The 55,135-nt window shown below is 71.7% G+C and carries 54 protein-coding genes and 2 riboswitches (1 of these 56 cut by a window edge); of the genes, 32 read left to right on the forward strand and 22 right to left on the reverse strand.

The window, feature by feature from the left end:
• Positions 1–73 precede the first annotated feature (73 nt).
• Positions 74–1,585, reverse strand: a complete 1,512-nt coding sequence (locus Aph01nite_RS25405; protein ID WP_204043498.1) for a metallophosphoesterase family protein — start codon at positions 1,583–1,585, stop codon at positions 74–76.
• Positions 1,586–1,604: 19 nt separating this feature from the next.
• Positions 1,605–3,170 (reverse strand): FAD-binding oxidoreductase, encoded by a 1,566-nt coding sequence (locus tag Aph01nite_RS25410; RefSeq protein WP_204043561.1) that lies wholly within the window; start codon positions 3,168–3,170, stop codon positions 1,605–1,607.
• An 82-nt stretch (positions 3,171–3,252) separates the two neighbouring features.
• Here Aph01nite_RS25410 and Aph01nite_RS25415 point away from each other — a divergent pair, with 82 nt between their 5' ends.
• The 4 genes from Aph01nite_RS25415 (at position 3,253) to Aph01nite_RS25430 (ending at position 6,676) form a co-directional block, all read left to right on the forward strand.
• Positions 3,253–4,755 carry a glycerol-3-phosphate dehydrogenase/oxidase gene (locus tag Aph01nite_RS25415; RefSeq protein ID WP_204043499.1) on the forward strand — a complete coding sequence of 501 codons (1,503 nt, stop codon included), beginning with the start codon at positions 3,253–3,255 and terminating at the stop codon, positions 4,753–4,755.
• 99 nt (positions 4,756–4,854) lie between these two features.
• Positions 4,855–5,760, forward strand: coding sequence for a sucrase ferredoxin (locus Aph01nite_RS25420; protein ID WP_204043500.1), 906 nt, complete (start codon positions 4,855–4,857; stop codon positions 5,758–5,760).
• Positions 5,761–5,874: 114 nt separating this feature from the next.
• On the forward strand, positions 5,875–6,189 hold the full coding sequence (locus Aph01nite_RS25425; RefSeq protein ID WP_076434697.1) for a WhiB family transcriptional regulator: 315 nt from the start codon (positions 5,875–5,877) through the stop codon (positions 6,187–6,189).
• Positions 6,190–6,322: 133 nt separating this feature from the next.
• Complete coding sequence (locus Aph01nite_RS25430) at positions 6,323–6,676, forward strand: DUF1304 domain-containing protein (RefSeq protein WP_204043501.1); 354 nt, start codon at positions 6,323–6,325, stop codon at positions 6,674–6,676.
• On the opposite strand, the gene Aph01nite_RS25435 is transcribed toward Aph01nite_RS25430, so the two are convergent.
• The 4 genes from Aph01nite_RS25435 to Aph01nite_RS25450 form a co-directional block, all read right to left on the reverse strand.
• Positions 6,666–7,349 carry a phosphoribosyltransferase gene (locus Aph01nite_RS25435; RefSeq protein WP_204043502.1) on the reverse strand — a complete coding sequence of 228 codons (684 nt, stop codon included), beginning with the start codon at positions 7,347–7,349 and terminating at the stop codon, positions 6,666–6,668. The genes Aph01nite_RS25430 and Aph01nite_RS25435 overlap by 11 nt on opposite strands.
• A 329-nt stretch (positions 7,350–7,678) precedes the next feature.
• Complete coding sequence (gene rsgA, locus Aph01nite_RS25440; RefSeq protein ID WP_239161967.1) at positions 7,679–8,707, reverse strand: ribosome small subunit-dependent GTPase A; 1,029 nt, start codon at positions 8,705–8,707, stop codon at positions 7,679–7,681.
• 299 nt (positions 8,708–9,006) lie between these two features.
• On the reverse strand, positions 9,007–10,272 hold the full coding sequence (glyA, locus tag Aph01nite_RS25445) for a serine hydroxymethyltransferase (RefSeq protein ID WP_204043504.1): 1,266 nt from the start codon (positions 10,270–10,272) through the stop codon (positions 9,007–9,009).
• A gap of 27 nt (positions 10,273–10,299) precedes the next feature.
• A riboswitch (ZMP/ZTP riboswitch) is annotated at positions 10,300–10,402 on the reverse strand.
• A gap of 51 nt (positions 10,403–10,453) precedes the next feature.
• The gene (locus Aph01nite_RS25450) at positions 10,454–11,416 is read right to left on the reverse strand and encodes a YihY/virulence factor BrkB family protein (protein WP_239161968.1); all 963 of its coding nucleotides are present in this window, start codon (positions 11,414–11,416) and stop codon (positions 10,454–10,456) included.
• A 269-nt stretch (positions 11,417–11,685) separates the two neighbouring features.
• Between Aph01nite_RS25450 and Aph01nite_RS42705 the strand changes: the two genes are divergently transcribed.
• From Aph01nite_RS42705 to Aph01nite_RS25480, 7 genes are all read left to right on the forward strand, one after another.
• Positions 11,686–11,769, forward strand: a complete 84-nt coding sequence (locus Aph01nite_RS42705; protein ID WP_373872323.1) for a putative leader peptide — start codon at positions 11,686–11,688, stop codon at positions 11,767–11,769.
• A gap of 131 nt (positions 11,770–11,900) precedes the next feature.
• Complete coding sequence (locus tag Aph01nite_RS25455; RefSeq protein WP_204043505.1) at positions 11,901–13,583, forward strand: nitrite/sulfite reductase; 1,683 nt, start codon at positions 11,901–11,903, stop codon at positions 13,581–13,583.
• Positions 13,580–13,732 carry an Insertion element protein gene (locus tag Aph01nite_RS25460; RefSeq protein ID WP_155334811.1) on the forward strand — a complete coding sequence of 51 codons (153 nt, stop codon included), beginning with the start codon at positions 13,580–13,582 and terminating at the stop codon, positions 13,730–13,732. Before Aph01nite_RS25455 ends, Aph01nite_RS25460 begins: the two co-directional genes overlap by 4 nt.
• A 29-nt stretch (positions 13,733–13,761) precedes the next feature.
• A complete protein-coding gene (locus tag Aph01nite_RS25465) occupies positions 13,762–14,490 on the forward strand; it encodes a phosphoadenylyl-sulfate reductase (protein ID WP_204043506.1) in 729 nt (242 codons plus the stop codon).
• Positions 14,472–15,245 carry a sirohydrochlorin chelatase gene (locus Aph01nite_RS25470; protein ID WP_204043507.1) on the forward strand — a complete coding sequence of 258 codons (774 nt, stop codon included), beginning with the start codon at positions 14,472–14,474 and terminating at the stop codon, positions 15,243–15,245. The genes Aph01nite_RS25465 and Aph01nite_RS25470 overlap by 19 nt, the downstream gene beginning before the upstream one ends.
• 86 nt (positions 15,246–15,331) lie before the next feature.
• Positions 15,332–18,064: a tetratricopeptide repeat protein gene (locus tag Aph01nite_RS25475; RefSeq protein WP_204043508.1), complete on the forward strand. Its 2,733-nt coding sequence runs from the start codon at positions 15,332–15,334 to the stop codon at positions 18,062–18,064.
• Positions 18,065–18,204: 140 nt separating this feature from the next.
• The gene (locus tag Aph01nite_RS25480; protein WP_204043509.1) at positions 18,205–18,645 is read left to right on the forward strand and encodes a hypothetical protein; all 441 of its coding nucleotides are present in this window, start codon (positions 18,205–18,207) and stop codon (positions 18,643–18,645) included.
• A gap of 4 nt (positions 18,646–18,649) precedes the next feature.
• Here the strand turns inward: Aph01nite_RS25480 and Aph01nite_RS25485 are convergent, their stop codons facing one another.
• The gene (locus Aph01nite_RS25485; protein WP_204043510.1) at positions 18,650–19,435 is read right to left on the reverse strand and encodes a DUF1707 SHOCT-like domain-containing protein; all 786 of its coding nucleotides are present in this window, start codon (positions 19,433–19,435) and stop codon (positions 18,650–18,652) included.
• Between the two features lie 100 nt (positions 19,436–19,535).
• Here Aph01nite_RS25485 and Aph01nite_RS25490 point away from each other — a divergent pair, with 100 nt between their 5' ends.
• Complete coding sequence (locus Aph01nite_RS25490; RefSeq protein WP_239161969.1) at positions 19,536–21,038, forward strand: ankyrin repeat domain-containing protein; 1,503 nt, start codon at positions 19,536–19,538, stop codon at positions 21,036–21,038.
• Here Aph01nite_RS25490 and Aph01nite_RS25495 read toward each other — a convergent pair.
• From Aph01nite_RS25495 to Aph01nite_RS25510, 4 genes are all read right to left on the reverse strand, one after another.
• Positions 21,028–21,690, reverse strand: a complete 663-nt coding sequence (locus tag Aph01nite_RS25495) for an SRPBCC family protein (protein ID WP_204043511.1) — start codon at positions 21,688–21,690, stop codon at positions 21,028–21,030. The genes Aph01nite_RS25490 and Aph01nite_RS25495 overlap by 11 nt on opposite strands.
• Positions 21,687–22,265: an ArsR/SmtB family transcription factor gene (locus Aph01nite_RS25500; RefSeq protein WP_239161975.1), complete on the reverse strand. Its 579-nt coding sequence runs from the start codon at positions 22,263–22,265 to the stop codon at positions 21,687–21,689. The genes Aph01nite_RS25495 and Aph01nite_RS25500 overlap by 4 nt, the downstream gene beginning before the upstream one ends.
• Before the next feature lie 84 nt (positions 22,266–22,349).
• Positions 22,350–23,231 (reverse strand): maleylpyruvate isomerase N-terminal domain-containing protein, encoded by an 882-nt coding sequence (locus Aph01nite_RS25505; protein WP_204043513.1) that lies wholly within the window; start codon positions 23,229–23,231, stop codon positions 22,350–22,352.
• A gap of 10 nt (positions 23,232–23,241) precedes the next feature.
• Positions 23,242–23,793, reverse strand: coding sequence for a sigma-70 family RNA polymerase sigma factor (locus tag Aph01nite_RS25510; RefSeq protein ID WP_204043514.1), 552 nt, complete (start codon positions 23,791–23,793; stop codon positions 23,242–23,244).
• Positions 23,794–23,900: 107 nt separating this feature from the next.
• Here Aph01nite_RS25510 and Aph01nite_RS25515 point away from each other — a divergent pair, with 107 nt between their 5' ends.
• From Aph01nite_RS25515 to Aph01nite_RS25545, 7 genes are all read left to right on the forward strand, one after another.
• Entirely contained in the window at positions 23,901–25,511 is a 1,611-nt protein-coding gene (locus Aph01nite_RS25515) for an isovaleryl-CoA dehydrogenase (protein WP_204043515.1), read from the forward strand.
• A complete protein-coding gene (locus Aph01nite_RS25520; protein ID WP_204043516.1) occupies positions 25,504–26,199 on the forward strand; it encodes a haloacid dehalogenase-like hydrolase in 696 nt (231 codons plus the stop codon). The genes Aph01nite_RS25515 and Aph01nite_RS25520 overlap by 8 nt, the downstream gene beginning before the upstream one ends.
• Positions 26,200–26,331: 132 nt before the next feature.
• Positions 26,332–26,437: riboswitch (guanidine-I (ykkC/yxkD leader) on the forward strand.
• Between the two features lie 50 nt (positions 26,438–26,487).
• Positions 26,488–27,609: an agmatinase family protein gene (locus tag Aph01nite_RS25525; RefSeq protein ID WP_204043517.1), complete on the forward strand. Its 1,122-nt coding sequence runs from the start codon at positions 26,488–26,490 to the stop codon at positions 27,607–27,609.
• The gene (locus Aph01nite_RS25530) at positions 27,609–28,595 is read left to right on the forward strand and encodes an ABC transporter substrate-binding protein (protein ID WP_204043518.1); all 987 of its coding nucleotides are present in this window, start codon (positions 27,609–27,611) and stop codon (positions 28,593–28,595) included. The genes Aph01nite_RS25525 and Aph01nite_RS25530 overlap by 1 nt, the downstream gene beginning before the upstream one ends.
• A gap of 4 nt (positions 28,596–28,599) precedes the next feature.
• Positions 28,600–29,424, forward strand: a complete 825-nt coding sequence (locus Aph01nite_RS25535; protein ID WP_204043519.1) for an ABC transporter permease — start codon at positions 28,600–28,602, stop codon at positions 29,422–29,424.
• Positions 29,421–30,215, forward strand: coding sequence for an ABC transporter ATP-binding protein (locus Aph01nite_RS25540; protein WP_204043520.1), 795 nt, complete (start codon positions 29,421–29,423; stop codon positions 30,213–30,215). The genes Aph01nite_RS25535 and Aph01nite_RS25540 overlap by 4 nt, the downstream gene beginning before the upstream one ends.
• 60 nt (positions 30,216–30,275) lie before the next feature.
• Positions 30,276–30,704, forward strand: a complete 429-nt coding sequence (locus Aph01nite_RS25545) for an OsmC family protein (RefSeq protein WP_204043521.1) — start codon at positions 30,276–30,278, stop codon at positions 30,702–30,704.
• A gap of 53 nt (positions 30,705–30,757) precedes the next feature.
• Here Aph01nite_RS25545 and Aph01nite_RS25550 read toward each other — a convergent pair whose 3' ends face one another.
• Together Aph01nite_RS25550 and Aph01nite_RS25555 are read right to left on the reverse strand one after the other, a co-directional pair.
• Positions 30,758–31,864, reverse strand: coding sequence for an ATP-dependent DNA ligase (locus Aph01nite_RS25550; protein WP_239161970.1), 1,107 nt, complete (start codon positions 31,862–31,864; stop codon positions 30,758–30,760).
• Entirely contained in the window at positions 31,861–32,586 is a 726-nt protein-coding gene (locus Aph01nite_RS25555; RefSeq protein WP_204043522.1) for a pyrimidine reductase family protein, read from the reverse strand. The genes Aph01nite_RS25550 and Aph01nite_RS25555 overlap by 4 nt, the downstream gene beginning before the upstream one ends.
• A 151-nt stretch (positions 32,587–32,737) precedes the next feature.
• On the opposite strand from Aph01nite_RS25555, the gene Aph01nite_RS25560 reads away from it, so the two are divergent.
• Positions 32,738–33,139 carry a hypothetical protein gene (locus Aph01nite_RS25560; protein ID WP_204043523.1) on the forward strand — a complete coding sequence of 134 codons (402 nt, stop codon included), beginning with the start codon at positions 32,738–32,740 and terminating at the stop codon, positions 33,137–33,139.
• Here the strand turns inward: Aph01nite_RS25560 and glgX are convergent.
• Complete coding sequence (gene glgX / locus Aph01nite_RS25565; RefSeq protein ID WP_204043524.1) at positions 33,136–35,250, reverse strand: glycogen debranching protein GlgX; 2,115 nt, start codon at positions 35,248–35,250, stop codon at positions 33,136–33,138. The genes Aph01nite_RS25560 and glgX overlap by 4 nt on opposite strands.
• A 185-nt stretch (positions 35,251–35,435) precedes the next feature.
• Between glgX and Aph01nite_RS25570 the strand changes: the two genes are divergently transcribed.
• Positions 35,436–35,960, forward strand: coding sequence for a hypothetical protein (locus Aph01nite_RS25570; protein WP_204043525.1), 525 nt, complete (start codon positions 35,436–35,438; stop codon positions 35,958–35,960).
• On the opposite strand, the gene ligD is transcribed toward Aph01nite_RS25570, so the two are convergent.
• Positions 35,894–36,895, reverse strand: coding sequence for a non-homologous end-joining DNA ligase (gene ligD / locus Aph01nite_RS25575; protein ID WP_204043526.1), 1,002 nt, complete (start codon positions 36,893–36,895; stop codon positions 35,894–35,896). The genes Aph01nite_RS25570 and ligD overlap by 67 nt on opposite strands.
• Positions 36,896–37,018: 123 nt before the next feature.
• Between ligD and msrB the strand changes: the two genes are divergently transcribed.
• Entirely contained in the window at positions 37,019–37,417 is a 399-nt protein-coding gene (gene msrB, locus Aph01nite_RS25580) for a peptide-methionine (R)-S-oxide reductase MsrB (RefSeq protein WP_204043527.1), read from the forward strand.
• Here the strand turns inward: msrB and Aph01nite_RS25585 are convergent.
• Complete coding sequence (locus Aph01nite_RS25585; RefSeq protein WP_204043528.1) at positions 37,414–37,920, reverse strand: hypothetical protein; 507 nt, start codon at positions 37,918–37,920, stop codon at positions 37,414–37,416. The two genes, msrB and Aph01nite_RS25585, sit on opposite strands and share 4 nt — an antisense overlap.
• A 219-nt stretch (positions 37,921–38,139) precedes the next feature.
• On the opposite strand from Aph01nite_RS25585, the gene Aph01nite_RS25590 reads away from it, so the two are divergent.
• The 3 genes from Aph01nite_RS25590 (at position 38,140) to Aph01nite_RS25600 (ending at position 41,233) form a co-directional block, all read left to right on the forward strand.
• On the forward strand, positions 38,140–40,002 hold the full coding sequence (locus tag Aph01nite_RS25590) for a sensor histidine kinase (protein WP_204043529.1): 1,863 nt from the start codon (positions 38,140–38,142) through the stop codon (positions 40,000–40,002).
• The gene (locus Aph01nite_RS25595; protein ID WP_204043530.1) at positions 39,999–40,640 is read left to right on the forward strand and encodes a response regulator transcription factor; all 642 of its coding nucleotides are present in this window, start codon (positions 39,999–40,001) and stop codon (positions 40,638–40,640) included. The genes Aph01nite_RS25590 and Aph01nite_RS25595 overlap by 4 nt, the downstream gene beginning before the upstream one ends.
• Before the next feature lie 89 nt (positions 40,641–40,729).
• Positions 40,730–41,233, forward strand: a complete 504-nt coding sequence (locus tag Aph01nite_RS25600; protein ID WP_204043531.1) for a hypothetical protein — start codon at positions 40,730–40,732, stop codon at positions 41,231–41,233.
• On the opposite strand, the gene hemQ is transcribed toward Aph01nite_RS25600, so the two are convergent.
• Entirely contained in the window at positions 41,205–41,918 is a 714-nt protein-coding gene (gene hemQ / locus Aph01nite_RS25605) for a hydrogen peroxide-dependent heme synthase (protein WP_204043532.1), read from the reverse strand. The two genes, Aph01nite_RS25600 and hemQ, sit on opposite strands and share 29 nt — an antisense overlap.
• Entirely contained in the window at positions 41,872–43,326 is a 1,455-nt protein-coding gene (gene hemG / locus Aph01nite_RS25610) for a protoporphyrinogen oxidase (RefSeq protein ID WP_204043533.1), read from the reverse strand. The genes hemQ and hemG overlap by 47 nt, the downstream gene beginning before the upstream one ends.
• Positions 43,327–43,447: 121 nt before the next feature.
• Between hemG and Aph01nite_RS25615 the strand changes: the two genes are divergently transcribed.
• Positions 43,448–44,509, forward strand: coding sequence for a DUF4349 domain-containing protein (locus Aph01nite_RS25615; protein ID WP_204043534.1), 1,062 nt, complete (start codon positions 43,448–43,450; stop codon positions 44,507–44,509).
• Between the two features lie 51 nt (positions 44,510–44,560).
• Here the strand turns inward: Aph01nite_RS25615 and hemE are convergent, their stop codons facing one another.
• A complete protein-coding gene (gene hemE / locus Aph01nite_RS25620) occupies positions 44,561–45,598 on the reverse strand; it encodes a uroporphyrinogen decarboxylase (protein WP_204043535.1) in 1,038 nt (345 codons plus the stop codon).
• 477 nt (positions 45,599–46,075) lie between these two features.
• On the opposite strand from hemE, the gene Aph01nite_RS25625 reads away from it, so the two are divergent.
• Both Aph01nite_RS25625 and Aph01nite_RS25630 read left to right on the forward strand, forming a co-directional pair.
• Entirely contained in the window at positions 46,076–46,666 is a 591-nt protein-coding gene (locus tag Aph01nite_RS25625; protein ID WP_204043536.1) for a DUF3000 domain-containing protein, read from the forward strand.
• Positions 46,667–46,857: 191 nt separating this feature from the next.
• Positions 46,858–48,084, forward strand: a complete 1,227-nt coding sequence (locus Aph01nite_RS25630) for a ribonuclease D (protein ID WP_204043537.1) — start codon at positions 46,858–46,860, stop codon at positions 48,082–48,084.
• Between the two features lie 52 nt (positions 48,085–48,136).
• Here the strand turns inward: Aph01nite_RS25630 and Aph01nite_RS25635 are convergent, their stop codons facing one another.
• The gene (locus Aph01nite_RS25635) at positions 48,137–49,684 is read right to left on the reverse strand and encodes an alpha-amylase family glycosyl hydrolase (RefSeq protein ID WP_239161971.1); all 1,548 of its coding nucleotides are present in this window, start codon (positions 49,682–49,684) and stop codon (positions 48,137–48,139) included.
• A 131-nt stretch (positions 49,685–49,815) separates the two neighbouring features.
• Here Aph01nite_RS25635 and Aph01nite_RS25640 point away from each other — a divergent pair, with 131 nt between their 5' ends.
• The 3 genes from Aph01nite_RS25640 to Aph01nite_RS25650 are packed head-to-tail and all read left to right on the forward strand — an operon-like array spanning position 49,816 to position 52,915.
• Positions 49,816–50,961 carry a Gfo/Idh/MocA family protein gene (locus Aph01nite_RS25640; protein WP_204043539.1) on the forward strand — a complete coding sequence of 382 codons (1,146 nt, stop codon included), beginning with the start codon at positions 49,816–49,818 and terminating at the stop codon, positions 50,959–50,961.
• Positions 50,962–50,969: 8 nt separating this feature from the next.
• Positions 50,970–52,094, forward strand: coding sequence for a dihydrodipicolinate synthase family protein (locus Aph01nite_RS25645; protein ID WP_373872324.1), 1,125 nt, complete (start codon positions 50,970–50,972; stop codon positions 52,092–52,094).
• Positions 52,091–52,915, forward strand: a complete 825-nt coding sequence (locus Aph01nite_RS25650; RefSeq protein WP_204043541.1) for a sugar phosphate isomerase/epimerase family protein — start codon at positions 52,091–52,093, stop codon at positions 52,913–52,915. Before Aph01nite_RS25645 ends, Aph01nite_RS25650 begins: the two co-directional genes overlap by 4 nt.
• Here Aph01nite_RS25650 and Aph01nite_RS25655 read toward each other — a convergent pair.
• Both Aph01nite_RS25655 and Aph01nite_RS25660 read right to left on the reverse strand, forming a co-directional pair.
• Positions 52,894–53,670, reverse strand: coding sequence for a sugar phosphate isomerase/epimerase family protein (locus Aph01nite_RS25655; RefSeq protein WP_204043542.1), 777 nt, complete (start codon positions 53,668–53,670; stop codon positions 52,894–52,896). The genes Aph01nite_RS25650 and Aph01nite_RS25655 overlap by 22 nt on opposite strands.
• Complete coding sequence (locus Aph01nite_RS25660; RefSeq protein WP_239161972.1) at positions 53,667–54,659, reverse strand: LacI family DNA-binding transcriptional regulator; 993 nt, start codon at positions 54,657–54,659, stop codon at positions 53,667–53,669. The genes Aph01nite_RS25655 and Aph01nite_RS25660 overlap by 4 nt, the downstream gene beginning before the upstream one ends.
• A gap of 177 nt (positions 54,660–54,836) precedes the next feature.
• Here Aph01nite_RS25660 and Aph01nite_RS25665 point away from each other — a divergent pair, with 177 nt between their 5' ends.
• Positions 54,837–55,135, forward strand: the 5' portion of a protein-coding gene (locus Aph01nite_RS25665; RefSeq protein ID WP_204043544.1) for an SSI family serine proteinase inhibitor. The gene runs 85 nt beyond the window's last position; 299 of the gene's 384 nt are visible here — the first part of the coding sequence; it begins with the start codon at positions 54,837–54,839; its stop codon lies off the right edge, out of view.

The raw sequence follows: 55,135 nt of genomic DNA on the forward strand, positions 1-55,135 counted from the left end.
TCCCAATCTCAGCCAACCAGCAGAGGAATCACGACCTCATCCACCCACAGCCCTCGCGGCAGCAACCCCGGTTTCAGCTGGCCGGGAGAGGGATGACGACCTCGTCCTCCAGGGGCGGGTTGAGCTCCTGGGGCAGGCAGCCGGTGGCGGCGAAGCAGCGGATGCGGAGCTCGTCCCCGACCACGGACACGTGGAGGAAGCTCTTGAAGAACGGTGGTGTGTCCCAGTCGGACAGCTCGGAGATCCAGCGGTGGAAGAATCGGCCGACCGGGAGGCGGAACGGGAACGGCCAGCCGCCCAGGAGGCGGGCGGCCCACTTCATCCGGGCGGTGATCCGGACGGGTTCGGCCATGTCCCTCGGCGGGGTGTTGCCGACTCGCTCGGACATCAGGGCGAGCCCCTGGTCCGGGGTGAGGTAGAGCCACTTCATCCGGAACCTGCGGCTGTAGAGCAGGCTGTAGAAGGACAGCGAGTCGCCGCGCAGCGGGTAGCACTTGAAGCTGTCCTCGGGGACCCGGGTGACCCGCGGGATCGTGTGCGTCGCGTGCATGAAGGCACCGCCGCCCCCGGCCACCAGGTACTGGATGACCCGGTCGCCGGCCTTGACCGGGAAACGCTGGTAGTTGTGCACGTCCCCGCCGATGGCGGCCAGGTAGTTGTGCTTCGGGTCGGTGACGATCTCGTCCACCGTGCTGCCGCCCTCGATCGGGCAGGGCTTGTAGTCGTCCCGTACGTAGATGGGCTTGCCGGTGATGAGCACCTTGGGCCGGGGATCGGCGGAGATGTGGCGGAGCCACTCGCCCTGCTCGCGGTCGAGGGTGCCGCGGATGCCGGTGTCGATGCCGACGACCAGGAGGCGGCCGAGGTCCAGCACCCAGTACGAGGACGGCTGGACCGCCTGCTGGGACGGCCGCCCGCGCATCTTCCAGGCCTCGGCCAGGGCGGGCTCGTCGATCGCCTCGGGCTTCTTCCAGAGCAGGCCGCGCAGCCCGGACGGGGACAGCCGGAAGCCCTCCCGCTGCACCGCCAGCGGCTTGGACCCGCAGAACACCCGCATGAAGCCGCCGAGCCCGTCGTACCAGTCGTGGTTGCCGGGGATGGCGTAGATGGGGGCGTCGTAGTCCTTGAACGGGCGGAAGAACTTGTCGCAGTAGTCGCCGGCCGCGCCGGTCGGGTAGATGACGTCGCTGGCGATGATCGCGAAGGAGGTGTCCGCGCCGAGCTTGAGCAGGCCGGGCACGACCGCGTACTGCGAGGCGTCGCCCTCGCCGGTGTCGCCCACGACCAGGAAGGAGAAGTCCCTGCCGACCTCCTTGACGATGCGGAAGTCGGGGTCGGCGCCGTTCTCCCGCTGGGAGGCCACCCAGCGGCGCCGTACCTCGGCGGAGGGGTCGCCGAACAGCCCCGCCAGGATCTCGTTCCTGGAACGCCAGAGGGTCTTGGGGTTGAGCCAGGTGAAGGTGTCCTTGCTCGGGCGCAGCGCCTCGAACGCGCCGACCTGCGCGCAGGCCCACCCGGCGCCCTCCTCGGACACCCGGGACGAACCCTGCTTTCCCCGTGCCGCCGCGACGTCGACCGTGACCATGAGGCAATCTTGGCGCTTTCTAGGGGATCAGGACACCCGGGTTGAGAATCCCGTACGGGTCGAGCCGTCCCTTGATCGCCCGCATGATCTGCACGCCCAGCTCACCGATCTCGTTCGCGTACGCGTCCCGGTGGTCGCGCCCCACGCCGTGGTGGTGCGAGATGGTGCCCCCCGTGAGGACGATCGCCTTGTTGACGGCTGCTTTGGCGCGTTCCCACTGGGCGAGAGGATCTTCGTCCTGGGCCGCGACCACGGTGAAGTACAGCGACGCGCCGGTGGCGTATACGTGGGAGACGTGGCACATCACCAAGGGATCGTCCAGGGTCGCCCGCAGCGCGAGCCGTACGGCGTCGTAGAGGCGCGGGAGGTCGGCCCAGAACCCGGCGGTCTCCAAGGTCTCCACGGTGGCCCCAGCGGCCAGCAGGGAGTCGCGCAGGTATGGCGCGGAGTAACGGCCCTCGTCCCAGCGCTCGCCCGGCTCGGTGCCCCGGTAGACGCCGCCCAGCTCCGACAGGAGCGCGGCCACGGCCTCCCGCCGGTGCGCCACGTCGTCCTCCGACCCCTCGAACCCGGTGATCATCGAGCATCCGGCGTCGGCCAGCGTGCCCAGCTCGGCCGGGCGGGACAGCCCGATCATGCTCTCGGTCTCGTCCGAGAGCCGCAGCACCGTCGGCAGTGGCCCTTCCTGGGCGATCCGCCGCATCGCGGTCTGCCCGGCCGTGAACGAGTCGAACCGCCAGCCTTCGTACACCTTCGCCCGGGGCGCGGTCCTGACCCGCAGCTGGAGCGCGGTGATCACGCCGAACGCGCCCTCCGAGCCCAGGATGATCTGGCGCAGGTCGGGTCCGGCCGCCGACTTGGGGGCGCGGCCGAGTTCGAGGGTGCCGCGCGGGGTGGCCACGGTCATGCCGACGACCATGTCGTCGAAGCGGCCGTACCCGGCGGAGGCCTGGCCGGAGGAGCGGGCGGCGGCGAAGCCGCCGAGGGTGGCGTACTCGAAGGACTGCGGGAAGTGGCCGAGGGTGAGGTCGTGCCTGGCCAGAATCTGTTCGGCCTGGGGGGCGCGCAGGCCAGGCTCGAACTCGGCGATCATGGACACCTTGTCGACCGAGAGCACCCGGTTGAGCCGGGCCAGGTCGAGCGCGATCACGCCGCTGTAGTTGGTCCTGGAGGCGACCAGGCCGCCCACCACGGAGGTGCCGCCGCCGAACGGGACCACCGCCACCCGGTGCTCGGCGCACAGCTTGAGCAGGTCCAGGATCTCGCTGTGCGAGCCGGGCAGCACGACGGCGTCGGGCGCGTCCGCGCCGTCGCCCGCGCGCATCCGGAGCAGGTCGGGGGTGGACTTGCCGCGGGTGTGCCGGATCCTGGCGTCCTCGTCGCAGCGCACGTGCTCGTCGCCGACCAGGGTGCTGAGCCGGGTCATCACCGGCGCGGGCAGCGCCGAGATGGGCAGCTGGACCTCGCCGAAGCTGGCGGGCGGGTTCTCGGGGTCGCTCACCCCGAGCAGGTCGCCGAGGAGCTTGCGCACCTTGGGCGGCAGCTCCCTGGCTTTCGCCGGATCGCCCCATCCGGACCAGAGCATGGGTTCGGCGGCGCTGCTGGGAGTTTCCACGGAGACCGGCCTTTCGGTTAGGTTACCAAAGAGTAATACGCGGGATTGAGGGATGACCATGGACTCCTCACTCAACGCCGCCCGCCGCGCCAGGGAACTCGGGGAGGTGCGGGAGCGGGTGGTGGACGTGCTCGTGGTGGGGCTGGGCGCCACAGGGGCCGGCGCCGCGCTCGACGCGGCCTCGCGCGGCCTGTCCGTCGCCGCCATCGACGCGTACGACCTGGCCTTCGGCACCTCCCGGTGGAGCTCCAAGCTGATCCACGGCGGCCTGCGCTACCTCGCCAGGGGGCAGGTCGGCGTCGCCAAGGAGAGCGCCGTGGAGCGCGGGGTCCTGCTCCGGCACACGGCTCCGCATCTGGTGCAGGCGCATCCGTACCTGCTGGCCATGACGCCGCGGGTGTCCCGTACCCAGGCGCGGCTGGCGATGACCGGCTACCGGCTGGGCGACGCGCTGCGCACCGCCGCGGGCACGCCGCGGCGGCTGCTGCCAGGACCGTCCCGCATCCCCGCGGAACGGGCGCTCGACCTGGTGCCGTCGCTCGACCCCGAGGGCCTGCGCGGCGCGCTGCTGTCCTGGGACGGCCGGGTGGTGGACGACGCGCGCCTGGTGGTGGCGATCGCCCGCACGGCCGCCGCGCACGGCGCCCGCGTGCTCACCCGCTGCCGGGCGCTCGCCCTCACCGGCGACTCCGGGCTGGTACGCGACGAGCTCACCGGCGAGGAGTTCACCATCAGAGCCAAGGCGGTCGTCAACGCCACCGGCGTCTGGGCGGGCGGCCTGGTGCCCGAGGTGGAGCTGCGGCCCTCCCGGGGCACGCACCTGGTCCTGCGCCCCGGCACGCTGGGCCCGCTCAAGGCCGGCCTGCACGTGCCCATCCCGGACGCGGGCAACCGTTTCGCCCTGGTCCTCCCGCAGCTCGACGGCCGCGTCTACGTGGGCCTCACCGACGAACCGCTGGACGGGCCCGTGCCCGAGGTGCCCGAAGCCCCCGAGAGCGACGTGAGCTTCCTCCTGGACGTGCTGGGCTCGGTCCTGGCCACGCCCGTGCGGCGGGACCAGGTCGCGGGCGCGTACGCGGGCCTGCGCCCGCTGCTGGCGGGCGGCGGGGGCACGGCCGACCTGTCCCGGCGGCACGCCGTGCTCCGCTCCCCCGACGGCGTGGTGACCGTGGTCGGCGGCAAGCTCACCACCTACCGCAGGATGGCCGAGGACGCCATCGACGCCACCGGCCTGCCGGCGCCGCGCAGTTCCACCGCCCGCCTGCCCCTGGTGGGGGCCGCCCGCAGCGGCGACGGCCTGCCGCCAAGGCTGGTGCGGCGGTACGGGTCGGAGGCGGCCGCCGTACAGGACCTGGGGGCGCGGGAGCCGGAGCTGCGGCGCCCGGTCATCGACGGCCAGCCGACCACGCTGGCCGAGCTGGTCTGGGCGGTGCGGCACGAGGGCGCCCTCGTCCCCGACGACCTGCTGGACCGCCGTACCAGGATCGGCCTCATCCCGGAGGACCGGGCCGCCGCGCTGCCGACGGCCGAGGCGGCCTTCGGGATCAGTGAATAAAACCCGGGCCGGATTCCGGTATACGGGAGGTTTGACACCCTCCGCTAAGGTTAGGATTACCTAATTCAGCGAGGGCGTACACACGGGGGCGAAGCGGGCATGGCCAATGGGTGCGAGCATCCCGCCGGACTGCACACCGGCGCGGCGCCCGTTCTCGCGAGCGCGACGGTGGGCGCTCGGTTCTGGCTGCTCATCGAGCATTCCGGGCCCTGGGCGGCGTACCTGGACGAGTGCAAGCTGCCGGACGCGACGCGGGCGCTGATCGACCGCGCGACGGCCCTCGGCGTGCGCCCGCAGCTGATCCGCAGGACCGGCAAGCGCAACGGCTCCGGCGGCCCGCTCCACGTTTTCGTGGCCTCCTCGGCGGGCGCGGAGCCCTGGATGGCGGAGGGCCGCTTCGACAACCCGGACGATCTTGACCTGGACGCACTCGTGCACGGAGTGGTTCCAGAGTCCTGCATACTTGTCGGAGAGCCGGTATTTCTGGTCTGCACGCACGCCAAGCGCAACGCGTGCTGTGCCCGCATTGGACTGCCGCTCGCGAGATTTCTCGACGAGCAACTGCCCGGCCAGGTGTGGGAAACCACACATGTAGGCGGCGATCGATACGCCGCTAACCTCGTGTGCTTGCCACACGGGCTTTACTACGGCAGCATGTCTCAGGCTGCTGCGATCGCGGCGGCAAACGCGTACCGGCACGGCGAGGTCGTCCTCGACCGTTTCCGGGGGCGCGCGGGTATCCCTGAGCCATCGCAAGCCGCCGAGCATTTTGTCCGGTCCCACACGGGCGAGCTCTCGGTCGGCGCAGTGGCCGTGGAATCCTCCCGGTCGGATGGCGACACCACGGTGTGCATTGTTGTTCACAATGCCCCTGTTGGTTCGTCGCGGTTTCGGGTAGTGGTCGAACCTGCGGTGTTCGCGGCACCGTGCGGTCTCGCCTGCACCGAAGATGTCTCGACCTACAGGTTGGCCGAGCTGAGCCTGCTCACCCCGGCCTTGACCTGAGGCTCCGCCAGGAGCCGGGAACACCACGGGCAGTTATTGCGTTGGATGCAGGGACGCCATAAGCGTCCAATGCGGCACAAACTCTGAAATACCTCTCACCAAAGGTGGTTTCTCATGTCTCAGGTACGTCGGCAGCTCGCCCGCCCGCGCCCCAGTTGGGGTTGGCAGGATGATGCCGCGTGCCGGGGAGAGGACCTTGTGCTGTTCTTCGGCCCCGACGGCGAGCGTCAGCCGGAGCGTGACATCCGCGAGCGCAAGGCCAAGGCCATCTGCGCCCAGTGTCCGGTCCGCGCCGAGTGTCTCGACTACGCCCTGTCCAGGCCTGAGAAGTACGGCACGTGGGGCGGCCTGAACGAGGACGAGCGCGCCTCCGAGCGTCGTCGTCGCATGCGGCGCGCCGCGAGCGCCGGCATCAGCGCCGTCGCGTAACGAACCCCTGGGTCGCCAACCCTCCCCGCCACGCTTTCCGGGGCCCACCGGGTAAGCCGCTCCGCCGATCCGGCGGAGCGGACACCTGGTGGGCCCGGCTCAGCTTCACGGCCAGTCTAAGGCAGCAAACACAATGGAAATCGCCGCATACGCCCTGTCTGGGCTGGTCGCCGCCATCCACGTCTACATCCTGGTCCTGGAGATGTTCCTCTGGACCACTCCCCGGGGCCGCGCCGCGTTCGGCACCACCCCCGAGTTCGCCGCCCAGTCCCGGACCCTCGCCGGCAACCAGGGCCTCTACAACGGCTTCCTCGCCGCCGGCCTCATCTGGGGCCTGATCGGCCGCGACCCCGCCGTCCTCACCTTCTTCCTGGCCTGCGTCATCATCGCCGGCCTGTACGGCGCCGCCACCGTCAGCCGCCGCATCCTCTACGTGCAGAGCGTCCCCGCCGCGCTCGCCCTCGTCTTCGTCCTGCTCAGCCGCTAGCCCCGCGCCGCCCGGCCAGCAGCGCCAGCACGTCGGCGTCGGTGAGCTGGTCGAACGACAGGTAGTGCTGGCCGACGGCCCGGAACACGGCCGGCTGGGCCAGCACCACGAGCCCGTCGGCCTCCCCCGTCAGCGCCCGTACGGTCTGCCGCGCGGCCACCGGAACCGCCAGCGTGACCGTGCCCGGGTCCTCCCCCGGCTCCCGCTGGCCGGCCCGCATGGCGCGCACCGCGCGCAGCGCCGCCCTGGCGGTGCCGCCCGTGGCGAGGCCGTCGTCCACCACGACGACGGCGCGCCCGGCCAGGCGTGGCAGCGCCCGGCCGCCGCGGTAGACCTCGACCCGGCGGGCCAGTTCGCGGCGTTCCCGCTCGGCCACCGCCGCCAGGTCCGCCGCCTTCAGGCCGACGGCGCGCAGCATGTTCTCGTCGAACACCGGCTCGCCGCCCTCGGCGATCGCGCCGAGGCCCAGCTCCGGCTGGGCCGGATGGCCGATCTTGCGGGTGACCAGCACGTCCACGGGCGCGTCCAGGGCCGCCCCGATCGGGACGGCCACCGGCACTCCGCCGCGCGGCAGCGCCAGGACGAGCGGGCGGGGCAGCCGCAGGCCGGCCAGGACCTCGGCGAGCAGTTCGCCCGCCTCCTCCCGGTCCACGAACGGAAGCGCGATCTCCATTCGAGCCATATCCCTTGACATACCCGGCCCAATCACCCGGACACGCCTCGCGCCACCGGCCGACGGCGCACAACGCCGGAGCCCGGCCCAACCGCCCGAACACGCCCCGCGCCATCGAGCGCCTTAGCACAACGCCCGGAGCCCGGCGCAACCGCCCGACACGCCCCGCGCCATCGAACGCCCTCGCACACGCCTCGCGCCATCGAGCGCCATCGCACAACGCCCGGAGCCCGGCCCAACCGCCCGGACACGCCTCGCGCCATCGAGCGCCATCGGAACGATGCCGGGGGCGAGCCGGGCAGGTGGACCCCTCGCGCCGCCGGGCCGCGTCACGGCCGGTTGCGGCCCCGCATGGACTTGTGGATGATCTTCCACTGGCGGGTCGCCTCGGAGCGGAGCCTGGCGTCGCTGCGGCGGGCCATCCAGGCGGCCTCCCGCTGCAGCTTGAACCAGCTCTCCAGCCGCCGCTCCGGGAGCACGCCCGCGTCGACGGCCTCCACCACGGCGCAGCCGGGCTCCGAGGTGTGCGAGCAGTCGTCGAAACGGCAGGCCGCCGCCAGCTCCTCGATGTCGGAGAAGACCAGGTCGACGCCGTCGCTGATGTCGTACAGGCCGACCCGGCGGATGCCCGGGGTGTCGATGATCAGGCCGCCGCCGGGCAGCGGGATCAGCTCCCGGTGCACGGTGGTGTGCCGGCCCCGGCCGTCGCCGGCCCGGACCTGCTGCGTCTCCATCACGCCGTCGCCGGCGAGCGCGTTGACGAGCGTGGACTTGCCGGCGCCGGACGGGCCGAGCACGACGGCCGTCCTGGAGCCGTCCAGGTAGGAGCGGACCACGTCCACCCCGTCGCCGGTGAGCGAGGACACCGCGTGCACGTCCACCCCGGGCGCGACCCCGGCCACGTCGGCCAGGAGGTCGTCCAGGCCCCGGTCGAACAGGTCGGCCTTGGTGATGAGCACGACCGGTGTGCCGCCGCTCTCCCAGGCGAGCGCGACCATGCGCTCGATCCGGCCGAGGTCGGCGAAGTCGGTGGCGTGCATGGACGGCTCGGCGACGAAGACGACGTCCACGTTGGCGGCCAGCACGTGGCCCTGCCCGTCGCCGGACAGGCCGCCGCGGGAGACCCGGCCCACGCCGCCCCGGACGAAGGCGCTCGTCCGGGGCAGCACGCTGTCGAGTTCGTACCGGCCCTCCGGCAGGTACCGGAGGGCCACCCAGTCGCCCACGCAGGGCAGTTCGACCGGGTTCTCGGCGGAGGCGCGGCGGATCCTGGCGCCGTACTTGGCCTGGTGCTGGCCGTCGGCGGCGAGGACCTCGGCCACGCCGCGGTCCACGCGGGCGACCCGGGCGGGAACCATACCCTCAGGCAGGTCGGCGGTCTCCCGCCAACCGAGTTTTACAAGATCGAAAGAACCAGAGAATTCTGGCGAGAACAATGGAGGAAACCCTTCGGAAACCCGGGTCCTCGAATCAGAGGCGCACCCGGAGGCTGATGGACGGCAGGCACGACAGAACGACCCGCATAGTCCTCACCTCCCTGTCCTCCACGGCGGCCCTCCACCGGGCGGCCAACGCGGAACACCCTACAGAACCGCCCGGCCCCGCGACAAACGAATAAGGCCCGCGCCGGAGCGCGGGCCTTACGAAGCGTCTGGGCCTAGCTGAGGCCGGGGGCGGGGAAGTGCGAGACCATCTCGCGGACTTCGCCGTGCACCCGCAGGATGACGTGCTTGGCCTCGTCCTCGTCCTTGGCCAGGGCGGAGACCACCTGGTCCATCCACGCGGCGATCTGCCGCATCTCGGTCACGCCCATGCCCCGGCTGGTCACCCCGGCGGTGCCGATCCGGATGCCGGACGGATCGAACGGCTTGCGCGTGTCGAAGGGGACTGAGTTGTAGTTGGTCTCCAGGCCGGCCTTGTCCAGCGCCTGGGCGGCCGGCTTGCCGCCGACGCCCTTGGGGGTCAGGTCCATCAGGATCAGGTGGTTGTCGGTGCCGCCGGAGACCAGGTCGAAGCCGCGCGCGATCAGCTCCTCGGCCAGGGCCCGCGCGTTCAGCACGACCTGGCGGGCGTAGTCGCGGAAGTCCTCGGTGGCGGCCTCGTGCAGGGCCACCGCGATGGCGGCGGTCGTGTGGTTGTGCGGGCCACCCTGCAGGCCGGGGAAGACGGCCTTGTTGAGCGCGGTGGCGTGCTCGTCGGAGGTGGCCATGAGCATCGCGCCGCGGGGGCCGCGCAGCGTCTTGTGGGTGGTCGTGGAGATAACGTCCGCGTGCCCGACCGGCGAGGGGTGGGCGCCGCCCGCGACCAGGCCGGCGATGTGCGCGATGTCGGCGGCCAGCACCGCGCCGACCTCGCGCGCGATCTCGGCGAAGGCCGGGAAGTCGATGGTGCGCGGGATCGCCGTGCCGCCGCAGAAGATCAGCTTGGGGCGCTCCTTGAGGGCCAGGTCGCGGACCTCGTCCATGTCGACGCGGCCGGTGTCCTGGCGCACGCCGTACCGCACCGGGTTGAACCACTTGCCGGTGGCGGAGACCGACCAGCCGTGGGTGAGGTGGCCGCCGAACGGGAGGCCCATGCCCATCACGGTCTCGCCGGGCTTGAGGAAGGCCAGGTAGATGGCCAGGTTGGCGGGCGAACCCGAGTACGGCTGCACGTTGGCGTGGTTGACCCCGAACAGGGACTTGGCCCGCTCGATGGCGAGGGACTCGATCTGGTCGATGACCTGCTGGCCCTCGTAGTACCGCTTGCCCGGGTAACCCTCGGAGTACTTGTTGGTCAGCACGGTGCCGGTGGCCGCGAGGACGGCCTTGGAGACGTAGTTCTCCGAGGCGATCAGCTTGACGGTGTCGGTCTGCCGCCGCTCCTCCGCCTTGATCAGCTCGGCGATCTGCGGATCGACGACGTGCAGCGAGTTCTCAGCCATGGCGCCTTCCTTGTCCACGTTGACAGCCGCGGTGACCCAGGCGCACGGCCTCCGCAGGTTCGCTTCCCGGTGGTGCCCCACCTAGCGACGCGCCCGCAGGGCGACGTCAGCGCCAGTCGCGACCCTGCCACCCTATCGGAGCCGTCCGCACGGCCGGGACTACTCGGAGACTACTCGGAGACTACTCGGCGCTCCCCTGGCGACCGGATCCGGCCAGCGGCCAGAGCCGGTCCACCTCGGCGTTGAGGGTGGCCCCGATGAGCACGGCCAGGGCCGTGATGTACAGCCAGAGCAGCACGGCGATCGGCGCGGCCAGCGAGCCGTAGATGGAGAGCGGCTGGAACCAGGCGGCCAGCACCTCGCGCAGCACGGCGGCGCACAGGATCCAGATGACCAGCGCGAGCACCGCGCCGGGCACCTCCCGCCACCAGCGGGTCCGCATCGGCACGCTGACGTGGTAGAGCATGGTCAGCATGAGCACCGAGCCGACCACCACGACCGGCCAGTACAGGATGCCGACCAGCCCCTCGTAGCCGGGCAGCGCGTTGGCCAGCAGGGTCGGGCCGATCACCAGGATCGGCATCACCACCAGGCCGATCAGCAGGGCGGCCAGGTAGAGGCCGAACGACATCAGGCGGGTCCTGATGATGCCCCGGGTCTCCCCCAGTCCGTACGCGATGGAGATCAGGTCCACGTACACGAACAGGGCGCGGGACCCCGACCAGAGCGAGAGCAGGAAGCCGACCGATATCAGCGACACCTCGCCGCCGTCCAGCACGTCGCTGAGCAGCGGTTCGACCACGCTCTTCATCGCGTCGGGGCTGAACAGCAGGTCGGCGTTCTGGATCACCGACCGCCGGATGGCGACGATGGTCTCGTGGCCCAGCATGCCGCTGAGGTGGCCGAGCACGCCCAGCAGCCCGAGCGCGAACGGCGGCAGCGACAGCAGCGCGAAAAAGGCGGCCTCGCCCGCGAGGCCGGTGACCCGGTAGTTGACGCCCGCCAGGGTCGTGGTCTTGACCAGTGACCAGAACCCCGTGCCGGCCAGGCGCTCCATCCCGGCTCTGGCGCGCGCCATGCCGAAGCGTGACTTGTGCCCCGCCGGATGGCGGGGCCTACGCGACGGCGCGTCGGTGGACGTCATGGCACCCAACCGTGTTCGTGGGAATCCCGGGCTCGACCATGGACTACCCGCTACGTGGCCGGATAGCACGGATCATTAGCAGCCCAGAATACGGTCCCGGGACCGCTCAGGGCAGCAGCGCGCACCGAAACCGGCGGCCGGAAGCTCGGGCGGCCCTACACCACCGGGATTTCCCGAGGTCAAGTTTTAACCAACCCGGCCCTGGACCGGCGTCCCAAACTGTGGGACCGAACTTGGACATCTGTGGTACGCGAGGTATCGTTTGGGACATGCCTGCGGATCCGATGCTCGTCGTGCGACGCCACGTCGACCTTCTGCGTGTCCGCAGCGCCATCTGTTACGACGCCCGTTGACCGTCGCCCCCTTCTCTTGATCGTGGGCGCGTGAGCAGGCGTCTTTTTTGTGCCCCCGCACTCGACGGCGAGGCGGGAGGAAGCCTGCTACTGCGCCGCCCGTGCCCCAGCTCCTTCGAAAAGGACCAGCCATGAGCACCCCGGCCCGCCCAGGCAACCGGCACCACAAGCGCCCGCGTGGCGAAGGCCAGTGGGCCCTCGGCTATCGGGAACCGCTGAACAAGAACGAGGAGAACAAGAAGAACGACGACGGCCTCAACGTCCGTCAGCGGATCATCGACATCTACTCCAAGCGCGGCTTCGACTCCATCGACCCCGCCGACCTGCGCGGCCGGATGCGCTGGTACGGCCTCTACACCCAGCGCAAGCCCGGCATCGACGGCGGCAAGACGGCGATCCTGGAGCCGGAGGAGCTGGACGACCGCTACTTCATGCTCCGTATCCGGATCGACGGCGGCCAGCTGAGCCTGCGGCAGCTGCGGGTCATCGCCGACATCTCCAACGAGTTCGGCCGGGGCACCGCCGACATCACCGACCGCCAGAACGTGCAGCTGCACTGGGTGGAGGTGGAGTCGGTCCCGGAGATCTGGCGCCGGCTCGAAGAGGTCGGCCTGTCCACCACCGAGGCCTGCGGCGACACCCCGCGCGTGATCCTCGGCTGCCCGCTGGCGGGCGTGGACGTGGACGAGGTCATCGACGGCACCGAGCAGGTCGCCGAGATCTACGAGCGGTTCATCGGCGACAAGGCCTTCTCGAACCTGCCGCGCAAGTTCAAGTCCGCGGTCAGCGGGTGCCCGGCCCACTGCACCGTGCACGAGATCAACGACGTCGCCTTCGTCGGCGTGGTCAACGAGGCCGGCGAGGCCGGTTACGACGCCTGGGTGGGCGGCGGCCTGTCCACCAACCCGATGATCGGCAAGCGGCTCGGCGTCTTCGTCCGCCCCGACCAGGTGGCCGACGTGTACGGCGGCGTGGTCGGCATCTTCCGCGACTACGGCTACCGCCGCCTGCGCCACCGCGCCCGGATCAAGTTCCTGATGAACGACTGGGGCCCCGAGCGTTTCCGCGAGGTGCTCCAGAAGGAGTACCTCGGCTACGAGCTGCCCGACGGCCCCGCTCCCGCGCTGCCGCGCGGCGGCCGGCGCGACCACGTGGGCGTGCACCCGCAGCGGGACGGCAACTTCTACGTCGGCTTCGCCCCCAAGGTGGGCCGCGTGGACGGTGACACCCTGCACCGGATCGCCGACATCGCCGAGCGGCACGGCTCGGACCGGGTCCGCACCACGGTCGAGCAGAAGATGGTCATCCTGGACATCGCGCCCGGCCTGGTGGACTCGGCCGTGGCCGAGCTGGAGGCGGCCGACCTCCAGGTCAACCCGTCCACGTTCCGCCGCCAGACGATGGCCTGCACCGGCATCGAGTACTGCAAGCTCGCCATCGTCGAGACCAAGGCGACGGCGACCACGCTCATCCACGAGCTGGAGAACCGGCTCCCCGACTTCAAGGACCCGCTGACCATCAACGTCAACGGGTGCCCCAACTCCTGTGCCCGCATCCAGGTCGCCGACATCGGCCTGAAGGGCCAGCTCGTCGTGAACGACCGGGGCGAGCAGGTCGAGGGCTTCCAGATCCACCTGGGCGGCTCGCTGGGCGCCACGCCCGGTTTCGGGCGCAAGGTCCGCGGCCTGAAGGCCACCGCCGAGGAGCTGCCCGACTACGTGGAGCGCGTGGTCTCCAACTTCGGCAAACAGAAGAACGACGGCGAGACCTTCGCCGAATGGGTCCAGCGGGCCGACGAGAGCGACCTCAAGTGAGCGAGCGCGCCGTCCCGTTCTACTGCCCGTACTGCGGCGACGAGGACCTGGAGCCCTACGTCTCCGACGAGGAGCCGTACGGGTGGTACTGCCGGGCCTGCGCCCGCGCGTTCCGGGTGAAATTTCTCGGTATAGGCGTGCGTTCGTAACCCCCACGACGTGATGAGGAGTAATTGAGATGACATTGGTGGACATCGAAGTCGGCTTGGAGCGCCAGCGCGGCGTCCTCGACCTGCAGAGCATCGTCGAGTCGGCGTCCGAGTTCCTGGAGGACGCCCCCGCGCGCGAGATCATCCGCTGGGCTGCGGCCACGTTCGGCGACCGCCTCTGTCTCACCTCCTCGATGAGCGACGCCCTGCTGATCGACCTGGTCAGCCGGGTGAAGCCGGGCGTGGACGTGCTGTTCATCGACACCGGCTACCACTTCGCGGAGACGATCGGCACCCGGGACGCGGTCGAGGCCGTCTACCCGGTCAACGTGATCAACGTGACCCCGTCCCGGACGGTCGCCGAGCAGGACCGCGACCTGGGCCCCCGCCTGTACGGCCGCAACCCCGACCTGTGCTGCTTTCTCCGCAAGGTGGAGCCGCTCAACCGGGCGCTGGAGCCGTACCTGGCGTGGGTGTCGGGGATTCGGCGGGACGAGTCGCCCACCCGGGCGAACACCCGCGTGGTGGAGTGGGACGCGAAGCGGCAGATGGTCAAGGTCAACCCCATCGCCCGCTGGACCCAGGAGGACGTCGACAACTACATCGCCGACAACGGCGTCCTGATCAACCCGCTGCACTACGACAACTACCCCTCCATCGGCTGCGCGCCCTGCACCCGCCAGGTCGCGCCCGGTGAGGACCCCCGCGCCGGCCGCTGGGCCGGCCTAGGAAAGATCGAATGCGGCATTCACCTGTAATCCCGCTGGTGGCGGTGGCACACGGGTCCCGCGACCCGCGCGCCGCCGCCGTCATCGCGACCCTCCTGGACCGGGTACGGCTGACGCGTCCCGGCCTGGACGTCCGCACCGCCTACCTGGACCACGCCCCGCCCACCCTCGCCAGTGCTCTGGCCACCCTCGACACGGCCGTGGTCCTGCCGCTGCTGCTCACCGCCGCGTACCACACCCGGGTGGACATCCCGGCCGCCCTCCGGGAGGCCGCCTGCCGCCGCCCGCGCCTGTCCGTGCACGTGGGCGACGCGCTCGGCCCGGACCCGCTGCTGGTGGCCGCCCTGGAACGCCGCCTGACCGAGGCCGGCGTCCCCCTCGGCGATCCCGAGACCGCCGTCGTGCTCGTGTCGGCCGGTTCGAGCGACCCGCGCGCCAACGGCACGATCACGCGCATGGCCGCCGAGTGGTCCCGTACCCGATCCTGGTGGTCGGTGACCCCGGCCTTCGCCTCCGCGACCGCTCCCGACCCGGCCACCGAGGTCACGCGCCTGCTCCGCGCCGGCGCTCCCCGCGTGGTCGTCGCCCCCTACCTGCTGGCTCCCGGCTACTTCGCCGACAAGGTCACCCGGCAGACCACGGCCGCGGGCGCCCACACGGTGTCGGACGTCCTGGGCGCGGCCCCGGAACTCACCACGCTGATCCTCCGGCGGTACGAGGAAGCCCTTATCCGGGGAAGCCGGGCCGTTTCCGCCCGGGACGGGCTCCACGCCGTCACCGCGTGACGGCCGTTGCCTATAAGTCAGTGGCATGTTGGTAACGGTTGGTAATCACGGCTGCCCGGGCCGCGCCGGTTCGCCACCCTGGTGGCGTGAGCAGCTCAGGACGGCAGGCCGACTCTCCTGGCCCATCTGAGGGCGTCACCCTGACCCACTCCACGGTCGGCGGTGGCGCGTACCGGATCGGATCGGCGCGTGATGTGTCCATCAGCGCGCCACAGCTGTCCGCGCGCCCTCCGCTGCCGGACGCGATCACCACGGTCGCGCCCGCCGGCCTGACCGGGTTGCCGCGCCGGCCGGCAGCGGTGTTCGTGGGCCGCGACCAAGCTCTGGAGCGGATCGGGCGAGCTCTGGTCCCCGCGAACGCGGGCGGCGGCGCGGGCCGGGTAGGCGTGATCGCCCAGGCGGCGTTGCTCGGGCTGGGCGGGATCGGCAAGAGCGAGCTCGCGTTGCAGTACGCGACCCGGTACCGGGACCGGTATCGGGTGGTGTGGTGGGCCGAGGCGGACAGCCCGGAGCAGATCGAGATCTTCCTCGCCGGTCTGGCGCGCGCGATCTGCGCGGGATCGCATTCGGTGGCGGCGGGCCAGGCGACCGTGGACGAGGCCGCGGCGTGGGCGCTGGCGTGGCTGACGAACCATGACGGATGGCTGCTGGTCCTCGACAACGTCGAGGATCCCGCGCACGTGCAGAGCCACCTCGCCCAGCTCAGCGGCAGAGGCCATATCCTCATCACCACCCGGCTGGGAGTCGGCTGGCGTGAGCACGGCTGCACGCCCATCGACCTGGACGTCCTCACCCCCGGCGCCGCCGCGCGGCTGCTCGCCGATCTGATCGGCACGGACGCGTCCGCCGAGGAGCTCGCCGAGCTCGCCCACGACCTGGGCTTCCTGCCGCTGGCGTTGACGCAGGCGGCCGCGTTCATCGCGCACACCCCGGGGATCGGCGTGACCGCCTACCGCTGGCTGCTGCGTGACTCGCCTGCCCGCGCGCACCAGGTGACCGCCGTCGGGGAGGACGCCAAACGCGTCATCGCCCAGGTGTGGGCTCTCACCCGGACCCGGATCGCCGACTTGGATCCGCTCGCGCCCCAGCTGCTGGAGCTGCTGTCCTGCTATGCCCCGGACCAGCTGCCCATCGGTGTTCTCCATCAGCTGCGTGGCAGCGACGAGGTTCAGATCGGGAGCGCGCTCGGGCTGCTCGCCTCGTACAACATGATCACCATTGGTGAGGACACGGTCACGGTCCACCGCCTGGTCCAGGCCGTCACCCTGGTCGGTCTCACTCCCAAGGAGCAGGCCGTCGTCCGGAGTCAGGCCGCCGACCTGCTCACGCAGGCGCTGCCCGCCGACCCGAAGGCGATTGGCAACTGGCCGGCGTACGGGCGGCTGCTGGCCCACGCCCGCAGCGTCCTGCCCCCGGGTTCGCCCGCCATGAAGCAGGTCATCGGCTATCTGGGCGCCAGCGGCGACTACACCACGGCCAGGACCCTGCAACAGCAGCGGTACGAGGCCATCCGCGACGCGCGGGGACCGGAGCACCACGACACGCTGGCCGCGCGGGCCGACCTCGCCACCTGGACCGGCCTGGCCGGAGAGGCGCTCCGCGCCCGAGAGCAGTACGGCGACCTGCTGCCCGTGTGCGTACGGGTCCTGGGTGCCGAGCATCCGTACACGCTCACCGCGCAGGCGAACCTGGCGTACTGGGCGGGACAGACAGGGGACGCCGCCGCCGCGCGGGACCAGCTCGCCGCGCTGCTGCCGGTCCGCCGGCGTGTCTCGGGCGACGCGCATCCCGACACCCTGGGCACCCGCGCCCACCTGGCGACGTGGACGGGCCGGGCGGGGGACGCGGCCGACGCCCGGCAGAGGTTCACCACGCTGCTCCCGATCATCGAACGCGTGCTCGGCCCGGAACATCCCGAGACGCTCGGCGCACGGGCCGAACTGGCCGGCTGGACCGGAGAGGCGGGGGACGCGGCCCGGGCGCGGGAGGAGTACACCGCGCTGGTGCCGATCCGCACGCGTGTCTCGGGCGCCGGGCATCCTGACACGCTCGCCGCGGAGGCGAACCTCGCCCACTGGACGAGGCAGGAGGTCATCGCCCGGGGCGGAGACCACCAGAGTCAGGTCGTCTCCTGGCCCCGGGACAGCTTCATGGGCATGCTCCCTCCCGACCTGCGTGACCCTCTCCTCGCCAGGGGCATGCGCCGGGTCTTCGGCCCCGGCGACCACCTGATCGCCGGCAACTCCTCCGTCTCCGCGGCGTTCCTGGTGCTGGAGGGTTTCGTCAAACTCCACGGCACCTCGGACGACGGGCGGCCTGTTCTCCTGACCGTCGCGGGGGCCGGTGACATGATCGGGATGGAGAGCTCGCTGGACGGCGGTCCTCAACTGGAGGCCGCCGTGGCCGCGTCACGAGTGGTGACACAGGTGCTCCACGGGAAGAACCTGTCCCTCTTCCTCGACCATCATCAGCAGGCGGAACGGGCGATGGCGCGCTTCATCGTCAGGAAGCTCCGCCTGATCGTGCGGCAGAGAACCGAGTTCTCCGGCGTGTCGGTCCTGATCAGGCTCGCGCGAGCACTCGACGCTCTGGCCGCCGCGCACGGTCGCCGGACAGAGTCGGGAATCAGGATCGAGGTGCCCTTGAGCCATGCGGACATCGCCACCTTGATCGATGCGACCGAGCCCAGCGTTCAGCGGGCGATAAGCGACCTACGCCGGAGAGGCATCATCGTCACCGGCTACCGCCACATCGTCGTCACGGACTCAGCGGCGCTGGATGCCATCGGCCGGGCCGAGGAGGTACCTCCGGCCGGCTAGCACGCGCCGGCATGCGGGTCCCGGGGTCGTTTTGGGACGGCGATCACATGCCTGGTGAGACGGCGTTCCGTGGAACATCTGGGGATATCGTGTCCGTGGTTTGGCTGTCCGGAGACGCTCATCCGGGGAGACCGCCGATCATGACGATCAAGCACTCAGTTCGTACTGCCGTGATTTCCGCGGTGACCGCGGGTTCCCTCATGATCACGGGAGTGTCGCCGGCGCTGGCGGATGCCGGTTTGCCCGGTTTGCCCGGTTTGCCGGGCACGAATGCCAAGGCCAACTGCGGCATCCTCACCTGCGATGTGATCTTCTCGCGGGATTTCACCAGATATCTGAAGGACCTGAGCGGTGACGTGACCTACATCGCCGGTGCGGTCTGCGGCGGCATCGCCGTGGCCGCGACACCGCTGGCGGGCGGCGTGTGCGTCCTCGCGGTCGCCGCGAAGTACGCGATGATCGCCCCGGTGCTCAAGTACGCGGCCCACACGAACCGGTGCCTCAAACTGCGCTGGCCGATCCCCAGCCCGGAACTGATGTGGGCCGAGTACACGGGCGGCGGCGACTGCTTCGACAACTGACGGTTTACCAGCGAGACGGGTCGGGGGCAGGCGGCGGAGGCGGCGGAGGGGACGGTGGAGGGGGCTGGGGTGGGGGCGAACCGCGGTTGATCTGGAGCCAGGCGGTGTGGGCGTCGCGGAGGGCGTTGTGGGCGGGGTTGCCCAGTTCGTGGTCGGCCTGGCGGCGGCGGTCGAGCCACCAGTCGCTCCAGGCGGCCCAGGTGCGCTTGATGGGCTCGGCGCGGGAGTCACCGATGATCTTGATGTCGCCCATGATGGCGTAGCCGCGGACGCGGACGACCGGGACGTTCTGGCCGGGCGGCGCCTCGACGACCTTGACCTTCTTGTCGCCCATGATCGACATGCCGGACAGCTCGACGTCCACGCCGTCCGGCACGATGATCTTGACGTCGCCCATCACGCTGGTGGCGACGATGTCCACCTCGTTGCTGCGGACCTCGGCCTCCCGCAGGTCGAGCACGACGTCGCCCATCACGCAGACGACCCCGATCTCCTGGTCGATCCGCCATTTGCCGCGCCGCTTGGTGTCGCCCATCACGGCCACGAACCAGCGCCTGGCCTTGCCCTTGGCCGGGGGCGTGACCGGTAACGGGGCCGGACCGCCCGCGCCGGCGGGCAGATCGGCGGTGATCTGCGCCAGTTCGGCATGTGTCTGGGCGAGATAGGCCGCCTCGGTCCTCTCGGTGAGCTCGGCGAGGGTCAGCCGCCCTTCCACCGACGCGTCCCGCAACCGCTCGACCACGGCTTCGCGCTCCGCGTCCGAAGCGCGCATTCCGCCTGGCTCGTTCATACCCACGAATCTAGCCCCCGCCCGCGGCAGACTCTCTCCTCCCTAGGAACGATTCCGGGCGCTGGCGTGAGGAGCTTCGCGACTGTGTGACGATGGAACCGTGACAGGCAGTGAGCTGATGACCGCGGTGGCGGAAGACGACCTGGTCCGGGTGCGTGCGCTGCTCCGCCCGGGCGTGGACCTGAACCCCGATCGCGGCACCACCCCGCTCTACGAGGCCGCCGTGCACGGCAACGGCGACATGATCCGCCTGCTGCTGGAGTACGGCGCGGATCCCGACCTGCCCAGTCACGGCCCCGACGAGGGCCTGCCGCTGTGCGCCGCCGCCTGCTGGGACCACGACGAGGCCGTGCTCGCCCTGCTGGACGGGGGCGCCAACCCCGACGCGGCCGAGGACGGCTGGACGGCGCTGCTCTGGGCGGCCGGCCTCGGCCACCTGGCCACGGCCGACGTGCTGCTCGACGGCGGCGCGAACCCCGACGCGGGCTGCCCGCACACCCCCCTCACCGCCGCCGCCCGGTTCGGGGCGTACGGGATCGTCTGGTCCCTGCTGGAACACGGCGCGGACCCGGCGAAACCCGATGACGGCGGCCTCACCGCGCTGGAGATCGCGCGGGAGCTGTCGGAGGCCGACCTGGAGGCGCTGCTGACCTCGCGCATTGACGCCAACGTCGAGGCGAAGGAGTCGGCGGAGTCCGCCGACCAGGAGGGCAGGGTGATCGTGGTCAGCCGGTCGCACGCCGCCGACGGGACCGAGCTGGTGGAGGTCGAGGCGGACGGCACCCGGCTGGCCATCCAGCGCGGGCACGCGGCCGTGGCGACGATCCTGGAGGACGCGCTGGGCATCCGGACGCCGGTCGCGGAGCTGATGGCGCGGGCCGTGCCGTACCGGGATCGGGATGAGGGTGGGGAGACGTGGTGGGCGGCCGTGCATTCGGTGCAGAACCGGCATGACGAGGAGACGTTCGGGGCGGCGGTGGAGTTGTGCGCCTCGTCTGATCCGGTGACCCGGGATTTCGGGGTGGACGTGCTGTCGCAGTTCGGGTTCACGGCCGACGACCGGCCGTATCTGGAGCGCACGCTGCCGGTGTTGCAGGGGCTGGCCGAGCGGGAGCAGGATCCGCGGGTCGTGGAGTCGGTGCTGGGGGCGCTGGGGCAGCAGGGCGACCCGAGAGCGCTGCCCGAGGTCCTGGCGATCATCGGCAGGCCGGGCCGGGAGCACTCCGTCCGGGATGCAATCGCCCTGTCCGCCGTGCTGACGCCCGGCCACGCCGAAGGGCTGACCTGCCTGATCGGCCTCTCCCGGCATCCGTCGGCCGAGATCCGCGACTACGCCACCCATGGGCTGGCCGCCCTGGGTGACGGCTTCGACGGCGACGCCGTCCTGGAAGCGCTCCACGACCGCGTCAGTGACCCGGACCTGAGCACCACGGCCGAGGCCGCCGCCGCGCTGGCCGCCCGCCACGACCGCCGCGCCATCGACGCCATCCACCGCGTCCTCTGCGAGACCGACCAGGACGACCCCGACGACGAGTACATCCGCGAGCTGGCCCTGGAGGCCGCCACCCTGCTCAACCTGGATCTCCCCGACCTCACCCACTGAGCAGGGAACCCCAGCGGGCTTCGAGGCCGGCGAAGGTCGGGTCGTCGAGGCCGTAGGTGGTGAGGACGAGCATCGCGTTGCCGCCGCTCCCCCGGCCGGCGACGAGGAGGCCGTCGCCCCATTCGGCCACGGTCACGCCGAGTTGGTTGGCCGAGCGGTACCAGATCTCGCCGGTCAGGCCGCCCGCCGCGTACGGGGTGCCCGGGGGCAGGTCGGCGACGGCCGTGAGGCCGGCCAGGTCGAAGACGTCGGCGGGAGCCGTACCGGAGGAGAAGACGGTGCGGCGGTCGGCGGCGGGGTGGCGTTCGAGGGCGAACCTGAGCTGGTGGAGGAAGGTGATCCAGCCCTCGTTGATGTCGTCGTAGTAGGCGTCCCAGTCGGGATTGTCGCCTTTGGGGGCGCGGGTGAGCCTGAGGCGGGTCGTCTCCCCCAGGTCGGTCAGCTCGAAGCGGTCCTTACCTTGGAGCTCCAGCCAGCGCTCCGCCGCGGACTCGGTCACGTTCTCCTGGTAGATGACCTCGATCTCCTTGTCGAGGCCGTCGAAGTGCCAGCCGTGCCAGCGCCGGATCTCCTCGGGCTCGCGCAGGGCCCGCCACACGGCGTCCACCGGCGCGGCGATGGTGACATCAACGACGAATCGCTCTTCGCTCATCTGGGTTCCTCGGGTCGGGACGGATGGGGCGCCGGGTGCCCACCGGCGACCAACCGGTAGGGGCGGCCGCCGGGACGGTCGAACCGCGCGGCCACCTGGGCGATGGCGGCGGCGAGCTGGTCGGTGAACTCGTGCACGTCGCCGGGCTCCCCGAACCGCACCTCGGCCTCCAGGGTGAAGGTGAGCAGCCGGACGCCCTGCCGTTCGGCCGCGGCGCTCATCCGGGCCACGTCGCGGACGGTCCCCGCCGCCACGTCGACCAGGTGCTCGGCGGCGTGCCGGTCGGCGATCGCCGTGAAGGCGTCCCGGACGAGCACCCCGGGGTCCACGAGGAGGGCGTTGGCGCTCGCCCGCATGATCCGCTCGACGCAGCCCCGGCGCGGGCGCTCCTCGACGAGTTCGATCAGCCCGGCCTGCTCCAGCACCCGGAAGTGGTACCCGACGCGCTGGCGCGGCAGGCCCAGCTCGGCGGCCACCTGGGCGGCGGACCCGGGTTCACGCAGGCGTTCGAGGATCTGCCGCCGCGGCGGCGACAGAGCCGTCCGCACCCGCTCCGGCTCGTCCATGAGCACCATCTCAGCCACCCGCCCATGCAATCATTTGACAAAATAATCTGTCAATTGCGCGTACGCCCGAGGGCGCGGCCTGAGCCGGGAGGATCAGGGGCCGGACAGGGCCGGGGCGGCGGTGAAGAGGTCGGCGGCGAGGGACTGATCGCCTTCGACATCCCAGGTGAAGCCGTCGCCACGGCCGCCGAGCAGGAAGCAGAAGCCGACGACGTCGCAGGTGAGCGTGACGTCGGCGGACTCGCCCCGGTACGGCGCGGCCACGTGGGACACGTCCAGGGGCACGTGCCAGTCACCGCCGCCGGGTCCGGTGAGCGTGAGCCGTACCGTGCGGGATGTCGCGTCGAAGCCGGTCAGGAGCATCGTCCAGGGGACGAGGCGGGCGCAGAAGTCGGCGGTCGGGTGGATGTGCTCGGCGACGGGGTGCGGGAGCCGCAGGCCGTTGAGGTTGGCCGCGTCGTCGGTGTGGATCCAGGTTTCGAGCATGCGCGCCAGCAGGTGGTCACGGATCGCGAAAGGGGTGCCGCCCGGGGCCACGACCTGGTCGGGGTCGACTCCGGGGAGGTGGGCGCAGATCGCGTCGGCCTGGTCGCGCCAGGAATGCCGGGTCTGCTCGGGCGTGCGCTGCCGCTCGAAGTCCTGGAGTTCGTGGGTCCTGGCCAGCGCCTCGTTCACGCCGATCGGAGGGCCGAGCACGGGGGCGCCGATGGCGTCGGCGAGCAGCCCGTCCTTGGCGGCCAGGTGGGCGACCAGTTCCTGGAGCGTCCAGCCTTCGACGACGACCTGGTCCCAGCGCTCGGCGGAGGCCAGCAGGGCGTCCATGGCGGCCACCCGTCCCGCGTACGGCGAGGCCCAGGCGGGAACGGACGCGGCGGGCCGGCGGCGCGAACCGGCGGCGGCCAGCAGGCGCGCGCGGGACGACGGCGCTTCGGGCGTCTCGGCCAAAGCGTCCAGGTAGAGACGTTCAAGACTCATCGCCGCCTCCTCATGGTTGCTCCCCTCCCAGGGATTCGGCGAGTTTTCGCAGGCCGAGCCGGATACGGGACTTCGCGGTCCCCTCCGGGATGGCCAGTTCCTCCGCTACCTGACGATAGGTCCGGCCCTGGTAGTACGCGAGTTCGATCACCGCGCGCAGGGCGTCGGGCAAGGTGGCCACCGCCTCCCGTACCCGGGTCGCCTCGTCGGCGGCCAGGACGGTGTCCTCCAGTTCGCCCGGGCGCTCGTACACGCGGGGCCCGAGCACGCTGACCTTGCGCCGCTCCTCGGCGCGGACGTGATCGACGGCCCGCCGGTGCGCGATCGTGGCCAGCCACGCGCGCAGCGAGCCGCGTTCCGGGTCGTACGCCAGCGGACGCTCCCAGAAGGTGACGAAAACCTCCTGGGCGATGTCCTCGGCGACCGCCCGGTCCCGGGTCACGCGTACGGCCAGACCGAAGATCAGTGCGGCGAAGCGGTCGTAGAGTTCGCCGAGGGCGGCCTCGTCTCCACCCACGACGCGCTGGTGGAGCAGACGGTCGTCGACAACCGGTGCCTCCACTGGCACCTCCCCTGCTGAGCATCGGTTCGTCCGCGCGACCCGAGCATCGCACTATTCGCGTGAGATGTTGAGATGGATGAGGACATTTCCGGTTAGGAGTCGATCAAGTGACACATGAAGTGATCAATCAGCCGCCTCCGTATGTCGGACACGATATCTCGGCTGATCCAACTCTGCTGTCGTCGCTTGACCGGGAGGGCGCCGGCTGGGCCGCCGGGGAGCTGCGCCAGCTCGGGGTGCTGGGCGGATCCGAGCGGGCGCAGGAGTGGGGGCGGCTCGCCAACGAGTACCCGCCGGTGCTGCGGACGCATGACCGTTACGGGAACCGCATCGACGAGGTGGAGTTCCATCCGGCCTGGCACGAACTGATGGCGGTCGCCGTCGAGAACGGGCTGCACGCGGCGCCGTGGACGTCGGCGCGGCCGGGGGCACATGTGGCGCGGGCGGCCAAGTTCTTCGTGTGGTCGCAGGTCGAGGCCGGGCACGGGTGCCCGATCTCCATGACGTACGCGTCGGTGGCCGCGTTGCGGCATTCGCCGGAGCTGTGCGCTTCCTGGGAGCCGTTGCTGGCGTCGCGTACCTACGATTCCGGGCTTCGTCCCATGTCGGAGAAGCGCGGTGTGCTCGCCGGAATGGCGATGACCGAGAAGCAGGGCGGCTCCGACGTACGCGCCGGGACCACCGTCGCGGAGCCCCTCGACGACGGCACCTACGCCCTCACCGGGCACAAATGGTTCAACTCCGCCCCGATGTGCGACGCCTTCCTGGTCCTCGCGCAGGCGCCCGGCGGCCTGTCCTGCTTCCTGCTCCCCCGCGTGCTCCCCGACGGCTCGCTCAACACGATGCGCCTGATGCGGTTGAAGGACAAACTGGGCAACCGTTCGAACGCCTCCGCCGAGGTCGAGTACTCGCGCGCGATCGCCCACCTCGTCGGCGAGGAGGGCCGCGGCGTCCGGACCATCATCGAGATGGTCAACATGACCCGCCTCGACTGCGTGATCGGCTCCGCGGCCGGCATGCGCCTCGGCGTCACCCGCGCCGTCCACCACACCCGCCACCGCCACGCCTTCGGCCGCGCGCTCGTCGACCAGCCGCTCATGCGCAACGTCCTCGCCGACCTCATCCTCGAATCCGAGGCCGCCACCCTCCTGATGACGCGCCTCGCCGGCGCCACCGACCGCGCCGTCGCCGGTTCCGCCCCCGAAGGCCTCTTCCGCCGTACGGCACTGGCCGCCGCCAAGTACTGGATCTGCAAACGCGCCCCCGGCCACGCGGCCGAAGCCCTCGAATGCCTCGGCGGCAACGGCTACGTCGAAGAGTCCGGCATGCCCCGCCTGTTCCGCGAATCCCCCCTCAACGGCATCTGGGAGGGCTCCGGCAACGTCGCCGCCCTCGACCTGATGCGCGTGCTCACCCGCCAGCCCGAATCCGTCGAGGCCTTCTTCGCCGAAGTCTCCCTGGCCGACGATCCTCGCGTCACCACCGCCGTCGCCGACACCCAGAAGACCCTCACCACCGCCACCGAGTCCGACGCCCGCCACCTGGCCCAGCAGATGGCCCTGCTCCTCCAGGCGTCCCTCCTGATCCGCCACGCCCCGGCCCCGCTCGCCGACGCCTTCTGCGCGTCCCGCCTCACCGGCAACCACCCCGGCGCGTACGGCACCCTGCAGAACGCCGACGTGACCGCGATCATCGACCACATCCCGCACCATGGCTGAGCCGCTGCTGGTGCTCTGGGACATCGATCACACGTTGATCGACGCCGGTTCCGTGGCGCGCCCGGCGTACGCCACGGCGTTCCAGAAGGCGACCGGTCTCGTACTGGATCAGCCCTGGCAGTTCGACGGGCGTACGGAACTGGCCGCCGCGACGGAGGTGATGCGGATCCACGGTGTGGAGCCCGTCGCCGACCTGGTGGCGGCCTTCATCGAGCTGCTGACCCTGGAGCTGCGGGCGCGTGCCGCCGACATGGCCGCCAACGGGTACGTGCTGCCCGGCGCGGCCGACGCGCTGACCGCGCTGGGCGACGTCCCGGGCGTGCGCCAGTCGGTCCTGACCGGCAACCTCTACCCGCTGGCCGTCCTGAAGATGGAGGTGTTCGGCCTCGACCACCACGTCGACTTCCGCCTCGGCGCGTACGGCGGCGACGCCTTCGAACGCACCGACCTCCCCGCGTACGCCTTCGACCGCACCGAACAGCACCTCGGCTACCGCCACAGCGGCCCCGACACCGTCATCGTCGGCGACACCCTCCGCGACATCGCCACCGCCCACGCCGCCGGCGCCCGAGTCGTCGCGGTAGCCACCGGCGCCACCCCCGCCCCCGCCCTCCTGGCCGCCGGCGCCGACGTCGTCCTCCCCGACCTGTCCGACACCACCGCCGTCCTGCGAGCGATCGGTAGGTAGGTAGATGGAATCTACGCAGATTCCATCTACAGAATCCTGAGGATGTCCGCTGCCGGGAGTCATCTGACCGCTACTTGGGAGAAACACGGGCGAAACAGCTCGGCGGTGTCATGAAGGGGACTCACCTGGAGGGTGGGGCGCACCTAGGGTTCCGCTCCGGAGGCCGGAGGCTGGTCCGAGAGGTGCAGGCGGTCGCCGGAGGGCGGCCGTTCCACGGCGGGAGAAAAGCCCGGGAGACAGTCATTCAGGCTGCCTCTCTGTTTGAGGCTTTCCCGATGAGGAGTGACCGTGGGGCATCTCCACCACAACTACGGACCCGAGGCCCGGTACGCGGTCGAGCGTGAGGCGTCGCTTCCGACGACGATGCACGAACGCGAGATCGCCCGCGGCCTGGAGTACGGCCTGCAGGGCGCGGACTCCATCGTGGACCGCACGATCCCCACGTTCTCCCGGGGGGAGTTGCCGCACTTCGCCGGCATCAACACCTTCCTCAAAGCGCCCTACGTCGAAGACGTCAGAAAGTGCGGCGAGTACGACGTCGCCGTACTGGGGGCGCCGTTCGACGGGGGCACCACGTACCGGTCGGGGACGCGGTTCGGGCCGCAGGGCATCAGGAAGATCTCCGCGCTGTACGGCCCGTACAGCTTCGAGCTGGGGGTCGATCTGCGGGAGTCCATCACCGTCTGCGACCTGGGCGACATCTTCACCATTCCCGCCAACATCGAGAAGACCTTCGACCAGATCTCGAAGGGCGTCTCGCACGTGTACGCCTCCGGCGCGTTCCCCGTCGTCCTCGGCGGCGACCACTCCATCGGCTACCCGACCGTCCGGGGCGTCGCCGAGCACCACGCCGGCAACATCGGGATCATCCACTTCGACCGGCATGTGGACACCCAGGAGACCGACCTGGACGAGCGCATGCACACCACGCCGTGGTTCCACGCCACCGACATCCCCAACGTGCCCGCCAAGAACCTGGTGCAGATCGGCATCGGCGGCTGGCAGGCCCCCCGGCCCGGCGTGAAGGTGGGCCGCGAGCGCGGGACGACGATCATGACGGTGACCGACTGCGTGGAGATGGGGATCGAGAACGCGGCCGAACGCGCGCTGGAGGTCGCCTGGGACGGCGCGGAGGCGGTCTGGCTGTCGTTCGACGTGGACTGCCTGGACGCCGCGTTCGTGCCGGGCACCGGCTGGCCGGAGCCGGGCGGGTTCCTGCCGCGTGAGGTGCTGAAGTTCATCCAGCTCATCGCCGACGCCCGGCCGCTGGCCGGGATCGAGGTGGTGGAGTGCGCCCCGCCGTACGACAACGCCGACATCACCTCTCTTATCGCCACCCGCGTGATCTGCGACACCCTCGGTTGCCTGGTCCGCGCGGGTCACCTCCCCAAGAAGAAGGGAGCGGCGTGATGTTCCGTCGCTTACTGCCCGCCCTGGCCACCCTCGCCCTGTTAGGGACGGCCTGCGCCGCCGAACCCGAGGCCGCCCCCTCGGCGGCCCCGGCCGCGCAGAAGATCACGCTGGGGTTCAGCGCGTGGCCCGGCTGGTTCCCGTGGCAGGTCGCCGCCGAGCAGGGCCTGTTCGAGAAGAACGGCGTGCAGGTCGAACTCAAGTATTTCGACAGTTACACCGACTCCCTGAACGCCCTGGCCACCGGCACCATCGACGCCAACAGCCAGACGCTCAACGACACGCTGGCCTCGGTCGCCGGCGGCGCGAAGCAGAGCATCGTGCTGGTGAACGACAACTCCACCGGCAACGACCAGATCATCGCGGGGCCGGGGATCGAGACGCTGACCGACCTCAAGGGCAAGACGGTCGCGGCCGAGCAGGGCACGGTCGACCACTATCTGCTGCTGCTCGCGCTGCGCAAGGCGGGCCTGACCGAGGCGGACGTGCGGTTCACGCCCATGCTGACGGACGCGGCGGCGGCCGCGTTCGTGGCGGGCCAGGTGGACGCCGTGGGCGCGTTCGCGCCGTTCACCTCGACCGCGCTCCAGCGGGAGGGCAGCAAGGCCATCGCCACCTCGGCCGACTTCCCCGGCGCCATCCCCGACCACCTGGTGGTGACCAGGGATCTGCTGGGCCGGGACGAGAAGGCCGTGCAGGCCCTGGTCTCGACCTGGTTCGACACGATCGAGTGGATCGCGGCGAACCGGCCCAAGGCGCTGGAGATCATGGCCAAGCGGGGCGGGGTGAGCGTCGCCGACTACGAGACGTACGACAAGGGCACGACGATCTTCAGTCTGGAGCAGAACCGGCAGGCGTTCGCGAGCGATCTGCCCGCCCAGGCCAAGCTGATCTCCGAATTCCTGGTCTCCACCAAGCTGGTGGACAGCCCCCCGCCGCTGGACGGCCTGTTCGAGCCCAAGTTCGTGCAGGCGGTCCAGCCGTGAGCGCATGGTGAGCACCGCCCCGCCGCAGGTCGCGCCCAGGACGGCGGCGCGGCGGGTCAAGCTGCTCAAGACCGAGGTCTCCCGCGGGACCGCCTGGGTCCTGCGGGCGGCGTCGATCCTGGTGCCGCTGGTGGCCTGGTGGGCGCTGAGCGCGAGCGGCGTCGTGGCGGACACGTTCCTGCCCTCCCCGCCGGACGTGTGGGCGGCCGGCCTGGCCATGATCGAGAGCGGCGACCTGCCCGGTGACCTGCTGGCCAGCCTGGGCCGCATCGGCGCGGGCTTCGGCCTGGCCGTGCTCATCTCGGTGCCGCTCGGCTTCGCGATGGGCACCCTGGGCTGGGCGCAGCCGCTGCTGGAGCCGGTGATCGGCATCCTGCGCTACCTGCCGGCCTCCGCCTTCATCCCGCTGCTGATCATCTGGCTCGGCATCGGCGAGACCTCGAAGATCGCGCTGCTCGTGCTGGGCGTGGTCTTCTTCAACACGCTGATGACCGCCGACGTGGTCCGGCAGGTCCCGGCCCGGCTGCTGGAGGTCTCGGCCATCCTCGGCGCGGGCCGGGCCCGGGTGGCCTCCCGGGTCGTCTTCCCGTACGCGCTGCCGGGCATTCTCGACGCCATGCGGGTGAACGCCGCGGCGGCCTGGAACTTCGTGGTCGTGGCCGAACTGATCGCGGCGACCTCCGGCCTCGGCTACCGGATCACGCGGGCGCAGCGTTTCCTGCAGACCGACCGCATCTTCGCCATCCTCATCGTGATCGGGCTGATCGGCCTGACCATCGACATCACGCTCCGCCTGGTCCGGGGCCGGGTCGGCCGGTGGTCCCAGTGACGTTGCGGCTGACCGGCGTGAGCCGGGAGTACGTCCCCGGGGTCCCCGTGCTCTCCGGCATCGACCTGGCCATCGAGCCCGGCGAGTTCGTCACCGTGGTCGGGGCCAGCGGATCCGGCAAGTCCACCCTGCTCTGCCTGATCGCCGGGCTGGCCCGCCCGACGACCGGCCAGGTGCTGCTGGACGGCCAGGAGGTGCTCGGCCCGGGACCTGACCGGGGCATGGCCTTCCAGACGGCCTCGCTCTACCCGTGGCGGAGCGTCGCCCGCAACGTCGCCTTCGGCCTGGAGTCGATGCGGATGCCCCGTGCGGAACGGGACGAACGAGTCCGGTGGCTGCTGGAGGAGGTCGGCCTGACCGCCTTCGCCGGCAGCCTGCCCGGCCGGCTCTCCGGCGGCCAGCAGCAGCGCGTCTCGATCGCCAGGGCGCTGGCCTGCCAGCCGCGGGTGCTGCTGCTCGACGAGCCCTTCGGCGCGCTCGACGTGCAGACCAAGGAGGACATGCAGCTGTTCATCCGGCAGGTCTGGCAGGACGTCGGCACCACGGTCGTCATGGTCACCCACGACGTCGAGGAGGCCGTCTTCCTCGGCCAGCGGGTGCTGGTCCTGTCCAGCGACCCCGGCCGGATCAGCCAGGACATCCCCGTCGACCTCCCCGAACCCCGCACCCTGGAGGTACGGCGCGGCCCCGCGTTCCTGGCGCTGCGCGCCCGCGTGGAGGACCTGGTCAGAGCCGAGCACCGCGCGCACCAGGCCGCCCAGGCCCGCAAGGGGCATGCCGGTTCGGCATAGCCCCACCCCACGGCGTTAGGGTCAGCGGTGACAGTCTCTGAACTGAAAGGGATATCGACCATGGCGACCACGCGTACCGCGACGACCCAGTGGAAGGGCGCGCTCCTCGACGGCTCCGGCACGGTGTCGCTCGACACCTCCGGGGTCGGCACCTTCGACGTGACGTGGGCTTCGCGCTCCCAGGACGCGAACGGCAAGACCAGCCCGGAGGAGTTGATCGCGGCGGCCCACTCGTCCTGCTTCTCGATGGCGCTGTCGCACGGGCTGGCTCAGGCGGGGACCCCGCCGCAGTCCGTCGAGACCAAGGCGGACGTGACGTTCCAGCCGGGTGAGGGCATCACCGGCATCGTCATCTCCGTCCGGGCGCAGGTTCCCGGCCTCACCGCCGAGGAATTCCAGGCGGCGGCCGAGACGGCCAAGGCCAACTGCCCGGTCAGCAAGGCCCTCACCGGCACCACGATCACCCTGAACGCCGAATTGCTCAGCTAGGACCAGTTCGGCCCCCGTCGCGAGTGACGGGGGCCGTTTCGGTTCCCGGGGCCTCAGCGGGCCAGGATGTCGTCCAGGTTGTACGCGATCGGCTTCTCCAGCTGCTCGTACGTGCACGACTGCGGCGTGCGGTCGGTCCGCCAGCGCCGGAACTGGGCGGTGTGCCGGAACCGCTCCCCCTCCATGTGGTCGTAGGCCACCTCGATCACCAGCTCGGGCCGGAGCGGGATGAAGGACAGGTCCTTCTTGGCGTTCCACCGGGAGATCGCGCCGGGCAGCCGCTGCCCCTCCGGGCCGTTGCCGGGCCCGTTCGGCGCCCAGGACGCCCACTCGCCCCACGGATGCTCCGACAGCTCGGCGAGCCGGTACGGGGCCAGCTCGGCGACCAGCTCCTCCCGGCGCTTCATCGGGAACGACGCGGACACCCCGACGTGGTGCAGCCGCCCGTCCTCCCCGTACAACCCCAGCAGCAGGGAGCCCACGATGGGGCCGCTCTTGTGCTCCCGGTAGCCGGCGACCACGCAGTCGGCGGTGCGCTCGTGCTTGACCTTGAACATGGTCCGCTTGTCCGGCTCGTACGGCAGGCCGGCCGGTTTCACGATGATCCCGTCGAGCCCGGCGCCCTCGAACATCTCGAACCATTCGAGCGCCCGCTCCTCCACGGTGGTGATGGGCGTGAGCCGCACCGAATCGCCGGCCTTGGCGGTGATCTCCTCCAGGCGGGCGCGGCGCTCGGCGAAGGGGGCGGCCATCAGGTCCTCCTCGCCGACGGCCAGCAGGTCGAAGGCGATGAAGGAGGCGGGCGTCTGCTCGGCGAGCAGCTTGACCCGGGACGCGGCGGGGTGGATGCGCTGCTGGAGGGCGTCGAAGTCGAGGGTCTGGCCGCGCATGACGACGATCTCGCCGTCCACCACGCAGCGTTCCGGCAGCTCGCGCCGGACGGCCTCGACCACTTCCGGGAAGTAGCGGGTGAACGGGCGCTCGTTGCGGCTGCCCAGGTAGACCTCGTCGCCGTCGCGGAACACGATGCAGCGGAAGCCGTCCCACTTGGGCTCGTAGTAGAGCGAGCCGTCCTGCGCCGGCATGCCCTTCACCGCTTTGGCCAGCATGGGCGAGACCGGTGGCAGCACCGGCAACGTCAAATCCGAAATCTCCGTCATGATGCGCCCTCCCGGACATAGCGGCAGAAAAGAAAGCCGTCTTGCTCCAGCACGTGCGCCAGGTCCAGGGCGTGCTGGGCGGCGACCCCGTTGAAGATCCGGGCCGCGTCACCGCCGATCAGCAGCGGACTGACGGTCAGGCACAGTTCGTCCACCAGACCGGCCGAGGACAGCTGGGCGTTGAGCCGGGGCCCGCCCTCGCACAGGACGCGCCCGAGCCCGCGCTCGTGTAACTCGCGGACGGCCCGGCCCAGGTCCACCCGCTCGTCGCCGGTCACGATCACGTCGGCGTGGCGGGCCGCCTCCAGCCGCCGGTCCTTCGGCGCGGCCTCGGTGGTGAACACGATCGTCCGCGCGGTGGGCGCCGCGGCGGTGAACAGCGGGCCGCCGAGATCGAGGTCGAGCCTGCGGGTGACGACCGCGATCGGCGGCGCCGGCGCGCGGCCGGCCCGGAGGCCGCGCCAGGACTCCCGCGGCTCGACCGGCCCGTAGCCCTCCGCCCTGGCGGTCTGCGCGCCGGCCAGGACCACGTCGGCCATGCCGCGCAGCAGCCCGAAGACCCGCTTGTCGGCCGCCCCGGACAGGCCGCCGGAGACGCCCCTCAGCCAGGCTCCGCCGTCGGCGCTGGACACCATGTTGAGCCGCAGCCACGGGGAGCGCGGATAACCGTAGGCGGCGACGAGATCCGGATCCTCGATCGCGTGAGGAAGTATCTGACGCACGTTTCTACAGTGGCACAGTCCACCGACAGTCCGGCAGCCCGGTAGCCCCGCGTAACGGTTTGATGTCTCCTGATACCCGAATGTCAAGATCGGTGTTGGATCGAGACAGATGCGACCGATGGGTGGGGAGACTTATCGGGAGGGGGCATTCGTGCCGATTGTCGCTTTGGCGGCGTGGCTGCTGGCCGCGTTCGTCGGGATCTATCTGCTCTACCGCTGGCTCAGCGGCGGCGGCCTCCGCCGCCAGGACACGAAGGTCACCCGGTTCCCGATCGCGCTGATCTTCAGCCACCCCGTGCTGGCGGTCACCGGTCTCGGCGTGTGGGCCGCCTTCCTGACCACCGGCCAGCGCTGGTACGCCTGGGCCGCCTTCTTCGTGCTCACCGTGGTCGCGCTGCTGGGCTTCACCATGTTCACCCGCTGGCTGGGCGGCGGCCGGCACGCCCGCGGGGCCGAGCGGCGGTTCCCGACGCTGGCCGTGACGCTGCACGGCCTGGCGGGGGTCTCCGCGTTCGTACTGGTCCTGCTGGCGGCGACGGGGATCCCCCGTTAGACGGCGCGCAGGATGCGCAGGGAGCGCCCGCCGACCTGGACGTCCGAGCCGTAGGTCCAGGCCACGTCGGGGAACGGGTCCTCGCTGACCCGCTCCTCCGTCGTGTCCAGCACGACCTGCCAGCTGAGGCCGTACTCGGCGCCCGGCAGGGTGAAGGCGAGCGACTCGTGGTGGGCGTTGATGAGGAGCAGGAAGGACTCGTCGGCGATCTTCTCGCCGCGCGGCCCGGGTTCGGTGATCGCGTCGCCGTTCACGAACACGCCGATGGACTTGGCGTAGCCGGCGTGCCAGTCGCCGTGGTCCATCTCCCGCCCGGCGGGGGTCAGCCAGACGATGTCGCGCATGCCCTCGGAGTCCCTGCGGCCGGAGAAGAAGCGGCGGCGGCGGAAGACCGGGTGGTCGCGGCGGAAGGCGGCGATGGTCCTGACGAAGTCCAGCAGGTCGCTCTCGGTCCTGGCCAGCGACCAGTCCACCCAGGAGATCTCGTTGTCCTGGCAGTAGGCGTTGTTGTTGCCGAACTGGGTGCGGCCGAACTCGTCCCCGGCGGTGAGCATCGGCACGCCCTGGGAGACGAACAGGGTGGCCAGGAAGTTGCGCCGCTGCCGGCGGCGCAGCCGGACGATCTCCGGGTCCTCCACCGGGCCCTCCGCGCCGCAGTTCCAGGACCGGTTGTCGTCGGAGCCGTCCCGGTTCTGCTCGGTGTTGGCCTCGTTGTGCTTGTGGTTGTACGACACGAGGTCGTTCAGCGTGAAGCCGTCGTGCGCGGTGACGAAGTTGATGGAGGCGATCGGGCGGCGGCCGCCCGTGGCGTACAGGTCGCTGGAGCCGGTGAGCCGGGAGGCGAACTCGGGCATGGTGGCCGAGGCGCCGCGCCAGTAGTCCCGGACCGTGTCGCGGTATTTCCCGTTCCATTCCGTCCAGAGCGGCGGGAAGTTGCCGACCTGGTAGCCGCCGGGCCCGACGTCCCACGGCTCCGCGATCAGTTTCACCTGGGAGATGACCGGATCCTGCTGGATCAGGTCGAAGAACGCCGACAGCCGGTCCACGTCGTGCAGTTCCCTGGCCAGGGCGGCGGCCAGGTCGAAGCGGAACCCGTCCACGTGCATCTCCAGGACCCAGTACCGCAGCGAGTCCATGATCAGCTGGAGCGCGTGCGGGGAGCGCACGTTGAGCGAGTTGCCGCAGCCGGTGTAGTCCAGGTGGTAGCGCTTGTCCGCGTCGAGCAGCCGGTAGTAGGCCGCGTTGTCGATCCCCCGGAAGCCCATCGTCGGGCCCATGTGGTCGCCCTCGGCCGTGTGGTTGTAGACCACGTCGAGAATGACCTCGATGCCCGCCTCGTGCAGCGCGCGCACCATGCCCTTGAACTCCAGCACCTGCTCACCGCGCTGCCCGGCGCTCGCGTAGCCGTTGTGGGGCGCCAGGAAGGCCATCGTGTTGTAGCCCCAGTAGTTGGTGAGGCCGCGCGCCACCAGGAAGTGCTCGGGCACGAACTGGTGCACCGGCATCAGCTCGACGGCGGTCACCCCGATGGACTGCAGGTGCTCGATCACCGCCGGGTGCGCCAGTCCCGCGTACGTGCCGCGCTCCCGCTCGGGCACCTGGGGATGGCGCATGGTGAGACCCTTCACATGGGCCTCGTAGATCACGGTCTCGTGGTACGGCGTGCGCGGCGGCCGGTCGTTCCCCCAGTCGAAGAACGGATTGACCACCACGTTCTTCGGCATGTACGGCCCCGAGTCGTCGCTGTTCAGCCGCCCCGGATCGGCGAGATAGTACGAGAAGAGCGACTCATGCCACCGCACCTCGCCCTCGATCGCCTTCGCGTACGGGTCGAGCAGCAGTTTCGCCGGGTTGCAGCGGTGGCCGCGCCGCGGATCGTAGGGGCCGTGCACGCGGTAGCCGTACCGCTGGCCTGGCATGACTCCGGGCAGGTAGCCGTGCCAGACGAAGCCATCCATCTCCGGCAGATCCACCCGGGTCTCGGTCAGGTCATCGTCGAAGAGGCAGAGCTCCACCCGGTCGGCGATCTCGGAGAACACCGAAAATCCCGTGCCCACCCCATCCCAGGTGGCGCCGAGTGGGTACGGCTCTCCAGGCCAGACGTCGCGCATGTATCCCCATTGTCCACTGATGAGCCCCCTTCTGCACCCCGTCAATTTCCCGGTCGATAGTCTGTTTTGGCAGTCCGTATCGACGAGCATCGGGGGAGCTCATGAGGTACGCAGGGTTTCTTCCCCTGCTGTCGGGCGGCATTCTGCTGCTCGGCTGCGCTCACGAAACGCCCACCATAGCCCTTATGGCCGCATTCCACCGCATAACTCCGGAAAGCTGGTGCCGCGACCAGGGCGGGACCGTGCGGACCTACGTGCCGAGGGACCCCGAGGCCCCCACCGTCGAACGGCCCATGTGCGTCTTCCGCGCCCCCGGCGGCGGCCACGTGCTGATCGGCGCCGCCACCCTGGCGTCCCCGCGCGCCACCCTGGCCGCCGTCGCGTACGTCCACAGCCCGCCGCCCCCGCGCGTCGACAGCGCGATCAACCCCGACATCGGGTACTGCCTGGCCCTGGGCGGCAAATCGGACCCCGCGGGCTGGTACCCGATCGACGACGCCGACGCCAGGCCCATCCCCTTCTGCGTCTTCGCCGACGACTCGGTGATCGACACGTGGGGCCTGGCCTCCCGCGCCGTCAGCCCCGCGCGCGCCCCCGACCTGCGCGCCAAGTTCCGCTACCGCGCGCCCTCCCCGAGCCCGGTTCACTCGGTGTCGGGCCGCGCCTTGGACGGCTGGACCCGTTTCGGCTCCCCGGGCATCTTCGGATAGTTCGGCGGGTACGGCATGTCGCCCCGGCCGTCCTCCTCGTACATGCCGAGCAGGCCCTCCAGCGAGAACGCCTGGTCGTCGATCGCCCGCTGCACGTCGCCCAGCTTCGCGAAACGCTCCGGCATCGTCCTGATGTCGAAGTCGCGCGGGTCGCAGTCGGCCAGCTCCTCCCACGTCACGGGGGCGGACACCGTCGCGTCCGGCTTGGCGCGCACCGAGTACGCGCTGGCGACCGTGCGGTCGCGGGCGTTCTGGTTGAAGTCGATGAAGACGCGTTCGCCGCGTTCCTCCTTCCACCAGGCGGTGGTGGCCAGGTCGGGCGCGCGGCGTTCCACCTCCCGGGCGAAGGCGATCGCCGCGTACCTGACCTCGGTGAAGGTCCAGCGCGGCTCGATCCGGACGGCGATGTGCACGCCGCGGTTGCCGGAGGTCTTCGGGAACCCGGTCAGCCCGAGTTCGTCGAGCACGTCCCTGGCCGTGAACGCCACCTTCCTGGCCTGGTCGAACCCGGTCCCCGGCTGGGGGTCGATGTCGATCCGCAGCTCGTCGGGGTGTTCGAGGTCCGCGCTCCGCGCGTGCCACGGGTGGAAGTCGATCGTCCCCAAGTTGGCGCACCAGGCGATCGCGGCGACCTCGGCGGGACAGAAGGCGTCAGCCGTACGGCCACTGGGGAACCGCACGGTCACCGTGTCGATCCAGTCGGGATGCTTGGGCATGCGCTTCTGGTAGATCGCATCGGTTTCGACGCCATCGGGATGGCGTTTCAGGTACGTCGGGCGGTCGCGCACCGCGCGCAGCACGCCGTCGCCGACGCTCACGTAGTACTCCACCAGCTCGCGCTTGGTCGCGCCGATGCCCGGGAAGTAGATCTTGTCCGGGTTGCTGACCTTGACGGTCCGCCCCCCGACGTCGAGTTCGATAAACGGCGATGCCATAACCCGGACGATACCCACTGTTGACAGTCCTACGGCGGGCTTGATCGCACCCGCCGGGGCGGGGAAGTTTCCGCGGCGGGTTCCGGTTGACTCAGGTGAATCCGACGAACAAGGCTGGTGAGCATGAACAAGGTGGTCAAGAGCGAGGCCGAGTGGCGTGTGCAGCTGTCGCCCGAGGAGTTCCGGGTGCTGCGGCAGGCCGGGACCGAGCGGCCCTTCACCGGGGAGTACGTCGACACCAAGACCGAGGGCGTCTACAGCTGCCGGGCGTGCGGGGCCGAGCTGTTCCGGTCCGACACCAAGTTCGAGTCGCACTGCGGCTGGCCGTCGTTCTTCGAGCCGAGCGAGTCCGACGCCGTCACCCTGATCGAGGACCGCAGCCTCGGCATGGTCCGCGTCGAGGTGCGCTGCGCGACCTGTGACTCCCACCTGGGTCACGTCTTCCACGGCGAGGGCTACCCGACCCCGACCGACGACCGGTACTGCATCAACTCGGTGAGCCTCACCCTCAAGCCCGCCTAGGAGCGCGGCTCCGGGTGGGTGACGCGGCAGTCACGATCGTCCCGGCCGAGGATGTTGGCGAGCACGGGATTGCCGTTCTCGCCGAACTCGGCCTGGACGAACACGACGGGATCGCGCTCGCCGGTTGAGGCGAGGTAGAGCAGGCCGCGTTCACAGAGCCGGAGAGCCGTCTTCGAGTTGTTCGCGCTCTCCGGCAGATTCGTATATATCCGCAGGTAGCGGCCGGTGGTCCGGATATCGGTCACCCGGCCGTTCGTCTTGTCGGACCAGTGTTCGTTGAAATAGGCGACAGCCGATTCGCTGGTGTATTTCGACTTGCCGGCGGCCTTCGTCACCGCAGGTTCCGGCTGTTCGCTCTGGCCGACGTCGGCCACGTCCAGCTCGGCCGGCGTGGCGGATGCCGTGGCGACCGGGGCATCCGGGGCATCCGGCCGCAGCAGCGGCAGCGCCACGGCCGCGCCGCCCAAGGCCAGGCAGGCCACTCCGACACTGATTTCGGCCATTCTCGACCGTTTACGCCGCCGTCTTCCTCTGGAACGTGCCACCCCGGCAGACATCGCCCCTCGCAACGTGGGATTTCGTCCGAGTATCGCAAGGAAGCCGAGATCGTGACCGGCAAACATGCGGAACGGGCATGCCCGTACCCGCCTGTCACGCCTTCCCGGAATGACGGGAATATCGTCACCTGACGGCGGGAACGCGATGATGAGCCAATGGGTCCCGTGAGCGTGAGATCGGGTCTGGCCTGGGGTGTGTTCGGGCTGTCGTGCGTGCTGGTTGCCGCGGGAATCGTGATCCAGCCGGGCGACCCGGTCGACGCCGCGCTGGCGCTGGGCTTCACCCCGCTCGGGGCGTACCTGGTCAGCCATCGCAAAGGCGGCGCGGTCGGGCCGCTCTGCCTGCTGGCGGGCCTCAGCGCGGTCGCCTACGCCGCCGACGCGTACGGCTCCCGCCCGGACTGGCCCGCGGCCGACTGGGCGCTCTGGATCGCCGCCCTCACCTGGGCTCCGCCGCTGCTGGCCGGCTGCACGCTGCTGCTGTTGCTGGTGCCGGACGGAAAGCTGCCCAGCCCCCGCTGGCGGCCGGTGGCGGCGGCCGCGATCATCGCGACCACCCTGTTCAGCGCCGTCGTCGCGCTCATCCCGCCCGACACGGGCACCAGCCCGTTCGCCGTCGAGGCGCTGCGCCCGCTCAAGCTGTTCTTCGTGCCCATCACGGGCACCCTGGCCGCCATCGCGGTGCTGTCCGCCGCCGGGCTGCTGGTGCGCACGGCCAGGGCCCGCGGCCCGCTCCGGCTGCAGCTGCTGTGGATCTGCGTGGGCGCGGTGCTGGCCGTGGCCGGCGCGTTCCTGCCCGCGCTGGTGCCGCTGCCCGGCGCGGGCGTGCCGTTCATCCTGGCCCTGCCCGTCTGCGTGGCCGTCGCCATGCTCCGCCACGACCTCTACGAGACCAGCCTGCCGCTCCGCCGCTTCCTCACCTTCGCCCTGCTCGCCGTGGCCCTCACCGGCCTGTACGCCCTGATCGCCCGCCTCACCGGCAGCGGCGTCGCCGGCACGGTCGCCGTGGCCGCCGCCGTCGAGCCGTTGCACCACTGGCTCCGCCGCGCCGCCGGCCGCATCCTGTACGGCAGGCGATCCGACCCGCAGGAGGTCTTCGCCCGGCTGGCCCGCCGCCTCTCCGGCACCTCCGACCCGGCCGGCATCCTGGCGGCCGTCGGGGACGCGGTGGTCGAAGCCGTCGGGCCGCCGTACGCGCGGATCGAACTGGGCGGCCACGACGAGCCCTTGAAGATCGTCGAACGGGGGCGGCCGGAGCCCGTGACGCTGTCGGTCCCGCTCCGCTTCCAGGGCGAGGAGCTCGGCGCCGTGCTGGTCTCCCGGGAGTCCCAGGGCGACCGGCGGGTCCTGGCCCAGCTCGCCCTGCAGGCGGGGGCCGCGCTGGCCGCCGCCCACCGCGCGGCGGCGCTCCAGCGGTCGCGGCTGCTGCTGGTCACCGCCAGGGAGGAGGAGCGCCGGCGCATCAGCAGGGACCTGCACGACGGGCTCGGCCCGGTCCTGGCCGGCATCGGCTTCACCGTGGACGCGGCGGGCAACGCGCTAGCCGCCGACCCGGACCGGACGCGCGGCCTGCTCACCCAGATCCGCGCCCAGGTCCACGAGGCCGGCGCGGGCGTACGCGGCCTGGTGCGCGGCCTGCGCCCGCCCGAGCTCTCCCAGCTGGGCCTGGCCCGGGCGGTCGAGCAGTCCGCCGCCGACCTGCGCGCGGGCGGCCTGCGGGTGGACGTCACCATCGGCGACACCGCCCGCCTCACCGCCGCCGCCGAGGTCGCCCTCTACTTCGTCGCCCGCGAGGCCCTCGCCAACGCGGTACGGCACGCCGCCCCCACCCGCTGCGCGGTCCGGCTCCGCCCGGCGCGGAAAGGCTTTGAGATCATGGTGACCGACGACGGCCCCGGCCTGCCGCCCGACGCCCGGCCGGGGGTCGGGCTGACCTCGATGCGGGAACGCGTCGAGGAGCTGGACGGCACGTTCACCGTCGAATCCGGTCCGGCGGGGACCGTCGTGCGCGCCTGGCTCCCCGCATGATCCGGCTCCTGGTCGTGGACGACCACCCGGTGGTCCGGGACGGCCTGCGCGCCCTGATGTCCACCGTGGACGGGATCGAGGTCGTGGCCGTCGCCGAGGACGGCGCGCAGGCTCTGCGCGCGGTGCGCGAGCACGCGGTGGACGTGGTCCTGATGGACATCGCGATGCCGGTCATGGACGGGGTCGAGGCCACCCGCCGGCTGACCGGGGAGCCGTCCCCGCCCACGGTGGTCATGCTCACCATGGCGGACGACGATCTCTCGCTGCTGGCCGCCGTACGCGCCGGGGCCCGGGGTTACCTGCTCAAGCACTCCGGCCAGGAGGACGTGATCGCCGCCGTGCGCGCGGCCGCCCGCGGGCAGGCGGTCTTCGGCCAGGGGGCGGCCGACGCCCTGATCACCCTGCTGCACGCCCCGCCCGCCGCGGCCCCTCCCCCGTTCCCGCAGCTCACCCAGCGGGAGCGGGAGGTCCTCGACCTGCTCGCGAAGGGCCTCGGCAACCAGGCGATCGCCCGGCGGCTCCACCTGAGCCCGAAGACCGTGGCCAACACCGTCTCGGCCATCCTGCCCAAGCTCCCGGCCCGCGACCGCGCCGAAGCCGTCGAACGCGCCCGTACGGCGGGCCTCGGCCTCCCATAGCGCTCCCGGATCGCCGGGATCATCCGCCCTGGTGGGCGGGAACGGCCGCGCCCGAGCCTGGACTCCGGTATCCGATGGAGGAGGATGACATGTCCGGAGCAGGGCGATGGCCGTGGGTGGCGGCGGGAGCGTCGGCGGTGCTGGGGGCCACCCAGGTGATCCGGCCGCAGGTGGTGCCGTTCGCGGGGGCGGGCGACTACCTGATCGAGGCGGCGTACGCGCTCTACCTGGTCGGCGCGGTCCCGGCCGTGCTGGCCGTACGGCGGGCGAACCCGGGATGGGGCAGGATCGGGACCGTGGGCAGCGTCCTGTACGCGATCGCGCACGGATTGCTCGCGATCCCGGTCGGGCTCACGCTCGTCCTGGCCGACGAGCCGCCGGAGCCGGTGGGGCTGCTGTTCCTGCCGGGCCTGGCGCTGTGGCTGGCCGGGGGCGTGCTGATGGGCGTGGCCGCGTTCCGGCGGAGCCGCCCGCTGGGCGTCGCCATCCCGGCGGCCCTGCCGCTGGCCATGGTGGCCGGCGCGGCGGGACCGCTGGTGGAGGCGGCGCTGTGGGCGTTCCTGGCTACGGGAGGGCGGCGACCAGTTCGCTGACCGGCTTGCGCGTGCCGGTGTAGAACGGGATCTCGATCCGGGTGTGCCGCCGGGCCTCCGCGCCGCGCAGGTGGCGCATCAGGTCGACGATGCGGTGCAGTTCGTCGGCCTCGAAGGCCAGCATCCACTCGAAGTCGTTCAACGCGAAGCAGGCGACGGTGTTGGAGCGCACGTCCGGGTAGTCCCGCGCCATCTTGCCGTGCTCGGCGAGCATGGCGCGGCGCTCGGAGTCCTCCAGCAGGTACCAGTCCAGCGACCGGACGAACGGGTAGACGCAGACGAAGCCCTTCGGCTCCTCCTCGGCGAGGAACGCGGGGATGTGCGACTTGTTGAACTCGGCCGGCCGGTGGAGGGCCATCGCCGACCAGACCGGCTCGCTCGCCCGGCCCAGGGCGGTACGGCGGAACCTGCCGTACACCTCCTGGAGGTCCTCCGCCGACGGCGCGTGCCACCAGAGCATGAAGTCGGCGTCGGCGCGGAACCCGGCCACGTCGTAGACGCCGCGGGTGACCACGTCCTTCTGCTCCGACTGGGCCAGCAGCTCGGCCACTTCCTCGGCGACCGCCTCGCGGTTGCCCGGGAGCGCGTCGCGCAGCCGGAAGACCGACCACATGGTGTAGCGGATCACGTTGTTGAGGTCACGCGCTCGGGGTCGCGGCGCGCTCGCCTGGGTGCCGTCCGTCATGCTGCCATTCTCCCCCCGGGCCCAGGTGCTCCAGAATCCGGGATGCTGCTCTCCTGGCCGTGCCCACCGTGGCGGGCACGCCGAGGCCGTCGTAGGCGGCCCCGCAGACGGCCAGCCCGGGCTGCTCGGCCACGGCGGCGAAGACGCGCGCGACGCGGTCGAGATGGCCGACGTGGTACTGCGGCAGGCCGCCGCCCCACCTGCTGACCCGCGAGTCGATCGGCACGCCGCGCAGGCCGGCGGTCTCGGCCAGCTCGGCCGTGGCGAGGGCGACCAGCTCGGCGTCGTCGCGCTGGAGCAGCCGCTCCTCGCCGACCCGGCCGATGGAGCAGCGGACCAGGACGACCCCGGCCTCGGCCAGGTACGGCCACTTGCTGGTGCTGAAGGTGACGGCCTTGACCGCGCGTCCCTCGACGGGCGGCACGAGGTAGCCGCTGCCCCCGGGGAGGGACGGAGCGGCGTCCCGGGCGTAGGCGAGGGTGATGATGGCCATGCTGGCGTACTCGATCCGGGCGAGTTCGGCCGCGGCGGCGGGCACGTCATGGCTCAGGAGCCGCGCGGCGGGAGCCGCGGGTACGGCCAGCACGACGGCGTCGGCCTCGACCACGGCCTCGTCCCTGGTGGGGCCGGTGACGAGCCGCCAGCCCGCCGGGGCCCGGCGCAGGCCGCGCACCATGACCCCGGTCCTGACCTGCGCGCCGGAGGCTTCGGCCAGGGCGGGGGGCAGGCCGCCGAGGCCGCCGTCGAGGGTGGTGAAGACCGGTCCCGCGTTCTTCGGGGCGGCGGCCACGAGGTCCTCGGCCGCGCGCAGCAGGGAGCGTTCCTTCCTGGCCGCGGCGGCGATGGCCGGCATGGTGGCGTCCAGGGAGAGCCGGTCGGCCCGTCCCGCGTACACGCCGCCCAGCAGCGGCTCGACCAGGCGGTCGACGATCTCCTCGCCCATCCTGGCCGTGACGTACTCGGCCACGGAGACGTCGGCGTCGAGCGGCGTGGCGGGCAGGACGCGGTCCATGGGCACCCGGGCCAGGCCGTCCGCCGACAGGATGCCCGAGGCGGCCAGCGCGTCCAGGTCGGACGGCACGCCCATGACCTGGCCCGCGGGCATCGGGCGCAGCTCGCCCCGCGACAGGATGGACGACCGGGTGGTGCCGGGGTCGACCAGCCGGTCCGCGAGACCGATCGAGGCGACCAGCTCCCTGCCCTCCGGGCGGCGCGCCAGCATGGACTCCGCGCCCGCGTCGATCAGCACTCCCGCCACCTCGGAGGCGTGGAGTTTGCCGCCGATCCGGGAGCCGCCCTCCAGGACCGTGATCCGCAGCCGCGGGCCGCCCTCCGACCGGAGGAACCACGCCGCCGCCAGTCCGGCGATGCCCGCCCCCACGATCACGACGTGCTTGTCCGTCCCCATGCCGACCAACGCTACCGGCCGCCCCCGCCGGTCCCTTATCGCGTCCGTGCTCAGGGGAGCCGTGACAGCATCGTGACGGAGCGCCTCAAACCGGCCGCCCGTACGAAGCGTCTTCAAGGACATGATGAGATTGCGGCTCACGGCCGGCGGGGCGCGCGGCGCCCGGTGGGCGGCCTCGCCTTTCCGATACTTACTTCTCCCGCTCACGTGCGCGGCGTTCCTGGTCGCCGGGTGCGGGGGCGGCGCCGAGATGACGTCCGGCGGCGCCGCGCCGGCGATGGACTCGTCCGTGGCGGGAGCCCCCCAGAAGGCGATGCCGGAGGCCGCCGCCACCAGGGCCCCCGCCGCCCTGAGCGACGGGCAGGACGCGGACGAGCAGGGCAGGTCCGGCGGCGAGGTCCAGGCGATCAACATCCAGACGGTGGACCGGTCGATCATCTACACGGCCGAGCTGACCGTGCGGGCCAAGGACGTCGTGAAGGCGAGCGACAGCGCCAAGCAGCTGGTGACCGGCGCGGGCGGCTACGTCGCGGACGAGAAGAGCACGGCCTTCAGCGGCAGCAACAACGAGGCGGTGATCACATTCAAGATCCCCCCGGCGCGCTACCCGGAGGTCCTCGGCAAGCTCGGCACCGACCTGGGCGAGCGGCGCTCGCTGCACCAGGGCGCGCAGGACGTCACCGGTGAGGTGGCCGACGTGGAGGCCCGGGTGAAGTCGGCGGAGGCGGCCCTGGACCAGTTCCGGCTGCTCCTCACCAAGGCCGACAAGATCGGCGAGATCCTGGAGATCGAGCGGGAGATCCAGAACCGCACCGCCGAGCTGGAGTCCCTGCAGGCCCGGCAGAAGGCCCTCGCCGAGCAGACCGGCATGGCCACCGTCACGCTCACCCTGATCGGCCCCGAAGTCGTCGTGGAGGAGCCTGAGGAGGAGCCCAGTGGCTTCTTCGGCGGTCTCGAGATCGGCTGGAACGCCCTGGTCAAGGCCGTCGAGGTCGGCCTGACCGTGCTCGGCACCCTGCTGCCGTGGCTGATCCTGATCGCCGTCGTGTGGATCGTCGCCCACCAGATCCTGCGCAGGCTGCGGCCCCGGCGGCCGGTGCCCGCGCCCGCTCCGCCGCCGCCCGCCCCCGCCGTGGCCGAGCGCGGCCCGGACGTCTCTGCGGGCAGCACGACCGAGAAGTGACTCCCGCGGCAGGGGCCGCCTCCGGGCGGCGGAGGCGGCCCCTGGTCGCGGTCAGCGCTGCGTGGTGGTGTGGACGTGGTCGGTCAGGCGGGCCAGCTGGTCGGGGTCGGTGGACGGCAGCACGCCGTGGCCGAGGTTGAAGACGTGGCCCTCGGCGACCCGCCCGCTCTCCAGCACGCTGGTGGCCCGGCCGGCCACCACGTCCCACGGCGCCAGCAGGATGGCGGGGTCGAGGTTGCCCTGCAGGGCCTTGCCCGCGCCGACCCGCAGCGCCGCCTCGTCGAGGGGCACCCGCCAGTCCACGCCGACCACGTCCGCGCCGGCCTCGCCCATGACCCCGAGCAGTTCGCCGGTGCCCACCCCGAAGTGGATGCGCGGCACGTCCAGGTCGGCCAGCCCCTCGAAGATCCGGCTGGTGTACGGCAGCACGTAGGTGCGGTAGTCGTTCGGGGCCACCGCCCCCACCCAGGAGTCGAACAGCTGCAGGGCGGAGGCGCCCGCCGCGGCCTGGATGCGCAGGAAGCCCAGGGTGATGGTGGTCAGGCGGTCCATGAGCTCGTGCCAGAGGGCGGGCTCGCCGTACATCATGGCCTTGGTGCGGTCGTGGTTCTTGGAGGGGCCGCCCTCGATGAGGTAGGAGGCCAGGGTGAAGGGCGCTCCGGCGAAGCCGATCAGCGGCACCCGGTCCAGCTCCTTGACCAGCGCGCCGACGGCCTCCGTCACGTACGGCACGTCGCCCGGCTCGATCGGCCGCAGGCGGGCCGCGCCCGCGGCGTCCCGGATCGGCTCGGCCACCACGGGCCCGACACCGGGCTTGATGTCCAGGTCCACGCCGATGGCCTTCAGCGGGACCACGATGTCGCTGAAGAAGATCGCGGCGTCCACGCCGTAGCGCCGCACCGGCTGCAACGTGATCTCGACCACCAGGTCAGGGGTGGCGCAGGCGTCCAGCATGGCCGTGCCCGCGCGCAGCTTGCGGTATTCGGGCAGCGACCGGCCCGCCTGGCGCATGTACCAGACCGGCGTGTACGGAACGGGCCTGCGGCGGCACGCCAGCAGGAACGCGGAGTCAGCGAGCTGGGGATTCACCTGTCAAGCGTGCCATGCCGGGCGGCCGGTCGGTGCGGCAACCCCAAGCCGATCACGAAATCCGGCAATCATGGAGGCGCCGTACGCCCAAGCGGCCCACCCGGGTAGGCAAAATGTTCGGCAAACACGCCTCCGGCATCGATTCCATTACCACTTTCGAGACACGCCGAGCGCGATGCGGGGAAATGTCGGCGGGACATGTCAACGTCGGACCGAGTTCCGGGTTCCGACGAAAGGGCGATGACTTCGATGTGGAGTTCCCCCGAACACCGCACTGAGCGCTGTGCCGCCTGCGCCGCCGAGCGCGCGTTCGAGCAGCCGCCCTGTCAGGACGGCCACGAGACCTGTGACGAGTGGTCCTGCGTCGACTGTGGCAGTGCCCTGCTCCTGGCGCGGGCGGCGGCTTGATCATCAAATATGACGACAACGACCTCCCCTCTGCTTCGCGCGCTCCCGAATCCGGCCTACGCTTCGGTCATGACCTTCGGTGACCCGCCGGCGCCGCCGGCCGCCTTCCGGCGCGCGCTGGAGACGCTGCGCCCCGCCGAGGTCCGCCCTGAGATCGAGCTGGAGGACATTCCGGCTCCGCAGCGGCTGGCGCCGTACTCCGGCGCGGTCGGCGCGTCCGTCTACCGGGACGACGACGAACTGGCCGTCGGCCGCCTGATCATGCTGTTCGACCCGGACGGCCAGCGCGGCTGGGAGGGCCCGTTCCGGCTGGTCGCGTACGTCCGGGCGGACATGGAGCCGGAGATCACCTCCGACCCGCTGCTCGGCCCGGTGGCCTGGAGCTGGCTGACCGAGGCGCTGGAGGCCCACGGCGCGGCGTTCGCCGCCGCGGGCGGCACGGTGACCCGGGCGGTGTCCGAAGGTTTCGGCAACAAGGACAACGATCCCGTCACGACCGAACTGGAATTGCGTGCGTCCTGGTCGCCGCTGGACGAAGATCTGTCCGCCCACGTGGCCGCGTGGTGCGATCTGATGTGCCTGGCGGCGGGGATCCCCCCGCTGCCGCCCGATGTCGCGGCCCTGAAGCCGCGGCGTACCGACCATCCGAAAGTGCTCTAGAAAGCTCTTTCTCCGCCCTACCGAGAGGAGGCTCGGTTGATCGTCTCGCTCGTCGCCTCCTCATGTGGTCGCGGCATGCCATAGCTTGAGACATCGACCGAACCCGGAGCACACCGTGCCGGACCGTTCCACCATTCCGAACCACCTACCAGCCGCCATGAGGGACGAGGTAGCCAGCCCGAGGTTGTTCAGTGACCGATGAGAAAGACGTCCAGCCGCTGCTGGAACCGCGCGACGGCATCCCGCCGGTAGTAGAGGACGAGGAGGCGCTGGCCGCCACCGTGCAGGCGTTCGCGGCGGGCAGCGGCCCGGTCGCGGTGGACGCCGAGCGGGCCTCCGGCTACCGGTACAGCGGCCGGGCGTACCTGGTGCAGCTGCGCCGCGCGGGGACGGGCAGCGCGCTGATCGACCCGATCCAGTGCCCCGATCTGACCGGCCTGGACGCCGCGCTGGGCGGCGCCGAGGTGGTCCTGCACGCGGCCTCCCAGGACCTGCCGTGCCTGGCCGAGCTGGGTTTCCGGCCGAAGCTGCTGTTCGACACCGAGCTGGCCGGGCGGCTGCTCGGCTACGAGCGGGTGGGCCTCGGCACGATGGTGGAGGTCGTGCTGGGCCTGGGCCTGGTGAAGGGGCACAGCGCGGCCGACTGGTCCACCCGGCCGCTGCCGGAGGACTGGCTGCGCTACGCGGTGCTGGACGTCGAGGTGCTCATCGAGCTGCGCGACGTGCTCCACGCCGAGCTGGTGGAGAGCGGCAAGCTGGAGTGGGCGATGGAGGAGTTCGCGGCGATCCTGGCCGCGCCCACCGCGCCGCTGCGCAGCGACCCCTGGCGGCGTACGAGCGGCATCCACCGGGTCCGCAACCTGCGCGGCCTGGCCGTGGTCCGCGAGCTGTGGACGCTCAGGGACGAGCTGGCCAGGGACGCCGACCTGGCGCCGGGTCGGGTGCTGCCGGACTCGGCGATCGTGCAGGCCGCGCTGGACCTGCCGCGCACGACCAAGGCGCTCACCGAGATCGCGCCGTTCACCGGCCGCAGCGCGCGGCGGCATCTGCGCGACTGGCTCAACGCGGTGACCCGGGCCCGGATCATGGCCGACGACGAGCTGCCGCAGCCGATCGGCCCCGGCGACGGCCCGCCCCCGGCGAACCGGTGGGCGGACCGCGACCCGGTCGCGGCCAAGCGGCTGCACGCGGCCAGGACGGTGGTGGCCGCGCTGGCCGACGAGCACCGCATGCCGACCGAGAACCTGCTCCAGCCGGACGCGGTGCGCCGCCTCACCTGGGAGCCGCCGGATTCCGCCGACGAAGAGGTGATCGCGGCGCGGCTGCGCGAGCTGGGAGCCCGGGAGTGGCAGGTGGGACTGACCGCCCTGCCGCTCGCCAAGGCCCTCCAGCGGCTGGAGACCAAGGGCGAGATCTGACCTCCTCGCCGGCCGGGGTCTGACCGACTCCCACCTCACCGGCCTCGGAGGGTCAGCGCAGCCGCAGCCAGACCGCGGTGTCCGGGGGCAGCGCGCCGCCGGGAAGCCCGCCGCTGGCCAGCAGCACGGACTCGTACGCCGGCAGCTCCGCCGGCTCCGTGCCCAGGTTGACCAGGCAGGCGAAGTCGTCGCCCCGGGTGAAGGCCAGGTCGTAGCCGTCCAGCCAGCGGAACTCGCCGGACGGGCGGCCGGCGATCGCGGCGCGGTAGAGCGCCAGCGTGGAGCCGGGGTCGGCCCGCTGCGCCTCCACCGTGAGCGCCGCCCAGCCGTCCGGCTGCGGCAGCCAGGTGGCGCCGCCTTCGCCGAACCCGTACGGCGCGGCCGTCCCGGACCAGGGCATCGGCACGCGGCAGCCGTCCCGCCCGAGCCTGGCGCCTCCGGTACGGCGGTAGACCGGGTCGTCGCGGTCGGCGGCCGGGATGTCCAGGAACTCGGGCAGTCCCAGCTCCTCGCCCTGGTACACGTACGCCGAACCGGGCAGGGCGAGCAGCAGCAGGGCGGCGGCGCGGGCGCGGCGGGTGCCCAGGGCCACGTCCACCTCGGCGTCGGAGCGGGCGGGCGCGGGCGCGCCGTACCGGCTGACCGGGCGCATCACGTCGTGGTTGCTGATCACCCAGGGGGCGACCACGTCCGAGCCCTCGGCCAGGGCCAGCGAGGCCGTGATCGTCTGCCGCAGCGCGGCGGCGTTCCAGGCGGTCTGGAACAGGAAGAAGTTGAATGCCTGCGGCATGCCGCCCGGGATGAAGTACGGCTCCAGGTGGGTGATCTCGTCCCCCCAGAACTCCCCCACCGCGGTACGGCGGCCGGGGAACACGTCCGCCGGGTAGGAGTCCAGGATGGCCCGCCAGGTGGCGTAGTGCGCGACCAGCTCGGGCCGGTGGAACCAGGGCGAGGGCCGGTCGGAGGGCGCCGGGTCGGGCACGTCGGGCAGCTGGGGGTCCTTGAACAGACCGTGCGCCACGTCCACCCGCAGCCCGGCCACGCCCCGGTCCAGCCAGAATCGCAGCACCTTCTCGAACATGGCGGGCACGGCCGGGTTGGCCCAGTTCCAGTCGGGCTGGGAGGAGTCGAACAGGTGCAGGTACCACTGCCCGTCGGGGGTCTGCGTCCAGGCCGGGCCGCCGAAGATGGACTGCCAGTTGTTGGGCGCGTCGCGGAAGATGAACAGGTCGCGTTCCGGGCTGCCGGGCCCGGCGGCGAGCGCGGCCTGGAAGGCGGGGTGCGCGGACGAGCAGTGGTTGGGCACGACGTCGACGATCACCCGGATGCCGTGCCCGGCCGCCGCCGCGACGAAGGCGTCGAAGTCGGCCAGGGTGCCGAAGCGGGGGTCCACGTCGCAGTAGTCGGCGACGTCGTACCCGCCGTCCGCGAGCGGGGACGGGTAGAAGGGCGAGAACCAGACGGCGTCCACGCCCAGCTCCGCCAGGTACGGCAGGCGGGCCAGCGCCCCCGTGAAGTCGCCGGTCCCGTCGGCGTTCCCGTCGGCGAAGCTGCGGGGATAGATCTGGTAGACGACGGCGTCACGCCACCATTGCGTCACAAGTGCTCCCTGTTCGTACGTACTGCGCAAAGTTAATCAAAACGCCAACGTTGGAAAGCGCTTGCCCACCGGCCATCCACCTCATATCCTCAGGAAAGCGCTTTCCAACCCCTTAAGCAGGAGATATCGCGATGAGCGAGCAGGTCCTAGGCGTCGTCATGAACGGCGTCACCGGCCGCATGGGCTACCGCCAGCACCTGGTGCGGTCCGTGCTGGCGATCAACGAGCAGGCGGGCGTCACCCTGCCGGACGGCTCCCGCGTGCGGCTCCGTCCCGTGCTGGTCGGCCGGAACGCCGCCAAACTGGCCGAGCTGGCCGAGCGGCACGGCATCGCCGACCACACCACCGACCTGGACGCGGCGCTGGCCGACCCGGCGAACACGATCTACTTCGACGCGCAGGTCACCCAGGCCCGGGTGCCGGCCACGCTCAAGGCCATCGCGGCGGGCAAGCACGTCTACACCGAGAAGCCGACGGCCGAGTCGGTACCGGAGGCCATCCGGCTGGCCGAGGCCGCCGAGCGGGCCGGGGTGCGCAACGGGGTCGTGCAGGACAAGCTCTTCCTGCCGGGCCTGATCAAGCTGAAGCGGCTGATCGACGCCGGCTTCTTCGGCCAGATCCTGTCGGTGCGCGGCGAGTTCGGCTACTGGGTGTTCGAGGGCGACTGGCAGGCCGCGCAGCGCCCGTCCTGGAACTACCGGGCCGAGGACGGCGGCGGCATCGTGCTGGACATGTTCCCGCACTGGGCCTACGTGCTGGAGAACCTGTTCGGCCGGGTCCAGTCGGTGTACGCCCATGTGACCACCCACATCCCCGAGCGCTGGGACGAGAGCGGCACGCAGTACAAGGCGACCGCCGACGACGCCGCCTACGGGGTGTTCGAGCTGGCCGGCGGCGTGGTCGCGCAGATCAACTCGTCCTGGGCGGTGCGGGTCAACCGCGACGAACTGGTGGAGTTCCAGGTGGACGGCACGCACGGCAGCGCGGTCGCCGGACTGCGCGGCTGCCGCGTGCAGCACCGCAGCGCCACCCCGAAGCCGGTCTGGAACCCCGACATCCCGGCCACGGCGCGGTTCCGGGACGGGTGGCAGGAGGTTCCGGACAACGCCGAGTTCGACAACGGGTTCAAGGTGCAGTGGGAGCAGTTCATCCGGCATGTGGTGGCGGGCGCGCCGTTCCCGTACACGCTCAGGTCCGGGGCCAGGGGCGTGCAGATCGCCGAGCTGGGGCTGCGCTCGCACGCCGAGGGCCGGCGCCTTCCGGTGGCCGAGCTGTGAGCGCCTCGATCGAGCTGCCGGCCGGGACGTACCGGCTGAGGGAGCCCGTCTCCTGGCCGCGCCCGGCGGGCCCGCCGCGCGGCCGCGTCGTGTACGCCGCAGCCCACGTGGTCGCCGATCCGCTCGGCGACAACACCCCCGGCTCCCCCGCCGCGGTCGACTGGGAGGCCACGCTCCGGTTCCGCCGGCACCTGTGGTCGTACGGGCTGCGCGTGGCCGACGCCATGGACACGGCGCAGCGCAACAACGGCCTGGACTGGGCCGCCACCCGCGAGCTGATCCGGCTGAGCGCGGCGGAGGCCCGCTCCTTCGGCGACCCCGCCGACCTCATCGCCTGCGGGGCCGGGACCGACCACGTCCCCGGCGCGCGCACCCCGCAGGCCGTCGAGGCGGCCTACCGGGAGCAGATCAGGACCGTCCAGGAGAGCGGCGCGACCGTCATCCTGATGGCCAGCCGCCAGCTGGCCGCGATCACCCACGCCCCGGACGACTACCACGCGGTCTACGGCAAGCTCCTGGCCGAGGTGGAGCGCCCGGCCATCCTGCACTGGCTGGGCGAGATGTTCGACCCGCAGCTGGCCGGCTACTGGGGCTCCCGCGACATCGACACGGCGACGGCGTCCTTCCTGGAGCTGGTGCACGCCAACGCCGCCAAGATCGACGGCGTGAAGGTCTCCCTGCTGGACGAGGAGCACGAGGTGCGCCTGCGCGCCGCGCTGCCCGAGGGCGTGCGCCTCTACACGGGCGACGACTTCAACTACCCGTCCCTGATCAAGTCGGGCTCGCACGCCCTGCTGGGCATCTTCGACGCGATCGCCCCCGCCGCCTCGGCCGCCCTCCAGGCCCTGGACGCGGGCGACACGGCCGAGTACGACCGCGTGCTGGACCCCACCGTCGCCCTCTCCCGCAGGATCTTCGAAGCCCCGACCTTCCACTACAAGACCGGCATCGTCTTCCTGGCCTGGCTCAACGGCCACCAGGACGCGTTCACGATGGTCAACGGCGCCCAGTCGGCACGGTCCCTCCCCCACCTGGCCGAGGTGTTCCGCCTCGCCGACCAGGCCGGGCTGCTGACCGACCCCGAGCTGGCCGTCCACCGGATGCGGGCGCTGCTGGCGGTGCACGGCCGATGAACAGGCTCTCGCTGAACCAGTGGACGACCAAGCGGTGGACGGTCGCCGAAGCCGTGGACGGCTGCGTACGGCACGGCGTCGGGGCCATCGGGCTGTGGCGGCAGGACGTCGCCGAGCAGGGGCTGGACGAGACGGTGAAGCTCGTCCAGGCGGCCGGGCTACGGGTCTCCTCGCTCTGCCGCGGCGGCTTCCTGACCGGGTCGGACCCGCTGCCCGACAACCGCAGGGCCGTCGACGAGGCGGCAGAGCTGGGGGCGTCCTGCCTGGTCCTGGTGGTGGGCGGCCTGCCGGGTGTGGTGCCGGGCGAACCGCTGGGGGCGTTCTCGCGGGATCTGGCGGGGGCCCGGGATCGGGTGGCCGAAGGGCTGGCGGCGCTCGCGCCGTACGCGGCGGAGCAGGGGGTGCGGCTGGCACTGGAGCCGCTGCACCCGATGTACTGCGCCGACCGGGCCGTGCTGTCCACGCTGGGGCAGGCGATCGATCTCGCCGAGCCGTACCCGCCCGAGGTGGTGGGGGTGGTGGTGGACACCTTCCACCTGTGGTGGGATCCGGCGGTGCTCGGCCAGATCGCCAGGGCCGGGGAGCGCATCGCCAGCTACCAGGTGTGCGACTTCCTGTGCCCGCTGCCCGCGGACGTGCTGCTCGGGCGGGGCATGATGGGCGACGGCGTGATCGACTTCGCGCCGCTCAACCGGGCGGTGGCCGAGGCGGGATACACCGGCGACATCGAGGTGGAGATCTTCAACGCGGACGTCTGGGCGGCCGACCCCGACACGGTGGTGACGACCATGAAGGCGCGTTACGCGGAGCTGATCGCGTAGCGGGACACCCAGTCCCGCGCCCCCGGCAGGATCTCCGCCACCGGTTCGACGTGCGGATACCAGGTGCGCTCCCATTCGAGCGAGACCCAGCCGGGGAATCCGCGCAGCAGCTCCCCGCAGGCGTCGAGCGGCACGGAACCGGCCCCCAGCGGGCGCGGCGTGGTGTCGGCGGCCGAGACGGCGTCCTTGATCTGGACGTACGCCAGGTGGCGGGCCAGCGCCGCGAGAGTGGTCGCCGGGGGTTCGCCGTGCCGCCAGGGGTGCAGCAGGTCCCAGATGGCTCCCGTCACGTCCGGCAGGGCGACGGCGTCCAGCAGTCCGGCCACGGCCGCGCCCGTGGGCAGGCTGTCGTGGGTCTCCACGAACACCCGGACGCCGTGCTCCCGGCACAGGTCCGCGACCGCCCGCACCCGCCGCGCGGCCGCCGCGAGGTCGTCGCCGCCGGGGAAGACCCGGACCCCGGTCGCGCCGAGGTCCGCGGCCAGCTCCAGGTCGGCCCGCAGCCCGGCGGCCACCGGCTCGTCGGGGCCCGGCGCGGCGATCTTCGTGTATCCGGCGAGGGCGGCGACGGCCAGCCCGTGCCCGTGGATCGTGTCCCGGACGGCCGCGCGCCCGGCCGCGTCCAGCCCGGCGTGCACCCCCGTGTCCGGGTGCAGGCGCAGCTCCAGCCCGTCGCAGCCGCCCCGGACCGCCGTCTCCACGGCCGCCGCGACACCCTCCCCCGGTAGGCCCAGCGTGCTGACGGCCAGCTTCATAGCGCGCGCACGCTCTCCCGCAGGACCACTTCGCCGGTTATCGGCACCACCTGCGGCTCCTCGGCCCCGCCCAGGGCCAGTTCGACCGCGAGTGAGCCCATGGCGGCGAGCGGGAGCCGTACGGTGGCGAGGGCCGGGACGAGGTCGCGCAGCGTGGGGATGTCGTCGAAGCCCGCCACCGAGACCTCCTCGGGCACGCGTACCCCGCGCTCCCTGAAGCGGGCCAGCGCGCCCACGGCCATCACGTCGTTGACGGCGAACACGCAGGTCACGTCGGGCCGTACGGAGGCGGCCGCGGCGTGGCCGCCGTCCCGGTCGAAGCGGCCGTACACGATCTGGGGTTCTGGCAGGCCGAGTTCGGCGAGGGTGGCGCAGAAGCCGGCGCGGCGGTCGGCGGCGGTGATCAGGTGCGGCGGCCCGGCCAGCACCGCGAACCGGATGTGCCCGAGCCCGGCGAGCCGGGCGGCCAGCGCGGCGGCGCCCGCCCGGTTGCCGGGCGCGACCGTGTCCACGCCGAGCAGGTCCTGGCCCACGCAGGCGACCCGGCCGCCCTGCGCCCGGTAGCGGTCGAGCTCGGCCCTGAGCCGCGCGGTCAGCCCCGGGTCCGCCACCCGCGACCCGGCCACCAGGACGGCCTTGGCGCGCTGCGCGTTGAGCGTGGCCACGTACGCGATCTCCCGCTCCGGGTCGCGGCGCGTGGTGCCCACCATCACCACGTGCCCCTCCGCGTCCGCCGCCCGCATCGCCCCGTCGGCGATCGCCGCGAAGTACGGATCGACGAGATCGTGCACCACCAGCCCGATCACGTTGCTGGCCCCCCTGGCCAGCGTCTGCGCCGCCACGTTGGTGCGGTAGCCCAGCTCGGCCGCGGCCTTCTCCACCCGCACCCGCATGGCCGCCCCGACCTGCCGGGTGCTCCCGTTGAGCACCCGCGAGGCCGTCGCCAGTGACACGCCGGCCTGCCTCGCCACGTCCTCCAGAGTGACCACACGACCTCCACGGAAAGCGATTTCCCAGTATGCCAGGCGGACCGGATCGTCCGCGAAACGTACATCACGGGCACCGCCCACGCTGGGACGATCCGAACCTCCGGCGCGCCGGGCTTGACGGAGGCGGCCGGGCTGGCGCATGCATGGTCGGCAGCCGAATCCCCACCTGGAGCCGTGATGAAGATCATGAGGATCGTCGCGCTGGCGGCCGCCGCCGCGCTGCTCTCCGCTCCACTCACCGTCGTGCCGGCCTCGGCCGCGGCGGGAGCCAGCTACACCCTCAGCATCACCCAGCGAGGCGCCACCAGAACCGTCGCCCTCACCTGCTCGCCGGACGGCGGCACCCACCCGTCCCCGGCGGCGGCCTGCGCCCGGCTGGCCAGGGCCTGGGGCGACCCCGCGATGATCGCCCCCAAGACGGGCGTGTTCTGCATCGCCCTGTACGACCCGGTGACGGCCACCGCGACCGGAAACTA

The sequence above is a fragment of the Acrocarpospora phusangensis genome (genome assembly GCF_016862995.1).
Classification (GTDB): Bacteria; Actinomycetota; Actinomycetes; order Streptosporangiales; family Streptosporangiaceae; genus Acrocarpospora; species Acrocarpospora phusangensis.

Coding starts and splice junctions, on each gene's coding strand:
- Aph01nite_RS25405 (WP_204043498.1), bottom strand. CDS start 1,585: ATGGTCACGGTCGACGTCGCGGCGGCACGGGGAAAGCAGGGTTCGTCC.
- Aph01nite_RS25410 (WP_204043561.1), bottom strand. CDS start 3,170: ATGCTCTGGTCCGGATGGGGCGATCCGGCGAAAGCCAGGGAGCTGCCG.
- Aph01nite_RS25415 (WP_204043499.1), top strand. CDS start 3,253: ATGACCATGGACTCCTCACTCAACGCCGCCCGCCGCGCCAGGGAACTC.
- Aph01nite_RS25420 (WP_204043500.1), top strand. CDS start 4,855: ATGGCCAATGGGTGCGAGCATCCCGCCGGACTGCACACCGGCGCGGCG.
- Aph01nite_RS25425 (WP_076434697.1), top strand. CDS start 5,875: ATGTCTCAGGTACGTCGGCAGCTCGCCCGCCCGCGCCCCAGTTGGGGT.
- Aph01nite_RS25430 (WP_204043501.1), top strand. CDS start 6,323: ATGGAAATCGCCGCATACGCCCTGTCTGGGCTGGTCGCCGCCATCCAC.
- Aph01nite_RS25435 (WP_204043502.1), bottom strand. CDS start 7,349: ATGGAGATCGCGCTTCCGTTCGTGGACCGGGAGGAGGCGGGCGAACTG.
- rsgA (WP_239161967.1), bottom strand. CDS start 8,707: ATGGTTCCCGCCCGGGTCGCCCGCGTGGACCGCGGCGTGGCCGAGGTC.
- glyA (WP_204043504.1), bottom strand. CDS start 10,272: ATGGCTGAGAACTCGCTGCACGTCGTCGATCCGCAGATCGCCGAGCTG.
- Aph01nite_RS25450 (WP_239161968.1), bottom strand. CDS start 11,416: ATGACGTCCACCGACGCGCCGTCGCGTAGGCCCCGCCATCCGGCGGGG.
- Aph01nite_RS42705 (WP_373872323.1), top strand. CDS start 11,686: ATGCCTGCGGATCCGATGCTCGTCGTGCGACGCCACGTCGACCTTCTG.
- Aph01nite_RS25455 (WP_204043505.1), top strand. CDS start 11,901: ATGAGCACCCCGGCCCGCCCAGGCAACCGGCACCACAAGCGCCCGCGT.
- Aph01nite_RS25465 (WP_204043506.1), top strand. CDS start 13,762: ATGACATTGGTGGACATCGAAGTCGGCTTGGAGCGCCAGCGCGGCGTC.
- Aph01nite_RS25470 (WP_204043507.1), top strand. CDS start 14,472: ATGCGGCATTCACCTGTAATCCCGCTGGTGGCGGTGGCACACGGGTCC.
- Aph01nite_RS25480 (WP_204043509.1), top strand. CDS start 18,205: ATGACGATCAAGCACTCAGTTCGTACTGCCGTGATTTCCGCGGTGACC.
- Aph01nite_RS25485 (WP_204043510.1), bottom strand. CDS start 19,435: ATGAACGAGCCAGGCGGAATGCGCGCTTCGGACGCGGAGCGCGAAGCC.
- Aph01nite_RS25495 (WP_204043511.1), bottom strand. CDS start 21,690: ATGAGCGAAGAGCGATTCGTCGTTGATGTCACCATCGCCGCGCCGGTG.
- Aph01nite_RS25500 (WP_239161975.1), bottom strand. CDS start 22,265: ATGGTGCTCATGGACGAGCCGGAGCGGGTGCGGACGGCTCTGTCGCCG.
- Aph01nite_RS25505 (WP_204043513.1), bottom strand. CDS start 23,231: ATGAGTCTTGAACGTCTCTACCTGGACGCTTTGGCCGAGACGCCCGAA.
- Aph01nite_RS25520 (WP_204043516.1), top strand. CDS start 25,504: ATGGCTGAGCCGCTGCTGGTGCTCTGGGACATCGATCACACGTTGATC.
- Aph01nite_RS25530 (WP_204043518.1), top strand. CDS start 27,609: ATGTTCCGTCGCTTACTGCCCGCCCTGGCCACCCTCGCCCTGTTAGGG.
- Aph01nite_RS25535 (WP_204043519.1), top strand. CDS start 28,600: ATGGTGAGCACCGCCCCGCCGCAGGTCGCGCCCAGGACGGCGGCGCGG.
- Aph01nite_RS25545 (WP_204043521.1), top strand. CDS start 30,276: ATGGCGACCACGCGTACCGCGACGACCCAGTGGAAGGGCGCGCTCCTC.
- Aph01nite_RS25550 (WP_239161970.1), bottom strand. CDS start 31,864: ATGACGGAGATTTCGGATTTGACGTTGCCGGTGCTGCCACCGGTCTCG.
- glgX (WP_204043524.1), bottom strand. CDS start 35,250: ATGCGCGACGTCTGGCCTGGAGAGCCGTACCCACTCGGCGCCACCTGG.
- Aph01nite_RS25570 (WP_204043525.1), top strand. CDS start 35,436: ATGGCCGCATTCCACCGCATAACTCCGGAAAGCTGGTGCCGCGACCAG.
- ligD (WP_204043526.1), bottom strand. CDS start 36,895: ATGGCATCGCCGTTTATCGAACTCGACGTCGGGGGGCGGACCGTCAAG.
- msrB (WP_204043527.1), top strand. CDS start 37,019: ATGAACAAGGTGGTCAAGAGCGAGGCCGAGTGGCGTGTGCAGCTGTCG.
- Aph01nite_RS25585 (WP_204043528.1), bottom strand. CDS start 37,920: ATGGCCGAAATCAGTGTCGGAGTGGCCTGCCTGGCCTTGGGCGGCGCG.
- Aph01nite_RS25595 (WP_204043530.1), top strand. CDS start 39,999: ATGATCCGGCTCCTGGTCGTGGACGACCACCCGGTGGTCCGGGACGGC.
- Aph01nite_RS25600 (WP_204043531.1), top strand. CDS start 40,730: ATGTCCGGAGCAGGGCGATGGCCGTGGGTGGCGGCGGGAGCGTCGGCG.
- hemQ (WP_204043532.1), bottom strand. CDS start 41,918: ATGACGGACGGCACCCAGGCGAGCGCGCCGCGACCCCGAGCGCGTGAC.
- hemG (WP_204043533.1), bottom strand. CDS start 43,326: ATGGGGACGGACAAGCACGTCGTGATCGTGGGGGCGGGCATCGCCGGA.
- Aph01nite_RS25615 (WP_204043534.1), top strand. CDS start 43,448: ATGATGAGATTGCGGCTCACGGCCGGCGGGGCGCGCGGCGCCCGGTGG.
- Aph01nite_RS25625 (WP_204043536.1), top strand. CDS start 46,076: ATGACCTTCGGTGACCCGCCGGCGCCGCCGGCCGCCTTCCGGCGCGCG.
- Aph01nite_RS25640 (WP_204043539.1), top strand. CDS start 49,816: ATGAGCGAGCAGGTCCTAGGCGTCGTCATGAACGGCGTCACCGGCCGC.
- Aph01nite_RS25650 (WP_204043541.1), top strand. CDS start 52,091: ATGAACAGGCTCTCGCTGAACCAGTGGACGACCAAGCGGTGGACGGTC.
- Aph01nite_RS25655 (WP_204043542.1), bottom strand. CDS start 53,670: ATGAAGCTGGCCGTCAGCACGCTGGGCCTACCGGGGGAGGGTGTCGCG.